Source organism: Limnohabitans curvus, assembly GCF_003063475.1.
In the GTDB taxonomy this organism is placed as follows: Bacteria; Pseudomonadota; Gammaproteobacteria; order Burkholderiales; family Burkholderiaceae_C; genus Limnohabitans; species Limnohabitans curvus.
Genome location: NZ_NESP01000001.1, coordinates 1,121,165 through 1,178,835, shown reverse-complemented (window position 1 = coordinate 1,178,835; position 57,671 = coordinate 1,121,165). Strand labels below are relative to the sequence as shown.

The window sequence follows — 57,671 nt, the reverse complement described above, 5'->3', positions numbered from 1 at the left end:
CGCGCAGCAGCGGACATTGACCGCGTGCTCGGCGAATTTGGTGCAAATGCTACACAGCCAGCGAATAAGGAATAAACATGAAAATCGATACCAACAAACTGAATGTCAGCAAGAAGCATCTGATCGCCATCGCCGTGATCGTTGCGACGGGCGTTGTACTGGGCAGCGCCATTCTCGGCGGCAAAGCAACCAAGACAGCCGAAGATGACGGCCACGGTCACGGCAGCCACGTTGAAGCCAAGGCACACAGTGATGGTGAGCATCACGGCAAGGAGAGTGGAGACAAACACGACCACGACAAGGGTCATGCGGACGGCGAACACCACGAGGCCCCGACCAAGGGGCCGCATGGAGGCAAGCTGTTCAAGGAGGGGGATTTCGGGCTGGAAGCGTTACTCGCTGAGGAAGGCGGTGAGCCTCGTTTGCGAGTCTGGTTGTATGACAAAGGCAAGCCATTTCCCACCAGCGCTGCAAAGGTCAGCGCGACCATCACGCGTTTGACCGGAGAGAAACAGACACTCAATTTCGCGACTGAAAAAGACAGCCTGTTGAGCCGGGAGGTCGTGCCGGAGCCGCACGCGTTCGAGATCAGCATCGTTGCCCAGACAGCCAACGAACCCTTCATGTTCGTTCTCAAACAAGAAGAGGGGAAAGTCGAACTCAGTGATGCGCAAATTAAAGCGGCATCTATTGGCATCGACACAGCAGGGGCTGCACGAATCAAGACAGCCCTGCTATTGCCGGGGGAAATTCGCTTGAACGAAGACCGGACATCGCACGTTGTTCCGCGCATTGCGGGTGTGGTCGAGAGCGTGCAGGCTAGCTTGGGACAAGCCGTAAAGAAGGGGCAGGTCTTGGCCGTAATTGCCAGCCCGGCTGCGTCTGAGCAGCGCAGCGAGTTGCAAACAGCGCAAAAGCGCCTGACCTTGGCCAAAACCACGTTTGAGCGTGAAAAGCGGCTCTGGGAGCAAAAGATTTCCGCAGAGCAGGACTACCTGCAAGCAGGGCAAGCGCTGCACGAGGCTGAAGTAGCTGTGGCCAACGCTCAACAGAAGCTCTCCGCTTTGGGCCTAGCCACCGTTTCTAAGGGGGGTCTTAACCGCTTTGAATTGCGTGCGCCCTTCGATGGCTTAGTGATTGAAAAGCATCTCAGCCTCGGCGAAGCCGTCAAGGAGGATGCTGCCGTGTTTACCGTCTCCGATCTGGGGCAGGTTTGGGCTGAAATCAACGTGCCAGCCAAGGACTTGCCGCTGGTCCGAGTCGGCGAAAAAGTGAGCATCAAGGCCACTGCATTCGATGCTAGCGCTACTGGTGTCATCACCTTTGTTGGGTCGCTGATTGGCGAACAAACCCGTATGGCCAAAGCCCGAGTGGTCCTGGCTAACCCCAAAGGTGCTTGGCGTCCTGGGCTGTTCGTCAATGTGGAAGTGACCTCCTCAGAGGCTGACGTGCCCGTGACAGTGGCTAATGATGCCATTCAGACTGTGGGTGACAAGCCAGTTGTGTTCCTACAGGTGAATGGCGGGTTCATCGCTCAGCCCGTGCAGTTGGGTCGCAGTGATGGCAAGCGCGTCGAGGTGTTGCAAGGGATCAGAGCCGGGGCACAGTATGCGTCGACAGGCAGTTTTGTTGTGAAGTCAGAGCTTGGCAAATCCTCTGCCGAACACACCCATTGATACCGGAGCAACGCACATGTTTGAAAAACTCATTCGCGCAGCCATCGAACACAGATGGTTGGTATTACTGGCAGTCGTTGGTATGGCTGCCATCGGCGTGTTCAATTACCAAAAGCTCCCCATTGATGCCGTACCGGACATTACCAACGTGCAGGTTCAGATCAATACCCAAGCACCTGGATATTCCCCGCTTGAGACCGAGCAACGGGTGACTTACCCCATTGAAACTGTGATGGCGGGTCTTCCTAACTTGGAGCAGACCCGCTCCCTGTCTCGCTATGGGCTGTCGCAAGTGACCGTGATCTTCAAGGACGGCACGGATATTTACTTCGCGCGTCAACTGGTTAATGAGCGCATCATGGGAGCACGTGACAAAATGCCAGCCGGCATCACGCCTGCGCTGGGGCCGATCTCCACCGGCTTAGGCGAGATTTACCTGTGGACGGTCGAGGCCAAGGAGGGTGCAAAGAAGCTCGATGGAACGCCCTACACGGCCACCGATCTACGCGAGATTCAGGACTGGATCATCAAGCCGCAATTGCGCAATGTGCCCGGCGTGACGGAAATCAACTCGATTGGAGGATACGCCAAGGAATACCAGATCGCGCCGATACCCGAGCGACTGGCGTCATTTGGCGTCACCTTACAGGACATTGTGACGGCGCTGGATCGCAACAACGGTAACGTGGGCGCAGGCTACATCGAAAGGCATGGCGAGCAGTACCTGATCCGGGCACCTGGACAGGTTAAGACGCTGGAGGACATTGGAAACGTCATTCTCAGCAGCGCGGGTGGCGTGCCGATCCGGGTGCGTGACGTGGCAGACGTAGGTCTGGGGCGCGAACTGCGCACTGGCGCTGCAACGGACAACGGGCGTGAGGTAGTACTTGGCACGGTCTTCATGCTCATCGGCCAGAACAGTCGCACAGTGTCGCAGGCTGTTGACAAAAAAATGGTGGAGATCAACCGTAGCCTGCCCGAAGGCGTCCACGCAGTAACGGTCTACGACCGTACCGTATTGGTAGACAAAGCCATCAGCACAGTGAAGAAGAACCTGCTGGAAGGCGCGATTCTCGTGATCGTGATCCTGTTCCTGTTCCTAGGTAACATCCGTGCGGCCATTATCACTGCCACGGTAATACCACTGTCCATGCTCTTTACCTTCACAGGCATGGTGCATTACAAAGTCAGCGCCAATTTGATGAGCCTCGGGGCACTGGACTTTGGCATCATCATCGATGGCGCGGTAGTGATCGTCGAGAATTGCGTCCGACGTCTCGCCCATGCGCAAGCTCACTACGGCAGGCCGCTGACCCGCTCAGAACGCTTTCACGAGGTGTTCCTAGCATCCAAGGAATCACGTCGCCCGCTCTTGTTCGGTCAGCTGATCATCATGGTGGTTTACCTGCCTATCTTTGCTCTCACAGGCGTCGAAGGAAAGATGTTTCATCCGATGGCGTTCACGGTGGTCGCAGCGCTGGTGGGTGCCATGATTTTATCGGTAACCTTCATTCCGGCTGCGGTCGCGCTGTTTATTGGCAATCGTGTCAGCGAGAAGGAAAACTTCTTGATGGTACAAGCCAAGCACTGGTACGGCCCTTTGCTGGATCGTGTTATGGAGGCCAAGGCTGTTGTGTTGGCTACTGCAGCCGTGGCAGTGGTGTTGTGCGGTTTGATCGCAACCCGCATGGGTAGTGAGTTCGTGCCCAGCTTGAACGAAGGAGACTTCGCCATTCAGGCCTTGCGCATTCCTGGCACCAGTTTGTCGCAATCGGTAACGATGCAGCAGCAACTTGAAGCAACGCTGAAATCCAAGTTTCCCGAGATCGAGCGTGTCTTTGCGCGCACGGGAACGGCGGAAATCGCCTCTGATCCTATGCCACCGAATATTTCTGATGGCTACATCATGCTCAAGCCAATGTCTGAGTGGCCTGAGCCGCGCAAGTCACGCGACGAGTTGTTGGCCGCCGTGCAGGAGGTTGTGGGCAAGATACCGGGTAACAACTACGAGTTCTCCCAACCGATCCAACTTCGATTCAACGAACTCATCTCGGGGGTGCGAAGCGATGTGGCGGTAAAGATCTTCGGGGATGACATGGACGTCTTAAACAAGACAGCCGAAGAAGTCTCGTCGATGTTGCAAAAAATCCCTGGTGCCTCAGAAGTCAAGGTGGAACAAACCACAGGACTGCCTATGCTTACAGTCAATATCGATCGCCAAAAGTCCGCTCGCTTCGGGTTAAACGTGGCCGATATCCAAGAAGTTGTGGCCACGGCTATCGGTGGGCGAGAGGCCGGTACGCTGTTCGAGGGTGATCGCCGTTTCGACATCCTGGTTCGTTTACCAGAATCTCTGCGCAACGACCTTGAGAGCATGAAACGCTTGCCGATTCCCTTGCCACGCGCCACTGGCAGTGCAGAGGGACGAACCAACTTCATTCAACTGAGCGAAGTGGCAACCTTCGATCTGGCACCTGGCCCCAATCAGGTTAGCCGCGAGAACGGCAAGCGTCGCATTGTGGTGAGTGCAAACGTGCGTGGCCGTGACGTTGGCTCCTTTGTGGCCGACGCTGAAGCTGCGTTGACGAAGGTCAAAATTCCTGTGGGTTACTGGACGAGCTGGGGCGGCACTTTTGAAAATTTGCAGTCCGCTACTCAGCGTTTGCAAATTGTCGTCCCGGTATCTCTGCTCCTAGTTTTCGTGTTGCTTTTTGCGATGTTCGGAAATGCCAAGGATGGCTTGCTGGTTTTTACTGGCATTCCGTTTGCCTTGACCGGAGGCATTTTGGCCTTGTGGTTACGCGACATCCCGATGTCGATTTCCGCAGCAGTAGGCTTCATCGCCCTGTCAGGTGTGGCCGTGCTCAATGGCCTCGTGATGATTTCCTACATCCGCAGCTTGCGAGAAGAGGGGGCCCAATTGGACGCGGCCATCCGCGAGGGTGCGTTGACTCGTTTGCGCCCTGTATTGATGACAGCCTTGGTGGCGTCATTGGGCTTCATTCCAATGGCAATCGCTACAGGAACTGGCGCAGAGGTACAGCGTCCTTTGGCCACCGTGGTGATTGGTGGCATCTTGTCTTCCACATTGCTGACTCTGCTCGTGCTTCCAATTTTGTATCGGCTGGCTCATCGTCCAGACGAGGAATTGGAGGACGTCACTGCCGAACCGGTGCATCCGCAGGCTGCGGCTGCTTCGCAGAATTCATAAGCCAGTCTTTAGATCTGATTCTTAACCTGTACTTTTGAAAGGAAAACTCATGAAACTGATTTCGACCACCTTCGCTTTGATGTTGATGGCATCAGGCGTCGTATTTGCTGCGGACAAACATGACCATGGTCATGAAGACAAGCCTCTCCATGGAGGTTTGGTCACGGAAATCAAGGATATGGACTACGAGCTCGTGGCCAAGCCCGATGTGCTGCAGTTGTACGTGCGCGATCACGGGAAACCAGTTGATGTCAGCAGGGCAACAGCAAAAATCACTTTGCTCTCAGGTAGCGACAAGCAAGAGATTGATTTGAAACCATCGGGTGACAAGCTTGAAGCAAAAGGCAGTTTTAAAGTCGCGCCCGGTACGAAGGTTGTCGCGCAGGTGAATCTTGCAAGCAAGGCAGCGACGGCACGATTTGTTCTGAAGTGACGTAAGGGCGGAGAACGACCTTCTTGGCACTTCTTTGCATTGCCCTAGCGAGTGCGAATGTTTCGAACAATTGTGATGAGATCCGTTGGTTGGCCTTAGCGGCCTTGTAAGGCGTTCTTGAAAGAGGAAAGATATATGAGTATTTTTGACAGACTTTTCGGTGGTCATCAGGGTGGCGGCCACCATGGTGGGGCGCATCACGGTGATCGCCACGGCTATGGCGGTGGGTACGGAAGCGGCGGACCTCCAGCCAGCGGAGGAGGCAACGCCGGCGTTGCATGCCCGAACTGCAAGGCGCTGAACGCGCTAGGGGCTCGTTTCTGCCAGCAGTGCGGAACTACGTTGGTTCCTTCTGCGTGCACGCAATGCGGAACGACCCTGCAAGCGTGGGCGAAGTTCTGTGCTCATTGCGGAAAGGCAGCGACTTGACGGAACCATCTTTGTAGGCGACAACTTTTCGGTGTCGCTTGCACTGACTTGGCCTGTGAAAGTTCCTGTCATGCATGATTTGATGAATTTGATGATCAAGTTAAGGAGCGTCTGCTTTAACCTCTTCGAGATGTGCTGATGCCACCAATTCGAATCGCTGCGCAGGTTCAGGCCGCTGGCTGCTGATGCACTTTTGACTACCGGATATTCACGCAGCCGTATGCCCCTTCAAGTTGCACTGGCCGCCGTCACATGCGGTGCCAAGCATCGATGTCCTCGAAATTGAAAAGTAGTAATGACGTATCCGAATCGCAAATCCTATTGGTATTCCGTGGCGTTCATCGTGCTTGCAATCGACCAAGCCACTAAGAGTCTCATTGATCTGACCACGCCGCTGGGCTGGTCACTTGAAGTGACACCGTTTTTCAATCTGGTCCATGTTCTGAACCCGGGCGCGGCTTTTAGCTTTCTGGCTGGCGCCGGAGGTTGGCAGCGCTGGTTCTTCCTTGCGATCGCACTGGGGGCTTCAATATGGTTGGCCTGGATGCTGAGCAAACCGGTGCGCCGTCTTGAGGCCTTGGCGTACAGCCTGATCTTGGGCGGTGCCGTCGGCAATGGCTTTGACCGTGTCGCACGCGGGCAGGTCGTCGACTATCTGGACTTTCACTTGCGTGGTATGCACTGGCCTGCGTTCAACATCGCCGACGTGGCGATCACGGGAGGAGTTGTTGCGCTAATAGCAGTTTCATTTCTTGAGGAACATCAGAAGTGACCTATCGCTTTCTTCACGGACATGCGACTGCTCAGGATTGCAGTTTCCGCTTGGTCAATACACAAGCAAGTCAAATTCTCTAGGAGAATAAAAACTCATTTTGAGTTGAGCTCCCGAACTTTAACCAAAGCATAAAGCGCGGGAATAACTGCCAGCGTCAGCACAGTTGAGGAAATCATTCCGCCCACCATCGGGGCCGCAATGCGGCTCATAACTTCAGAGCCCGTACCAGTACCCCACATGATGGGTAATAGGCCCGCCATGATGGCAACTACAGTCATCATCTTGGGGCGAACCCTCTCTACAGCACCTTCCATGACTGCTTGATATAGATCATTGGTATCAGGAATTTTTCCTTCAGAGATGCGTCTTTCCTTTATTTCCTCCCATGCATGATCCAAATAAATCAGCATCACCACTCCAGTCTCAGCAGCTACGCCAGCCAGTGCAATAAAGCCGACCGCAACTGCCACAGATAAGTTGTATCCGAGCAACCACATCAGCCAGACTCCGCCCACCAGCGCGAAGGGAACTGACAGCATGACGATCAGTGTCTCGGTTAATCGCTTGAAATTCAGATACAGGAGCAAGAAGATGATCAGCAGCGTTACAGGAACAACTAGCTTCATCTTTTGTACAGCACGCTCCATCGACTCGAACTGCCCGCTCCAAGTCGCGTAGTAACCAGTAGGAAATTTGACCTGTTCGTTTACCGCCTTACGGGCATCCGCAACGTAACTGCCGATGTCACGCTCACGAATGTCGACAAAGATGTAGGCGGATAGCAGCGCGTTTTCAGTACGAATGCCTGGTGCACCTTTGGCCACCTCAACCCGAGCGACCTGTCCCAGAGGCACCATTGCACCGTCCATGGTGGGCACAAGAACTTCCCGTGCAATTTGCTGCGGGTCTGAACGAAGTTCGCGAGGGTAACGGACTGTCACTCCAAAGCGTTCACGTCCTTCAACGGTGGTGGTCACCATGTCTCCGCCAAGCGCGGTACCGATCACCTCTTGCAAGTCACCTACAGCCAGTCCGTAGCGCGCCAGTTGTGCGCGATCTGGTTCGATGTTCAGGTAGAAGCCGCCAGTGATACGTTCGGCAAATGCAGATGTGGTGCCTGGAACCTGATTGACCACCGTTTCAATCTCGCGGGCCAAACGTTCCATCTCGTTGAGATCCTTGCCGAAGACCTTGATGCCAATCGGTGTACGAATGCCGGTGGACAGCATGTCGATGCGCGCCTTGATCGGCATGGTCCAAGCGTTTGATACGCCCGGGAACTGCAACGCCTTGTCCATCTCGGAAATCAGTTTGTCGGTCGTCATACCTTTGCGCCACTCAGAGGTTGGCTTGAGGTTGATGACCGTTTCAAACATTTCTGTCGGTGCCGGGTCCGTGGCCGTGTTCGCCCGGCCAGCTTTGCCATACACCGAAGCCACCTCAGGGAAACTCTTGATGATCTTGTTCTGCGTCTGCAACAACTCGGCAGCCTTGGTGATCGACATGCCTGGTAACGACGCTGGCATGTAAAGCAACGTGCCTTCATTGAGTGTCGGCATGAATTCGGATCCGAGCTTGCTGGCTGGATATAGCGAAATTCCCAGCACGAAGAGCGCTACGCCAACGGTTAGCTTTTTCTTGTGCATCACGCCAGCGATGATCGGGCGATACACCCAGATCAAGAAGCGATTCACCGGATTTTTAGCTTCCGGCATGATTTTTCCCCGGATGAACAGCATCATCAGTACAGGCACCAGTGTCACCGAAAGCATTGCCGCCCCCGCCATGGCGAAGGTCTTAGTGTAGGCAAGCGGTGAGAACAGACGTCCTTCCTGCGACTCAAGCGTGAACACGGGCAAAAAGGACACGGTGATGATCAAAAGCGAGAAGAACAATGCTGGTCCCACCTCCTTGCACGCAGTGATCATGGCCTCAACCCGTTGCGCGTTATCGTGGTCTTCGGGTAAGCGTTCCAGATGCTTGTGAGCGTTCTCAATCATCACGATGGCTGCATCCACCATGGCACCAATCGCGATGGCAATACCTCCCAAGCTCATCAAATTCGAGTTCATGTCCAGCAGACGCATGGCAATAAAAGCGATCAACACCCCCACAGGTAGCATCAAAATTGCCACCAGAGCCGAGCGAACGTGCATCAGAAACACAACGCAGACCAAGGCAACGATCAGACTTTCCTCCAGCAGCGTGCGCTTGAGAGTGTCGATCGCGCGGTGAATCAAATCAGAGCGGTCATACACCGCTTGGATGCTGACCCCCTCCGGTAATCCTGCTGAGACTTCCGTGATCTTTTCCTTGAGGTTGTGGATTACCTCTAGGGCATTTTGACCGTAACGAGACATGGCGATGCCGGAGACGACCTCACCCTCACCGTTGAGTTCAGTGATGCCGCGCCGCTCATCAGGAACCAATTCAACTCGTGCAATATCTCGCACCAACACTGGCGTTCCCTTGTCGGACTTGACGACAAGATTCTCGATATCCGAAACGCCGCGCAGGTAGCCACGTCCCCGAACCATGTATTCAGTTTCGGCCATTTCGACCACACGGCCACCAACATCTCGGTTGGATTCGCGCACCACCTGAGACACTTTGGCCAGAGGAACGCCGTAGGCGCGGAGTTTTACAGGGTCGACAGTGATCTGGTAAGTCTGGACAAACCCACCGATGGAAGCCACTTCGGCGACCCCATGTGCTTTTGTGAGTTGATACCGCAGGTACCAGTCTTGCAAGGTGCGCAGTTCAGCCAGGGTTTTGTCCTTGGCCAGCACGGCATACTGGTAAACCCAGCCCACCCCGGTTGCATCAGGACCGATTTGTGGCGTCACCCCCTTGGGCATGCGACTGGACGCGAAGTTCAAATACTCCAGTACCCGTGAACGCGCCCAGTAAATATCGGTGCCATCTTCAAAAATGATGTAGACAAAGGACGCGCCGAAAAATGAAAAGCCCCGAACGACTTTCGATTTCGGAACCGACAACATGGCTGTGGTCAGTGGATAAGTGACCTGGTCTTCAACCACCTGCGGAGCTTGTCCTGGGTACTCTGTGTAAACGATTACCTGAACATCAGACAGATCGGGAAGCGCGTCCAGTGGTGTCCTGATGACGGCGAATACACCGCCAACAACGACGAACAAAGTAGCAAGCAGGACCAAAAAACGGTTTCGTCCTGACCAATCAATGATCTTTGCAAGCATGGTGTCCCCCAAAGATCAGTTGTGACCAGTGTGTGGATTGGCCGCACTTGCCGTGACAGGCTTGATGGCGGTGATGATCCATTCGCCCTGGCCACGCTCAACGAACTCAAAGCTCAAAGACATTCCAGGCTTCAGACCAGATAGCAGGCTGCTATTTGCAACCTTGAATTCCATGGTCATGGCAGGCCATTTAAGGGTGGATACCGGACCGTGTGCGATCGTCAGCGAACCACTTTTGGTATCGATGTCCTCGATTTTTCCTTCTGCACGATGACCTACGGATGCCGTGGTCTTGGATTCTGCCGATCCTCCTTTAGAAGCTGCCGCCCCGTGTCCCGAATGTCCCAGCCCCCCGATCGCAGCCTTGAGGTTACTTTCGGCGTCAATTAAGAAGTTCGCAGCAACAACTACCATCTCGCCATCTCGCACGCCCTCCAGAACCTCGATGCGATCATCGCTACGCGCGCCAAGCTTGACCTCCCTTGGATCGAAGCGTCCTTCCTGCACTTGAACAAGAATGATTTGACGAGTCCCGCTATCAATCACGGCGGACGTAGGAACGGTTAGCACAGAACGCTTGCTGTCTACGGGCAGTTCGACCTGCGCAAACATGCCGGGCTTGAGAAGTCCATGTGGATTCGACAACTCCACGCGAACCGGAACGGTTCGCGTCTCCGATTTGAGGGTCGGGTAAACATAGGTAATTGCCCCCGAAAACTGCTTCTCTGGATAGGCGTTGATCCGCACAGTGGCCTTGGCACCGGTTCGAATCTGACCGATGTCTTGCTCAAAGACATCGGCAATCACCCATACAGAGGCCAGATTGGTAACTTGGTAAAGCATTTCTCCCGGCATAAAACGCATGCCTTGAACGGCCTTCTTCTCGGTAACGATGCCCGAAACTGGTGAACGCAGCGTTAATGTGCGACGCGTCGCTGTAGATTGGGTCAAAGCCGTGATTTGTTCATCCGAGATATCCCAGTTGCGTAGTCTTGACAAGCTGGAGTCCGCCAGTTCACGCATGCCTCGCTGGGCTTCTTCACTGGCACTTTTCAAGGAATCAACACCTTGCGATGCAATGGCGTATTCACGCTGAGCGGAGACCAATTCGGGACTGTACACATCGAATAGTGGCTGGCCTTTGCCAACCGGTTGACCCGTTGCATTGACATACAGACGTTCTACATAGCCCTCAAACTTGGGAGCAATGGTGAAGGTCTGGCGCTCGTCAGGCTCTATTCGTCCTGCTGCACGCACGGTCTTGTTCAGAGCTTGCGTGCTTGCTGCCTCGACGCGCACGCCCAGCTTTTGAACTTTATCCGTGCTGATACGAATCAAATTTGCACTACCGAGTGTCGATTCCTGCTCTCCCTCATAGACCGGTATGTAGTCCATGCCCATAGGATCTTTCTTGGGCGTGGGCGAGGTGTCGGGCAGCCCCATCGGATTCCGGTAGAAGAGTATTTTTCGTGCTTCAGAAGCACTCTTGGCTAGCGTATTTGTTTCAGCACTACCATCCTTATGAACAATGGCTTGCTGTTTCCCATACCAATATCCTCCACTTGCTGTCAAGGTTGCAACGAATACCGCCGCCATGCCCAACTTCAAGGCAGTTGTCATAATTCTTCTCCTACGATGCGCTCGATATCCGCGAGACGCATTTGTGCATTGATGCCTGCCTTGACTTGATTCAACTTGGCTTGGCGGATTTGCTTTTGAGCATCCAGAAGTGTCGCAAAGTCAACTTTTCCTGATTCATATCCAGCAAGAGCCGACCGGAAGTTCAACTCTGACTGGGGTAGAAGACTTTCTGTTGTCAAAGTGAGCGAGCGTCGCTCTGACTCAAATCCTGTAACGTTTTCATAAAGATCAGCCAGGACTTGGTTGTTTATCGCTTCTCGTCTGGAGCGTGAGGCGGAAAGCATGGCGTCAGACTCTCTTTCCTGTGCTCGACGAGCGCCTTGCTGCAGTGGGATATTGATTTCAACCATCAACTCCCATTCGCGAACTGAGTTGCCGTATTGAATGGGTGACGCGCCCACAGTGAAGTCAGGAAATCGATTTTTATAAGCAAGTTCACGTGTCTTTTCCGCCGCTTTGATCTGTGCACCTTCAACTTGCAAGAGTGGATTGTTCGAACGAACACGTTGTTCTAAGGCTGAAAAATTCAAAACTTCCGGCGTAGGTAGAGACCGAATTTGTGTTGGTCTTGCTAGTGGTTCATCGGCTTGCCTGCCTGTCAGAGCATTCAACCTCGCTTGCAATTGACGACGCTCCGACTCAATGAAAATCAACTCACTGCGTATAGCGGTTTGTTCCACTTGAGACCGGATAACGTCTTGCTGAGCAGCCAGCCCACTTGCATACCGAACCTGAGCCACTTTTTCTAAACGAACCATTAGATCCAAAATTTCCTGGGTCAAGCGTTCGCTTTGATCTAAATAGTAGAGTTGTGCGTAGGTTGTTTTTATCTTCGAGGCCAACTCAAGCCAAGTACTTGTTACACGTACTTTCGCTGCTTCAGAAAGGGCTTCAGCTGTTTCACGCTTTAGTTCACGCTTGCCAAACCAAGGGAGGTCTTGCATTAGCAAGTAGCGCGTGCTTCCAACACGACTGGGTGAAAGGGTGGGTCCCTGTTCTCCCATACGTGTGATGTCACGCCACTCAGTGCGAAATTTAGGATCTGGGAGTGACCCGGCAGGTATAACTCTTTCAGATGCAGCATTCGCATCAAAGCTCATGCTGGCTAAGTCAGGATTTCTTTCCTTGGCTAGCTTTAGTAATCCTTGCAAATTGCTACCAATTTGTAGATCTTGGCCGTAGCTCGTTGGGGCAAGAAAGAGAGTGAAGCACGCTGCAGCGATGGCCGATTTGAAGTTAATCATTGCTTTCCTCGCCGTAGGGCCGCATTCAGCTGATCAATAACTTCGGCCCAGTCTGCGTCCTGGAGTATTTCATCACGTAGCAGGGTAGATTGCGCCTGCGTCCAAAAGGGCGCGTTTTCCAAACGAATAGATGGGTCAAGTGGGCTATGGTTCTCTAGAAAATGTTTTATGCCATCAACATCGGATGGCAGACCCAACTGCAAAAAGAGTTCAGTAAAGCGGTGGTAGCTTTGATTCATTGCACAGATTCCAATTGGCTTCAAATGTCGCTGGCCTGCGCTTGGTCAGACTAACGATTTCATTTTCTAAATATGTACCTGTTGTGAAGATGATGGCCAGATTACATTCATGTAACCTGATGACCTACACTGACTATTTCATAACCTGGTTTTAGTCTTATTCACCACGACGCAAGCGAAGGGCATTGCCGATCACCGAGGCCGAACTGAAGCTCATGGCCAGCGCAGCGATCAATGGGGACAGCAGCCAGCCAGTCAATGGATACAACACACCCGCCGCAACAGGAATCCCCAACGCGTTGTACAGAAAAGCAAACATCAGGTTCTGTTTCATGTTGCGCACAGTGTCCTGTGAGAGCGTGCGGGCTACCGCAATCCCGCGCAAATCACCTTTTACGAGAGTCACCTGGGCACTGTTCATGGCCACATCAGTGCCTGTTCCCATGGCGATGCCGACATCGGCCTTGGCCAGTGCAGGTGCGTCGTTGATACCGTCGCCAGCCATCGCTACGATACGGCCTTGTTTTTGCAACTGGTCCACGAGAGCCAGTTTGTCTGCGGGCTTGACTTCACCATGCACCTCGTCGATTCCAAGTCGTTCGCCAACTGAGCGGGCAGTGGTCAAGCCGTCACCTGTCGCCATGACGATACGCAGACCGGCAGCCTTGAGAGTGGCCAGAGCCTCGGGCGTGCTAGCCTTGATCGGATCAGACACGGCTAACAAGCCTGCTAGTTGCCCATCAACGGCCAGATGCATTACGCTTGCTCCCTCTGACCGCAATAACTCCGCCTGTGACACCAGTGCCTGGACAGCCACACCAAGCTGCTCCATCAATGCCGTGTTGCCCAGAGCCAGTTGTCGTCCTCCAACCTGACCTCGCACGCCAATTCCTGAACCCGACTCGAAGTTCTCAGGTTTGTCCAAAGACAGATGACGTTCGCGGGCCGCGCGCACGATGGCATCGGCCAGTGGGTGCTCGCTGCCTTGGTCCAGGCTGGCCGCAAGGCGCAGCACCTCTATTTCGTTAAAACCCGGGGCAGCCACCGCGCGATCAAACGCCGGTTTACCCTCCGTCAGCGTGCCGGTTTTATCGATGATCAGGGTATCAATTTTTCTCAGATTCTCAATTGCAGCGGCATCGCGGAAAAGAACGCCATGGGTGGCACCACGCCCGGTGGCGACCATGATGGACATCGGTGTGGCCAGGCCCAGCGCACAGGGGCAGGCGATGATCAGAACTGCAACTGCGTTAATCAGGGCATAAACCCAGCTTGGCTCGGGACCGAACAGGCCCCAAGCAAAAAAAGTGAGCAAGGCAACGCTGACAACTGCCATCACGAACCACCCCGCTACGGTGTCAGCCATTCGTTGCATCGGTGCTTTGGAGCGTTGCGCTTGGGCCACCATTTGAACGATTTGAGAGAGCATGGTGGCCGCGCCGACTTTTTCAGACCGCATCACGAGAGAGCCATTGGTGTTGAGAGTTGCTCCAATCACCTTGTCGCCAACTCGCTTAGACACTGGCACGGGTTCACCGGTCAGCATGGATTCATCGATGGCGCTACTGCCCTCGGTCACTACTCCATCAACTGGAACTTTTTCGCCGGGGCGAATGCGTAGCAAATCTCCTACATGCACATGCGTTAATGGAACGTCTTCCTCAGAGCCATCGGGACGCAGGCGACGTGCCGTCTTAGGGGCCAGCCCGAGAAGTGATTTGATTGCAGCAGAAGTCTGAGAGCGAGCCTTGAGCTCAAGAACTTGTCCCAACAAGGTTAGTGAAATGATGACAGCCGTTGCTTCGAAATACACAGCGACTCGGCCCATCGAAATAAAGGAGTCTGGAAATACCTGCGGTGCCACAGTGGCAACCACGCTGTAAACAAAGGCTGCACCGGTGCCCAGGCCAATCAGTGTCCACATATTGGGACTGCGGTTTACAACAGATTGCCAGCCTCGAGAGAAAAATGGCCAGCCAGCCCATATAACGATTGGCAGTGAAAGCGCAAATTCGATCCAGCTTTGCACAGACATGTCAAACCACTTCAACCGGTGGCCAGCCATCGCCAAAAATGTCACGATGATGGTGAGTGGAAGCGTCCACCAAAAGCGTCTTTGGAAGTCACGCAACTCGGGGTTTTCGTCTTCTTCCAACTCAGGCAAAAGCGGTTCGAGTGTCATGCCGCACTTGGGACAATTTCCTGCATGATCCTGCCGGATTTCAGGATGCATAGGGCAGGTATAGATTGTTCCTGCGGCAGCAGATGTCATTTGCGACTTTTCAGCGTTTCCGCTCATGTACAACATGGGGTTGACATCAAACTTCGTTTTGCATTTGGTCCCGCAAAAGAAAAATGTGCTTCCCATGTGTACAGATTGATACGCAGCCTGCCTGGTTACTGTCATTCCACAAACAGGATCTTTTAGGTCCGTGGTGTTGCTCTTACTAGATTTCTCAGAAGAAGACGCGTCGGGATGTTCTATTGGGTTGTGGTGAACGTGCCCGTGTTCGTGTTCGTGGGCGTGAGGGTCGTGTTGGTTTTCATTCATAGTATTTTTTAGTTTTTAAAATTCAACATGACGGGTGCGTCAGGAAGTTCGTTTTCATGCTTTTCATGAGCGGAAAAATGGAGGCCGATCACATTCGCAATTGCCGCTATTCCTTTTAATGCACCTGTCTCGAACTCTGATCTGGAGAAATGGTCTTGCATGGTTTGACATATCGACCGCCAACATTCATCGCCAGCCTTGATATGAATTCCCCTGTCGGCAACGATCTCCACCGCACGATCAGCAAGCAGTACATAAACTAAGACACCATTGTTGTGTTCAGTGTCCCAAACTCTTAGCTGAGAAAACACCTCGATGGCGCGGTCGCGAGATGATTGGCCCTTGAGAAGACGAATGCCGTCTAAGCCACCTTCTATCGCCAAGCGAATCTCACCGCCATGCAAATGTTCACTGTTATGAATCGCTTTTGTGATGGCATCAAGGCTTTCACGTTTAAAAGCACGGTGGACCTGCCAATCTGAGAACAGCAAATGTTGAAAGATACGTTTGATTGGCATAGTCACCACCTTCCCGATGCGCCGCCGCCGCCGAATCCGCCACCACCACCTCGAAATCCGCCGCCGCCCCATCCATGACGCCCACCCCCTGACATACCGCCTAATCCGTGAAGCACCGTAGACGCCCCGATCAGCGTGACGAACATAGCGGCAATGCCAGCGAAGATGGCGAGAAGCAGTGATCCGACAACCAACCAGGCAAGGCCAGTCACGACCATACCCGTGACGAGTGAACCGCCAACTCTTCCGAATGCACTGCGCAATACACTGCCGACACCTAAAGACACAATCAACAAGAAGGGGACAAGTTGACGAAGTCCTTGATCGGAATTTTTGGAGTGGCGTTGATGTTCTGGTAGTGGTTCACCATCGATTACAGAGATGATTTGTCCAACGCCCGATTGAAGTCCTTGGAAAAAATCGCCTCGCTTGAAATGGGGAACGATAACTTCACTGATGATTCGCTTACTGGTGATATCAGATAAGGCACCTTCTAGACCGTAGCCGACTTCGATACGTACAGTCCGATCATCTTTGGCCACCACCAAAATAACGCCATCATCCACCTTCTGCCGACCCAGCTTCCACTGCTCGGCTACGCGCAGTGCATATTGTTCGATGCCCTCAGGAGCGGTGGTTGGAATGATCAATACCGCCAGCTGAGATCCCTTGCGGGCTTCAAATGCTGACAGGGTTTGCTCCAGTGCGGTCTTCTGATCTTGTGTGAGTGTGCCGGTTTGATCAGTAACATGCCCCACTAGGGGCGGCACCGCAACCTGCGCCTTGGCAACGTAAGGAGCGAAAAGTGCCAACGATAGCCAGCAGGCTATCAGAAAGCGGTATATCACTCCTTTACCAATCATTTGGTGATCCCGGGTGTGGAGCTTTGATTCGCAGCCGGAGCGCTATCAAAATTTACAGAGGGGGGCTTGGTGATTTCTTTCTCATTCTCCACAGTGAAATTGGCCTTCTCTTTGTAACCAAAGACCATTGCGGTCAGATTTGATGGGAAGGACCTGACTGTCACGTTGTATTCTTGAACTGCTTTGATATACCGATTTCGTGCCACCGTGATGCGGTTTTCGGTGCCTTCCAGCTGTGCCTGCAAATCTCTGAATGCTTGGTTGGCTTTCAGATTGGGATAATTCTCAGATACCACCAGCAGGCGAGAGAGCGCGCCTGACAACTGACTTTGTGCCTGTTGAAATTTTGCGAAAGCAGCCGGATCGTTGATTAGCTCCGAATTCACTTGGATCGAGGTGGCTTTGGCTCGTGCTTCCACCACTTTGATCAGGGTGTCTTGCTCGAATTTAGTTTCCCCTTTGACTGTGCTCACCAGATTGGGGATCAAATCTGCGCGTCGTTGGTATTGGTTCAGAACTTCTGCCCAACTGGCCTTGATTTGTTCGTCAGTATTTTGGAAAGTGTTGTACCCACAACCACTCAGAGTAAGGACAAAGACTGATATCAGGAGAATAAATAATTTGCACATGCTGATTACTCCAAAGTGATTGTGAATTTTCAGGTTAGCCGCAACAGCAGCGACCTGAGTTTCTAGGCTGCGATGTACACCCGGGCTTGGTAGTTGCAGTCGCAGGAGAAGACTCGGTTGCGATGTTCGCGACGTAGTCTTCTTCGGCCAGAGCAGCGATAAGCGAGGTACTTCCTGCTTGCAAGTCGCCCTGTACTCTGGCTCGGCCACTTAATAGATCCACCTCGACATGTACCACGCCAGGAACAGCTTGCAATGCTTGTTTGACATGCTTTACGCATGATCCGCATGTCATGCCCTCTACTGTCAATTCAATCGTTTTCATTGATGTGTCCTTTCATGTGGTTCATTGATTTAAATACACATCAATGATTCAATGCTGATTAGTCTTTGGGTGTGCCAGATGACGGGGAAAGATTCGGAAAAAAGCGAGGAGTTCTTTTTGCGTATAGGTCGTACACGTCACCAAATTGAGATCGCATCTCCTCTTCTTCAGTAACAGCCAGTCGACCGTACATGAGAAGAAGAATTGGAAACATGACCAAGGTCAGTAACGTGGGCCATTGCAGGAGAAAGCCAAGCAAAATCATCACAAAGGCTACATATTGCGGATGCCGAATGCGTGCATAAGGACCGCTGGTGGCCAGAGAGTTACGCCGTTGAGCGTGGTACAGGACATGCCAAGCTGTAGAAAGCAAATAGAAGCCATAGCCAAGGAATATGTAGCTGGCGATGTGCAAAACTCCAAAATGTGGATCTCCTTTCTCGCCTAGTAGTGTCGACCACAGGTGTCCCGAGTTATGGGAAAGCAAATCAAGTCCTGGGAACCGAGTTTGCAGCCAGCCCGACATTAGATAGATGGTCAGCGGAAAACCATACATTTCAACAAACAAAGCAACGACAAACGCCGCGAAGGCGCCAAAGGTCCTCCAGTCACGTCCAGTAGCTGGCTTGAAGAAACTGAAGGCGAACATGATGAAGATCGCTGAATTGAGAATTACCAAAGACCACAAGCCATAAGCCGATTCTGAGTGGTTCATGATGGTTCTCCTGGTTTGCGTGGTTCTGAACTGCTGGAATCATGGTGGTGATGTCCATGGCTTCCATGACCGCCATGCATGAATACGTGCATCAAGGGGCAGGCTAGCAACAGCAAAAATGGCAAAGCACCCACTACGTGGGCCAGATGCTCCGTGAGTAGGAAGTAGGCCGCTACCCCTCCAATTACCAGCAGTCCAATCGCATAGCGCGTGGTCCAAAAGCTCGGTGGCGCCTCATGACCTTCATGTGGATGTTCCATAAAGGATCTCCTAGTAGGAAAAAATATTATTTAACCGTTGCAGCGGGCATGCGGTCCATCATCATTTGCATCATGGACTCCATCATTTCCATACGCTTTTCCATCATCTGCTGACGATCAGCCATGTTGCCATTCATTCCTTTGCCGCCTTCCATGCCGCCCATGCCGGACATAGCGCCCATTTGCTTCATCATTCCCATTCCGTCCTGCATCATCTTCATGTGCTCTGCCATAAGTGCTTGACGTTCCTCAGGCGTTTTTGCAGACATCATCTTTTCATGCATGGCTTGCATGTTTTTCATCTGTTTATCCATCGCTGCCATCCTGTCGGCATTCATGGTTTTAGCCGTTGATTTCTTGGATGCAGCAGCAGGTTGGGTTGTGCCCGCTGGGTGATGATCTTTGTGCTCATCGGAGGTTTGAGCAAGAGTGCCTATTGAGGCCGCTGCTACACAAAATCCAATCAGAGAGTTGCGAATATTGGTCATGACTTACTCCTTACCAAGTTTGAAAAAAACCACTTGCGCAAATCTGATGATCGCGTAGGCAGCAACCGCACACCGCTTCGGTGTATTCCTATCGGGCTGGCTGTATGTCTGTCAAGACCATCTTGCCGCCTTCGTTGCTCACCATAAACTTAATTTTTTCGCCAGGCTTGACGTTGGTCAATAAAGTCTTGTCTTTGGCCGTGAACACCATGGTCATGCTAGGCATGTCTAAGTGCTTTATCTCACCGTGCTTGATCGTGACCTTTCCCGTTTCAAGGTCAACTTTCTTGACTTCCCCATCTGTCATGACGGGATTCATTTGTGACATGTTCATCTTGCTGTGATCCATGGCGGCTTGGGCAAAACTGCTCAACGGCAGGGCCATGCCAATAGTCAAGACGGCAATTGCGAATTTTCTATGGATAGTTTTCATGTTGTCCTCATAAGTAGGAGTTGAATACTTTTGATGATCCGTCTTTTTGAATCAGCAAAACTTGATAGGCGTCTCGCCTCTTTCCGTAGGCTGGACCATCCATTCCTGGCGATCCGATTGGCATACCGGGAACAGCTAGCCCAAGAGCCTGCGGCTTTTCTTCTAGCATCCGTTTGATGTCTTCTGCTGGAACATGTCCTTCAATGACATAGCCATCAATCAGAGCTGTGTGACACGATGCGAACTTCTGAGGCATTCCTAGACGCGAGCGCGCGGCATTGTTACCTTGATCTAGAGCGGCTACCTGAAATCCATTTTTTCCAAGATGGGAAATCCAATCCTTGCAGCAGCCGCAATTAGGGTCTTTCCAGACCTGTATGGTGGTCGTTCGAGCACTAGCAGCATTGGTCAAAAATGCACCTCCCAATGCGATAGCACTCAGAACGAATGTGCGTCTCACAGCATTCAATTCAGAAACTTGGTGTTGCATGTCTTGAGCTCCTTTGCTAAGGTCGAATTTATTTCTTACCAACCTTGATCACGCCCTTCATTCCAGACTCATAGTGGCCGGGCATCAGGCAAGCGAAATTTACAGACCCTGCCTTTGTGAACTGCCAGATGATCTCACCCTGTTTTCCAGGCTCCAGCGTGACTTTGCTCGGTTCGTCGTGCTCCATATCTGGGAATTTTTTCATGACCTCTAGGTGCTCTAACAACTCTTTCTGAGTTCCCAAACTAAGTTCGTGCTTGACCTGGCCGTTGTTCTTGACAACGAAGCGGACTGTTTCACCTTGCTTGACCTTTATGTCTGAAGGAGTGAACCGCATGTTGTCTGTCATCTCGACGTTGATGCTGCGACTTGCTTTTGCTGCGACGCCTGGTTTCCCGATGGCCGAGTCTTCGTGGTCATGACTATGGCCGCCAGCGTGATTGCCTCCAGCAAATACAGTGGCCGACAAAGAAAGGGCGGAAAGGGCTAAAAATGTCGGAAATAACTTGTTGTTCATGAATTTCTCCAGTTGAAGGAAATGGATCAATGTCCGTTGTGTGACGTGGGTTTTCGTATCTGAACTTCTGTGACGGGTGAAGATTTCTGCACTCGCGGCATAGATTGACCTCCTTCAGATTTAAAACGAGCGGGCTCAGCCAGCGGACCTGTGTATTCGTGTGCTACCGTACCTTTTGGGTGTTTAAACCACCCGGGATCTTTGTAATTCCCTGGCTTTTGATCTTTGCGTACTTTCAACACACTGAACATGCCGCCCATTTCAACCGAGCCAAATGGCCCTTCACCCGTCATCATTGGAGCGGTGTTGTCTGGAATAGGCATTTCCATTTCAGTCATGTCAGCCATACCACGCTCTCCCATGACCATGTAGTCTGGGATTAGCTTGTTGATTTTTTTCGCAACTCCACGATGATCAACCCCGATCAGATTGGGCATTGCGTGCCCCATGGCATTCATAGTGTGGTGGCTCTTGTGACAGTGAAATGCCCAATCCCCTTCCTCATCTGCAACAAACTCAATCTGTCGCATTTGGCCAACCGCAATGTCAGTTGTAACCTCTGGCCAGCGGGTGGTTTTGGGCGTTGGACCACCATCAGTGCCAGTTACAGTAAATTCATGGCCGTGTACATGAATCGGATGATTCGTCATCGTCAAGTTGCCCACGCGGATTCGAACTTTGTCGTTCAATCTGACGTTGAGCGTATCGATGCCCGGAAAGATGCGGCTATTCCAGGCCCAAAGGTTGAAGTCCAGCATCGTCATTGTTTTTGGCGTATAGCTTCCTGGGTCTATATCAAAGGCATTCAAAAGAAAGCAAAAGTCGCGCTGAACCTCGTCAATCATTGGATGCTTAGATTTCGGATGCGTTACCCAGAAACCCATCATCCCCATGGCCATTTGCGTCATTTCATCTGCATGTGGGTGGTACATGAAAGTACCGGGCCGTCGAGCCACAAACTCATACACAAAAGTCTTGCCTGGTTGAATGGCAGGCTGTGTCAGACCAGCCACCCCATCCATGCCGCTAGGCAAGCGTTGGCCATGCCAGTGGATGCTGGTATGTTCTGGTAGCTTGTTCGTTACAAAGATCCGAACCCTGTCACCTTCCACAACCTCGATGGTGGGACCGGGGCTCTGCCCGTTGTAGCCCCACAAGTGCGCCTTAAAACCGGGAGCCATTTCACGTACTACCGGTTCCGCCACCAGATGAAACTCTTTGACACCTTGGTTCATGCGCCAAGGCAAAGTCCAGCCATTGAGTGTGACGACGGGGTTGTAGGGCTGACCATTGTTCGGCACTAGGGGGGCCATGGTTTGCGGAGATGACTGAATAACAGGTTCCGGCAATGCTGCCATGGCTACACGACTCACAGCAGTGGCTGCTACCGCGCCACCGGCAATACCTGCATATTTGAAAAATTCTCTTCTAGATGTCATCGCGTGGTCCTTTGAATCAATGGCCAGCGCCACCAGCGTTTGGTGTGCTGGTTGTGACGGACAGTGAAGTATTGGTGGGGCGGCCAATCAATGCTGCTTGAAGTGCAGCATCGGCCAGCCAGAACTGCTGTTCAGCGTTGATCGCGGCGATCACGGTATTGACTTGATCTCGGGCGTCGGCAATCAGTTCGAAAATTCCGATGATCATTCCGTTGTAGCGCAGTTGGTTTTCTTCTGATATCACCTTGCGCACTGGAATCACTTCCTCTCGATGATGCCGCGCAATTTCGTGTGCTGTCCGGTAGGCAGAGTAGCTTTCACGCAGGTTAGAGCCCGCTGTCCGTATCGTTGCTTCTAGTTGATTAGCTGCCGCCAATGTTCGAGCATTCCAAGCATCTCGTTGCATCCCACCCCAATCAAAGATGGGTAAGCGAACACCAATTTCATAGCCTCTCGGATCTGACCGGGTGCCAGTTGAATTGTCGATTTTTGTATTGCGTCGAGCCGTCAATTCGATGTCTGTGACGCTCGTAATCTTTCCCAATCCTTGTGCTCGACTAGCGCCATCAAGCGCCGCCTGTGCCAATCGAATATCCAAGCGCGTCTTGGTAGCTGTGGCTCCGATCTCGCCCGGATCAAGCGCTTGCTTTGGCAGGTCGGGTAATCGCTCTGGCAACTGGAGCAGTCCGGCTTGAGCCTCGTCGAGGCCGAGTAACCTGATCAATTCTTCACGTGTTGCGTTGGTTACGTGCTGAGCAGTTGCCAAGCGACTCGCAGAATCTGCATAGAAAGCTTGCTCTCGAGCACGACTGAGACGATTAAAGTTGCCGACAGATTGCATGCGGCGAGCCAGCTCTGCGCTGGCCTCGGCACTTTCAAATACCTGATGCGCGTAATTCAGAGTCTGTTTTGCAGCAACGGCACGAACCCATGCCTGTCGAACTCGTGTGACGTGATCAACAACCTCACTTGTTAGACGCAGTTGCGCTTGCTCAATTCGACGCTCTGCAATTCCTTTACGTGCAGGTAAGGTCAATATGTCGAGCAGACCAAATGAAAGAGCTCTACCCAGCTCCAGTTCATCACCAGCGACGAGCCGTTCAAAACTGAATACCGGGTTGGAGATGCGCCCATTTTGTGCAGCATCCGCCGACTCGGCCCATCCTTGAGCCAGTAGGCCTTGCAATGCAGGGCTGTTTACCAAAGCCAACTGGACGGCTTCCTTTTGTCCCACGGGCGCTTTCAGTAGCGTCGCGGCAGCCTGAGCACGCTGAGTGCGCTCCTCATTTGTACGTGCCAGTGTCAGCTTACCTTCGGCAAATCCCGCTACTTCTTCATTGACTCGTCCAACGTTTTGTTCGAAGCTGACGCTCGCACAACCAGCCAATATTGCCACTGCGATGATTGACAGTGGCAGCCTGATATGTGAAAGGTATGTGACACGCTTCATCATTTTTCGCCTCCATGATGAGTTGCGTGCGAGTCTGGGGAAGTTTGCGCTTCTGAGGCTGGTTGACCTGCGGAAATCTCTTTTGCGTATGCACGCCAACCTCCTATGCGTCCTACTCGATCATTAGCCTCGCGCCAGGATAAAACCTCTTGATCAGCATAGGCTTGATAGCCGCCAATTGCCGATTTGTACTGCAACTTTGTAGGCAACCTGCTTTCTGATGTCGAGGGCGGAGTTGGCGCTACTGCTTGGGCACTTGCAGCAACTGACAGAAATGCCAGGGCACCAGAAAGCATTACGCTGAACAGTGATGTTCGATGTGGCATGAGTGTCTCTTGGTCATCCATTGATTGATAGGATGCGATTCTGAAGAGCAGCGCCTGACAACAATGCGTCTGTCTGATTACATATTTGTTATCTTCGTGTCAGGCTTCATAAAACTTGTCACACTACAGACTGGCGCACTGAAGGAGGACCGTTGTGAAAATTCTGATCGTCGAGGACGAACCCAAAACAGGCGAATATCTGAGGCAGGGCTTACGCGAAGCCGGATTTTTAGTGGAACTGGCGCAAACGGGAATCGATGGTCTTCATTTGGCGGAGCAGGGTGACTTCGAGCTCGTAATACTGGATGTGATGCTGCCAGGGCTCAACGGCTGGCAGGTCTTGGAGGCTCTTCGTAAGCGTGGCTTGAACATGCCTGCCATGTTCCTGACCGCAAAAGATCAGGTCGAGGACAGAGTCAAGGGGCTGGAGCTAGGGGCGGATGACTATCTAGTCAAACCCTTCTCTTTTGCGGAGTTGTTGGCTCGAGTCCGAACCATTCTGCGCAGAGGTAAAAGTGGAACTGAAAATACGACCTTGAGGGTGGCTGATTTGGAATTAGATTTGCTACGGCGGAGAGTTTCTCGTGCCGGAAAGCGAATTGACTTAACCGCAAAAGAGTTCGGCCTGCTTGAACTCCTGATGCGCAGACAGGGGGAAGTGTTGCCGAGATCGTTGATTGCATCACAAGTGTGGGATATGAACTTTGACAGCGACACCAATGTTATTGAAGTAGCCATGCGTCGTTTGCGAGTGAAGATCGATGAGGGGCAAGAAGTCAAGCTGATTCAAACAGTACGCGGAATGGGCTATGTACTTGAAGCGCCGGAGACGCATTAGATGTTTAAAAGCTTTTCACTGACGAGCCGTCTAACCATTTTTTTTACATTGGTTGCTGCTACTGTTGTTTTGGGTCTCGGTTGGATATTAATGACTGCAGCAGATCGCCACTTTCTGGACCTTGATCGTGTTGCGTTGGCTGACAAAAGGCAGCTAATTGAAGGCATTCTTTCAGATGCCAATTCATCGGATGATGCCCGTTTGCGGCTTGGTGAATCATTGAGTCACCACCATGGACTTTGGGCTTTAATTAGAAGCTCAAGCGGTGAAACATTATTTCAATCTGAGGGATTTAATCCTCCTGAAAGCTCTCGGCAATCTATGAATGGGAAGGATGGGAGAGAGTTAAAAACTTGGAAGGACAATGCAACTGAATTTCATGCGATTGAATTTCAAGCGAAAGCCAAGTACATCCAGGATGTGGACTTCGACGTCTCCTTGGCGATTGATGCTGAGCACCATCAGGAATTTTTGAAAGAATTGGAGCGAAGCTTAGCAATTTACGCTGTCATGGCAACGCTTGTAAGCGGTTTTCTAGGCTGGGTGGCAGCTCATCAAGGATTGGCACCTCTGCGAGCCATGAAGACCAGGGCCGCAGGCGTCTCAGGTCAACAACTGCAAGAGCGCATGCCTGTAGATGCAGTCCCGATTGAGATGGCTGATTTGGCCCGTGAGCTCAATCAAATGTTAGATAGGTTGCAGAGTGATTTTCAGCGCTTGTCCGAATTTTCTTCAGATTTGGCTCATGAGTTGCGTACTCCAATCAGTAACCTGCTCACGCAAACGCAGGTAACACTTTCAACTAAACGCGATGTAGCGACTTACCGTGAAATTTTGGCGTCAAACGCCGAAGAGTTACAGCGCTTGGGTCGGATGGTATCTGACATGCTCTTTTTGGCGAAAACAGAGCGCAGTGTTGAGTTGCCAAACAAAGAAAAATTTTCTGCAGCTCACGAAATTCTGTCCTTGTGTGAGTTCTACGAAGCAGTAGCTGAGGAAAAGAGAATTTCGCTGACGACGTATGGAGATGGTGAAATTCTTGGGGACCGATTAATGTTCCGCCGCGCTGTTAGCAATTTACTTTCGAATGCATTGCGACACACTCCAGAAGACGGGAAGGTGGATGTGGCAGTCGTTGATAAGGGGTCTGTTACAGAGGTCCGGGTTGAAAACACCGGTTCAGAGATTGATCCACAAGTACTTCCTCGTTTGTTTGATCGCTTCTTTCGGGCTGATCCGGCACGGTCTCACCCAGAATCTGATGGTGCCGGATTGGGCTTATCAATTACGAAAGCTATCGCTGAAATCCATGGAGGTACAGCCACGGTCACATCTAATCAAGGTAGAACACGATTTTCCCTGCAGTTTCCACATTCAATCAATGAAGTCGGTTGACTTCATTTGTTCATAGTTGACCGAAGGGAGTTGTATGCCTATTGGATTGCCAAGTGCGCAAGCATTACTCGAAGATAAGAGCGTTGGTTTCTTTTCGATCGATACGGACGTACTTCATAACCATGGGTACAAATTTTCTGCCGGTGCTTTACGCGCGTTGCCATTGCAGAGGCCAGCTTGGCTGAGCATTCAGCAAACCGAGATCGTTGAGCGGGAAGTTCATAGTCATCGGATGGAGCCGGTGTCCAAGGTCGCTAAAGACTTGAATACGGCAATTGCGAAACTGCAACGCCTATCAGGGGTGAATTTCAACCCAGTCAGCGAGCAAATCAAAGCGCTTGATTCCGAATCTGTTGCCGCGCGCAATTTTTCCAGAGAATTCAGGGCCTTTGTGGCAAGCCTAGGTGGGGGCGTCCTACCAATAGCTGGACCAGATTTGGCGCGGCAGATATTTGACCGCTACTTCCAGGAAGCAGCACCATTTGAAGCCAGAAAGAAGTCCGAATTCCCCGATGCTGCCGCGCTCTTGACACTGGAAAACCATGCCAAGGCAACCCAAAAGCAAGGCATCTTGATCTCAAGGGACGGCGGTTGGGCAGATTTCGCCAAGCACAGTGATTGGCTCTACTGTGTGAAATCCTTGGATGAATTCGCTGCGCTGTTCAAGTCCACCAATCCGGTGGCGGCGGCCGTGACTACGAAAGTGAGCGCGGAGCTAAGAAACACCGCCAGCAGTCTTTCTACGTTGGTGCAAGCCGCAGTTGAAAATCATGTCGCCGGTGCATATTGGAATGCAGATGATGTCTGGACCGGGTTTTGTCACCGTGTTGAGGCAGAGGTGGATCAAGCGCACTACCTCGCTCACTCGGTGGACCTGACTGGAATCGGTACATGGTTGGTGGAGCATGACCCGAGCATTTGCATCATCGAGGTCAGGGCTACAGTTCAGGTTTCTGTGGACGTAAATGTTGAATTCTTTGTATATGACACGATCGACCATGATGAGCTTAATTTTGGCTCTCTAGAAGTCACACGCAATCATGAGATGGAAGTGGATGTGTTCATCACTTTGCGCGGCGATCTTGAGCATGTCGCAGTTGATGAATTAGACCCATCAATTGAACTGGCAGGCGGTGAGTATGACGTCGAGGTCGGGGAGGTTGATCCTGACTTTGGTGAGGAGTCATATGCGTGAATATGAAGTCGACGTTCGTTGCCCCTTGTGCAACGCCCAGACCCGGCTGAATTGACTGATGGCGCATGCAAAGAAGGCCCATCCTGACGTTAGCGCAGCAGACTTCAAAAAGGCCTTGGAGCAGAAATTAAGTTCGGATCCTTCAACAGTGGATCTGAGGCGGGTCACGCGTTCGGTCAACATGGTTTCGGCGACCGAGCGAGTTCGAGATGTCCGCGACCAGCACCACACAGCCACCTTTTCGGGCGGGGCCATTGGCGGCGGCAAGAAACGCTAGATGGGGATAGAATCAGATCTACGTAAGCGCCACTAGGTTGGAGCAAGCAGTCGACACACGCACTGGGCCGGAATTTCCCGAACCAGTGAGGTGGTTAGAGCAGATCCTTGGATGCACCCCGTATTCCTCATTGAGGGGCAATTTCAGGACGGTACGCCTCACTCCTGCGGGATGAGTGTTTGCCAGTCTGCTATACTCCACCACCAAAACGAGAAAGCCTCAGTGTTCGCACTGAGGCTTTTTTATTTTCTGGATCGTTCGTTGACCGTGTCAAGCGCACGGCACCGACCTCTTGGAGTCCCAAAGTGCGTGACATCGCATTGGGGACACGTCCTAACTGTTCTATCAAACTGTACCTTTCTGGGTGGGTACAGTTTGTATAAAGTGTGACGCACACGTGTTCACGCCGCTTATGTGGCGAGCGCGTGCGGTTCAAGTAGCAGTGACGTCAACCAGGAGACAAGACATGAGAATGATTCATAAGATAGCCAAGGCCGCGGCCATTGCCCTGACGGCGGTATGTGCCATCAGTGCACATGCGCAAGATGTGATCAAGATTGGCTACACAGCAGACCAATCTGCCAGCGGCGTTGCCGAGCTGGGCATTGCCGGACGCTGGGGTTTTGAAGCCGCGATTGAAGATTTGAACAAGGCTGGCGGCATTCTTGGCCGTAAGGTGGTGGGTGTGGTGCGTGATGACCTCGGCACGCCCCCCAAGGCCATTCAAAACGTCACCGAACTGATTGACAACGAGAAAGTGCAAGCCATCGTCGGCCCCGCCAACTCGGGCAACGCGTTGGCTTGGTTGCATCTGCCGCAACAAAAGAAGATTCCTGTGGTGGTGCCAATTGCGACCTCGACAGAGATCACGACGCGCTACGCCAAAGAAGCACAGAACTACCTCTTCCGCGTCTCCATGGTGGATCGCGAGCAAGTGGCTTTGTTGGCCGCTTATGCCGCGAAAGCCTCAAAGGGTCACAAGATCGCGATCTTGGCTGACTCCACGGGTTATGGCCAAGGTGGTATCAAAGACGCCACCGAAGTGTTGGCATTGCATGGCGTCAAGCCTGTGGCTGTTGAAAAATACGGCCCCAAGGACACAGACATCACCTCGCAGTTGACCAAAATTCGCGATGCTGGCGCAGACACTGTGATCATCTATGGCATTGCAGACGGCGCGGCCAACGTGTTGCGCAGCATGGAAAAAATCAACTACCTGCCTACGACGCTCGGCACTTGGGGCAACCTGAGCTCGTTGTTGCCTCGCTTGGCCGGTCCAAAGATGGCCGACCACCTCATCTTGGCTGCTTCGACGACCGAAGATTCCAATGCCAAGACCAAGTCTTTGGGTGAGCGCGTGCGCAAGAACTTCCCCACGTTGACCACGTTCCCTTGTTCGGCTCAGGCTTATGACTCGGTGATGTTGTTGGCTGCGGCCATGAAGGCAGCAGGTACCACCGACGGCGAGAAAGTGGCTGCCGCGCTGGAAAACGTGAACAACGTTGAAGGCGTGATCAAGACCTACAACAAGCCGTTCTCCAAGACCGACCATGAAGGCTTGGGCGTCGCTGACTTCTACTTGGCCAAGTGGAAAAACGGCACGACGGTGGTGCGCTACGAAGATGCTGTGACAAAGTCGCTCACTGCAGCGGATTTGAAGAAGTAATTTTGCTGTTCCCCTGACGCCTTGCGTTTCCCTCGGGTCCTTGTGTGACTGGGGGAGCGCTCGGCGCTCTTAGAAAGTTTCCCCATGGTTGCTATCTTGCAAGCCTTGCTGAGCGGACTCGCGTTGGGCGGTATTTACGCGCTCGTCGCCGTCGGTTTCAACATCACCCACAACACCACGAAAACCTTCAACTTTGGACAAGGCGAGTTCTTGTCGGTGGGTACGGTGGTTGCGGTGTCTGCCATGCTGTTGTTGTCTGGCAAAGACATCCATGGCGCGTTGACGCCTGAAGACGTGACGGTGTGGCGAATGATCGCTGCGCTCGTGATTTGTATGGCCGTTCTCGGTGCGCTGGGTGTGTTGCTGTACTACACCGCCGTGCGACCTTTTGTCGGTGGTGGCGGTTTGGCTTGGGTCATGAGTACCCTGGGCTTTGGCATCATCATTCAAAACGCGGCCTTGGCCGTTTGGGGGCCTGCCGCCATGGTGGTGCCTTCTATATTGGGGAGCGATGTCATTCGCATCGGTGGCGCGGGTGTGCTGCCACAAGAAATTTTGGTGCTGGTTTTTAGCATTTGCATCATGTTGGGGTTGGACTTGGTGATGCGCAAAACCAAGATCGGCAAAGCGGTTCGCGCCGTCGCGCACAGCAAGAACGCCGCGACCTTGATGGGCATCAACGTGGGCGCCGTCGTCGTGCTCGCCTTCGTGATCAGTTCGGGCTTGGCAGGTGTTGCTGGCTTGCTGATTGCACCGATCACCACTGCTTCGGTTTTCATGGGCTTGCTGATTGCGTTGAAGGCGTTTTCAGCTGCCATCGTGGGCGGACTCTCGAACGCCCGTGGCTGCATGTTGGGTGGTTTTATGTTGGGCATCATGGAAGCCATGGTGGGTCTGTGGCAAGCAGAGATGCGAGAGATCAGCATCTTCTTGCTCATCATCATTGTGCTGGTCGTCAAGCCTGAAGGCTTGCTGGGCACACGTGTTGTGGAGAAAGTGTGATGAAGGCTTACAACACACACTGGATGGGTTTGATGTTGGTGGTGGCTGCCATCGTCATTGGCCCACAACTCACAAATAACGGCTTCTACCTGAAGATCATGTTCATGATTGGCGTGAACTACCTGGCCGCTGCTGGCCTGAATGTGTTGGTGGGACACACAGGACAGAAGTCACTGGGCCATGCCGGCTTGTTTGCCGTTGGCGCATACACAGTGGCGGTGCTGACGGCACGCCACGGTTGGAATCCTTGGGTTGCATTTTTGGCGGCGGGTGTCGTCGCCGCATTGTTTGGTGCGCTCATCGCTTTGCCAGCCTTGCGTGTCAAGGGCCCCGCCTTGGCGATGGTGACCATTGGTTTTGGCATCGTGGCTGAAAAGGTTGTCGCCGAGTGGCAAGACGTGTTTGGCGGTCAGGCCGGTATCTATGGTGTGGTGCCGCCGACCTGGGGCAGCCAGTCTCTGGATGACCGCGACTGGGTGTGGCTGGTGTCCGCGTTGTGCATCGTCACACATCTGATGCTGCGCAGTTTGTTGAACGGCAAATATGGACGCGCCTTCATGGCCGTCAACACAGCTGAAGTGGCGGCTGAAAGCGTGGGGGTGAGCGTTTACCGAATCAAGGTCATTGCGTTTGTCATCAGCGCCGTCACTTGTGGCTTTGCTGGCGCTTTGATTGCGCAGCAGAACCAATTTATTTCTTCGGACTTCATCACCTTCAACATGTCGATCTTCTTCTTGTTGATCGTCTTGTTTGGCGGCAGTTCGGTGTATGGGCCTTTGCTGGGCGCGGTGGTGTTGACCTTGCTCGACAACTTCTTGGCGCGTTGGCCCCATGTGCAACATTTCACCTATGGTGCGTTGTTGTTGTTTGCGTTGTACGCCATGCCAGACGGCCTGTCCGCTTGGCTGCGTTCGATTGCCGTTCGAATTTTTCCGGGGTTGGCGCGTCACCCTGCTTTGCCCTCGGCGCTGAGTCCTTGGCGTTTGCATGCGAACGAAGCCTTAGAAGCCAACCGCCCTTTGTTAGAGGCCAAGGGCCTTTACAAAGCCTACGGTGGTGTCGTTCCCACCAACGACGTGGACCTGACGCTGCGCACAGGCCATGTGCATTCCTTGATCGGTCCGAATGGCGCTGGCAAGACCACCTTGCTCAACATCCTGTCGGGCGTGGTCGAACCTGATCGCGGCACGATTCGTTTCAATGGCACAGATGTGGTGGGCATGTCTATCAACGGTGTGGCGCGCTTAGGCTTGGCGCGCACGTTTCAAAACCTGCGTTTGTTTGTTGACATGACCGTTTTGGACAACGTCAAGGTTGGCTTGCATCGCCACATGGAGGCGGGGTTTTGGTCTTGCTTGTTTGGCTCGCGGCTTTCTGCGCGTAGCGAAATTCAGGCAACAGAAGAAGCGCTGCAAATTTTGGGGTTCCTTGGTTTGGCCGACAAAGCGTATGAGCGTGCAGGCAGCTTGCCCTATGGCGTGCAGCGTCGCGTGGAAATTGCACGCGCCTTGGCGACCCACCCACGGTTGCTGTTGCTGGATGAGCCAGCGGCCGGATTGAACCCACATGAAACCCGTGACTTGGTGGACGTGATTGCCCGCATTCGCGACCTAGGCATCACGGTCTTGTTGATTGAACACCACATGGACTTGGTCATGCGCATTTCAGACCATGTCATCGTGCTGGACTATGGCCAAAAGATTGCAGAGGGCAAGCCCGCTGAGATTCAAAGTAACCCCCGTGTGATCGCCGCCTACCTTGGGACCGAGGATGAGACGGATGATGCAAACGATGTGGTGACAGGAGCGACCCATGGTTGATACCCCCTTGTTAAAAATTGAAAATCTTGAGGTCCGCTATGGGGCGGTGGAAGCCCTCAAGGGTGTCTCCATCCACGTGAATGCGGGCGAGGTGGTCACCATCATTGGCGGCAATGGCGCAGGCAAAAGCACCTTGATGAAAACCATTTCGGGTTTGGAGCCAGCGGCTGCTGGCCGTGTGATGTTTGAAGGCCACGACATCACGCGCATGCCGGGTTATCAGCGGGTGGCGCTTGGCGTGGCTCAGTCACCCGAGGGGCGACAGGTGTTCCCTGATCAAACCGTGCGCGACAACTTGTTGCTGGGGGCGTACCACCGCAAGGCCAGTGCTGCTGAGTTGGAAGCCGACTTGCAAGCGCAATTTGAAACCTTCCCTCGCTTGCGTGAGCGTCAAGAGCAACCCGCGGGCACCATGTCCGGCGGTGAGCAACAAATGTTGGCCATTGCACGGGCGCTGATGGCGCAGCCTAAGCTGCTGCTGTTGGACGAGCCGTCGCTCGGATTGGCGCCGTTGATCGTGAAAGAAATTTTTGCGGTCATCCGTGCGCTCAAGTCACGCGGCGTGACCATCTTGCTGGTCGAGCAAATGGCCAACCAAGCGCTCGCCGTTGCTGATCGTGCGTACGTGTTGGAGACCGGGCACATCACCATCGAAGGCACGGGCGCTGAGCTGCGTCGAGACCCCCGCATTCGTGCGGCTTATTTAGGTGAGCATTGAACGCTATGACTGAAGATAGTTTTGACTTCGTCGTCGTTGGGGGTGGCGCAGCAGGCGCCATCTTGGCGGACCGTCTGAGTGAGGACGGTCGCCACACGGTCTGTTTGCTGGAAGCGGGGCCGGCTGACTGGCATCCGTTTTTGCACATTCCCGCTGGGTTCATCAAAGTGTTGTTCGACCCCGCATTCACATGGACCTATTCGTCTGAGCCTACCGAGTGGACCCACGGGCGGCGTGTGCCCCTTCCGCAGGGGCGAACGTTGGGCGGTTCGACCTCGATGAATGGCTTGGTCTACAACCGTGGCCAACGTGAAGATTTCGATGGCTGGGCGGCGCAGGGCAACCTTGGTTGGGGCTACGACGAGGTGCTGCCGTACTTTCAGCGCAATGAACGCTATGCGGGTGGCGACGACCGTTTTCGTGGTCGCGAAGGGCGATTGCCGGTCAGTGATTTGTCGTGGATTCACCCCTTGTGCGAACAATTCATTGCTGGCGCACAAGGCTTGGGCATGCCGCGCAATCCCGATTACAACGGGGAAACACAAGCCGGTGTGGGCTATTTCCAGCGCAGCATTGAGGGGCGTTGGCGCATGAGCACGGCGCGCACTTATTTGCGCGCTGTGCGAGGCCGATCTAACCTGAAGATCATCACACGTGCGCAAGCCACTTCGGTGGTGTTTGACGGAACCCGTGCCACAGGTGTGCGCTATGTGCAGGGCCATGATCAGCACAACGTGCGGCAAGTGCATGCACGTCGTGAAGTTGTGCTCTCGTGTGGCGCCACCAATACGCCCAAGCTGTTGCAGCTCTCGGGCGTGGGACCGGTGGACCAACTGCAAAGTCTCGGTATCCCGGTGGTGCATGCCTTGCCAGGTGTGGGTGCGAACCTCAGCGATCATTTTTCTGTTCGCTTTGTGGCCGGTGTCAAAGGCATCACCACGATCAACGAACTTTCACGCGCCCCGCGCTTGTGGGGCCAGATTGCAGCCTGGTTGGCAGGACGGCCCAATATTTTGGCCGTGAGCCCGTCGCTGGTGCATTGGTTTTGGCAGTCTCAACCTGGGTTGAACCGCCCAGATTTGCAGGGCGTGTTTGCGCCGGCGAGTTACCGCGAGGGATATGTGGGCATGTTGGATCGCTACCCGGGCATGACGTGTGGCGTGTGGCAACACCGCCCAGAAAGCCGAGGCACCGTCACATTGCGTTCGCGCGATCCGTTGGCGCCGCCGGTGATTCAGCCCAACTACCTCGCGGATGAACGAGACCGTGCGGTGTTGCTCGGCGGCATGCGTTTGGCACGTGAATTGTTGGCGACGTCCGCGTTGTCTGGGTACGTGACAAAAGAAACCTTACCGGGCGCGCACGTGCAAAGCGACGATGAACTCATGGACTTTGCCAAACGCTATGGCGTGTCTTCCTACCATCTCAACGGCACAGCACGCATGGGATTGGCCAGCGATCCCACTGCCGTGGTGGACCCTGAGTTGCGCGTCCATGGTTTACAGGGACTGCGCGTGGTGGATGCCTCGGTCATGCCGAGCATCGTGTCGGCCAACACATGCGCTGCCACCATGATGATCGCGGAGAAAGCGGCAGACATGATTCTGGGCCGGGCTGCATTGCCTGCTGCGCGAACGATGGCTGAATAACCCAGAAAGAACTGCGCATGAATGCCTCTGCATCAACGACGAGCGATGCTCGCGTTTTTGATTACGTCATTGTCGGCGGCGGTGCTGCGGGCTGTGTGCTTGCCAATCGGCTCTCGGCGGACGGGCGCTACACCGTGTGCCTGCTAGAGGCCGGGCCACCAGATTACAACCCATTCATTCACATTCCTGCGGGGTTCATCAAGCTGGCGTACGACCCGCGCAACACGTGGCAAATCAAGACCGAGCCGACCGAGTGGACGGCTGGGCGCGGCATCCCCACCACGCAAGGGCGCACCTTGGGTGGTTCAAGTGCCATCAACGGTTTCAACTACACCCGAGGCCAACGCGAGGACTACGATGGTTGGGCTGCGTTAGGCAATACAGGCTGGAGTTACGCGCAACTGTTGCCGTATTTCAAACGCTCGGAACGTCGCATTGGTGTGGCCGATCCGCGCTATCGGGGCACCGATGGCCCGTTGCCCATCACCGATTGCGACTGGCGACATCCCTTGTGCGATGCCTTCATTGAAAGTGCGCGCGAGGTGGGTGTTCCTGATAACCCCGACTACAACGGCGCTTGCCAAGAGGGGGCCGGCTACTACCAGCGATGGATTTACCGTGGTCGCCGCTACAGCACCGCACGTGCTTTTTTAAGGCCTGCACGCAAACGCCCCAACCTCACGGTGGTGACACATGCGCAGGCCACCCGCATCTTGCTGGATGGCAAACGCGCCATTGGCGTGGCCTACAGTGCGGGCGCGCATGCGCCGATGCACAAAGTGCACGCCAGGCGCGAGGTGGTGCTGAGTGCGGGGGCTGCCAACACGCCCAAGTTGCTCATGCTGTCTGGCATCGGTCGGCCTGATCGACTTTCGCCGCATGGCATTGCGGTGCAACATGCGTTGCCAGGTGTTGGCGACAACTTGCAGGACCATCACATGGTGCGATCGTCCGCACGTGTGCACGGTGTGGTCACCCTCAATGAAATGGCGCGCGGTTGGCGCCTCGTGGGTCAAGTGGTGCGCTGGTTGATGCGCCGCCCGAGCATCCTCAGCATCAGCCCTTCGGTGGCCTACGCCTTTTGGAAAACCGATGCCTCACTGGCGCGTGCGGATGTGCAATTTCATTTCAGCCCCGGCAGCTACAAGGAGGGCGTGGCTGGATTGTTGGACGATTTTCCGGGCATGACTTTGGGCTTTTATTTGATGCGTCCACAAAGCCGCGGCCATGTGCGCTTGGCTTCGTCAAACCCATTTGATCTGCCCATCGTGCAGCCCAACTATTTGTCTGAAGCATCGGACCGCGAGGCCACGGTGGCTGCTTTGCGTTTGACGCGTCGCATCTTGCACGGTCAAGCCTTGAGCCGTTTTCGCGACGTTGACATGTTTCCGCCTGCCGATGCGACCAGCGATGCCCAACTGTTGGAGTTTGCGCGTCAGCGTGGGGGAACGGCTTGGCATTTGATCGGCACATGTCGCATGGGTCCCGCCCACCAACCCGACTCGGTGGTTGACCCCGAGCTGCGTGTGATCGGGCTAGAAGGCTTGCGCATTGCAGACGCTTCGATCATGCCCACCATGCCCTCGGGCAACACGCAGGTGCCCACCATGATGATTGCCGAGAAGGCTGCTGATTTGATCCTTGGCCACGCGGCACCTGCCGCCGAGGACCCCGCTACTTTGCCCACTCACCCTTGAAATGGATTTTTCATGACACTCGATTCACGTCTTCCTGGCTTTCGTTCTTTGACCCCTGCACAGCGCTTGAGCCAACTGCAGACCTCCGTGGGCTTGACGGCGGAAGACCTCGCGCTCTTGAGCACGCCAGGGGCGTTGCCGCTGGCCACCGCAGATGGCATGGTCGAAAACGTCATTGGCACGTTTGAGCTGCCGCTGGGCGTGGCTGCAAATTTCCGAATCAACGATCGTGATGTGTTGATTCCCATGGCCGTTGAGGAACCTTCGGTGGTGGCAGCGGCCTCGTACATGGCGCGACTGGCGCGCGAATGTGGCGGGTTTCAAACCTCGACCAGCGGCCCTGTGATGCGCGCACAAGTGCAAGTGTTGGGCGCGACAGATCCGCACGGCGCACGTCATGCGTTGCTGCGTGCGCGTCAACAAATCTTGGACACCGCCAATGTCCGCGACAAATTGCTCGTGAGTTTGGGCGGTGGTTGCAAAGACATCGACGTCCACGTGTTTGACGACACCCCACGCGGCCCCATGTTGGTGATGCATTTGATTGTGGATGTGCGCGATGCGATGGGTGCCAACACCGTCAACACCATGGCGGAAGCCGTGTCGCCCCTGGTTGAGCAAATCACGGGTGGCCGTGTCTGCTTGCGCATCTTGTCGAACTTGGCTGATTTGCGTTTGGCCCGTGCGCGTGTGCGTGTCACACCGGAGGTGTTGAGTACCAGCGAGTACAAAGGTGAAGAAGTCATCGAAGGCATTCTGGATGCCTACACGCTGGCCGTGGTGGACCCTTACCGCGCCGCCACCCACAACAAGGGCATCATGAACGGCATTGATCCGGTGATTGTGGCCACCGGCAACGATTGGCGTGCGATTGAAGCAGGCGCCCACGCGTGGGCTTGCCGCAAGGGCAGTTACACCTCACTCACGCATTGGGAAAAAGACAGTTCGGGCGCCTTGGTGGGCACCTTGGAAATGCCGATGGCTGTGGGCTTGGTGGGGGGCGCCACACGCACGCATCCGCTGGCACGTGTGGCGCTGAAAATTTTGAATGTGCAATCGGCGCAAGAGTTGGCCGAAGTGGCGGTCACCGTGGGCTTGGCGCAGAACATGGCGGCCTTGCGCGCGCTGTCAACGGAAGGCATCCAACGTGGGCACATGGCGTTGCATGGCCGAAACTTGGCGGTGATCGCCGGGGCTGTTGGCGAAGAGGTCGACATCATTGCCCGCCGCATGGCGCAAGAGCGCGATGTTCGAACCGACCGCGCGCTTGCGCTCTTGCAGGAAATTCGTCAAGGCGCAGCCAGGGCCTGAACGTCGCAGCTCAATCAAGCGGGCCGAATGTCGGGGGCGGGCACCTCCGACACCCCTTGCGCTTGGGCGGCGTGCTGCTGCGCCGCGAGCGCCTTGATGTAGCCCGTACGCTCCTGCAGGCGTGCCCAATACGCAGCAACAGCGGGCGTGAAACGCGGTGCGAGCCCAAGATGCGTGGCCAACATCAAGGCGTACCCCACCGAGATATCGGCCGCCGTGAAGCGGTTGGCGCACAGGTAGGACTGGTTGGCGAGCACGGGTTCTAGCGTTTTGAGGCGCGCCAAAAACCATTTGGCGTAATCCTCGGCGACGCTCGGTTGTCTGCGCTCGGGCGGTTCGAAATGGGCATAGCGCAGCACCAAGGTTTGAGGGAAGGTCAGCGTCGCTTCGCCAAAGTGAAGGTAGTTCAAGTACGCCCCAAAGTCAGCCTCGTCGGGCGAGACTTGCAGTGGTGTGGGCGCATGCCGTGCGCACAAGTATTCGCAGATGGCCACCGACTCGGTCATGCGTGTGTTGCCATCCACCAGCAAGGGAATGGTGCCCAGCGGATTGACGTCTAAGTAGCTGCGTTGCAGCGCCCTTGGCGGAAACGGCAGCATCTCTAACGCATACGGTATGCCGAGTTCTTCAAGCATCCACAGGGGGCGGAACGAGCGCGCGCTCATGCAGTGAAACAGAGTAATCAACGGTTTTTCCTTGAGGGGTGATCGTGTTGTTCGCGTCACCTTAACTGAAAATAGCGCTATCTTTCGCGTCAGCTGCCGCATCGGATGCGAACGCATCACTGTTCTATCAAACTGTACCTTTTGAGATGGGTACAGTTTGGATAAAGTAGATGAAACGTCGATGAATGACGAAGCACATGGATAGGAAGCTTGCATGATTGTTCCGAGTGAAACCGCAACCATCGGAGAATTTTTTTTTGACGCCGCGCATTGCTATGCCGATCGCCCTTTGTTGGTTGCGCCATCGAATTCGGCGCGTGCCTATGACCCGCAGGGCCGTTCGCTGAGCTACGCCGAGGCTGCGCATGCGGTGCATGGATTGATGGCGCAGTACCGTGAAGCCGGTTATGGCGTTGGCCATCGCGTGGCCCTGTTCCTGGAGAACCGACTGGAGCACATGCTGCACAAGTTGGCGTTGAACGCGCTCGGTGTTTGTTGCGTGCCCGTGAATCCAGACTACCGCCCGCGTGAGCTGGCGTATTTGATCGAACATGCACACGTTGATTTGGCGGTGGTCTTGTCGGCCCGCGTGGCTGACTGGGAGGCCGCGCGCCATGAGGCCACGTGGCAACCCCCACACGTGGTGTTTGAACAATGGGCCGCGGGTTTGCCGCCTGCTTTGGTCCCTGCCAAGACCTACGTGCCAGAGGCGCAAACCCCCGCGAGCATTCTGTACACCTCGGGCACGACAGGCCGTCCCAAAGGCTGTGTGTTGTCGCATCGTTACGAACTTGCAGCAGGCGAGGCGTATGCCACGCGCGGCGGGCTGGCCACATTCCGTGCAACGGGTGAACGGCTTTACAACCCCTTGCCGCTGTTTCATGTGAACGCCTCGATTTTGTCGTTCTATGCCGTGCTGCTGACGGGCAGTTGCCAGATTCAGTCCGATCGTTTTCAGCCCTCACGGTGGTGGACCGAGGTGCGCCAATCTCAGGCCACCATCGTGCATTACTTGGGGGTCATCATTCAAATGTTGCATGCGCAAGCACCTCACGACCAAGAGCGCGACCACTGCGTGCGCTTTGGTATGGGGGCTGGCGTAGAGCCGCATTTGCATGCGGCAGTCGAGGCGCGGTTTGGCTTTCCATTGCTAGAGCTGTGGGGCATGACGGAAAACGTGCGCATTTTGGTGGACAACATGCCGCCGCGCCAAGTGGGTACCCGAGCTTTTGGGCATGCCTTGCCAGGCATTGAGGTGCGCGTGGTGGACGATGCGGATGGCGATGTGCCAGACGGTCAGCCTGGCGAGATGGTGATTCGCCATTCCGAGCGCACGCCGCGCAAAGATTTTTTCTCAGGTTATCTCGATGATGAAGCGGCCACGGAGGCTGCTTGGCGAGGTGGGTGGTTTCACACGGGCGATGTCGTGACGCGTGATGACACGGGCATGCTGCATTTTGTGGAGCGTCGCAAGAACATCATCCGACGCTCCGGTGAGAACATCGCCGCGGCCGAAGTGGAGGCTTGGTTGCTGTCGCACCCCGATGTCGAGCAGACCGCTGTGATTGCTGTGCCCGATGAGGTGCGCGAAGAAGAAGTGCTGGCTTGCATTGTGCTGAAGCCGCATGCGGCGCAGGCGTTGTCAGCGGCTTCGCAGGAGGCGTTGCTGCGTTCGATTTTTGACCACTGCAGTGCGGGCTTGGCCTATTTCAAAGCCCCGGGTTGGGTTTGGTTTGCCGACCACATTCCGACGACAGGCACACAGAAAATTCAAAAGCACAGCATCTTTGCGCCAGGAATCGACCCGCGTGGCCTGACGGGCATGCACGATCTGCGCGCATGGAAGAAGCGCACGAACGCACGTTAGCCCAGCAGCTTATCGAGCGCGCGGCGGAACCTGGGGTCTAGCACCGCATGGGGGTTGCAGCGTGTCCAAGGTGAGATGTTGTTGGGGTTCACGCTGAAGATGTTGCCGGGGGCCATCACGATGTTTTCGTTCAGCATGGCGTGCGCTAGCTTTTGTGTGTCGGAGACGCCGGGCAGTTGGGCCCAGATAAAGAGCGAGCGCTCAGGCCTGACAAAGATGGTGGCGCCAACATCGTCCAGCAGATCGTAAGCACGGCCTGTGGCTTCTTCCAGTTTGCTGCGCAGCTCTTCGAGGTACTTCAAATGGTGCCGCTCGGCCAGCAATGTGTCGACCGTGCGTTCGGCATATTCAGAGCTGCTGACACTGGTCAGAATTTTGATGTTGGCAATGTCGTTGGCGATGTCAGCGCTGCAGGCCAAAAACCCCACGCGCAGAGCCGCTGACAGCGACTTTGAAAAACTGCTGATGTACAGCGTGCGCTCCAGTTGGTCCAAGGCCGAGAGGCGTGTTTGGCTGGCACTTCGAAAGTCGCTGAGCGCATCGTTTTCAACCAACAACAAATTGTGTTGTTCGGCCAGTTTCAAAATGGCCCGCGCTTTTTGCTTTGACAGGTCCGAGCCTGTGGGATTGTGGGCCAGTGATTGTGTGAAAAACAGGCGCGGGCGCCATGTGATCAAAAGACGCTCGAGCTCTTTCAAATCAGGACCATCCGCCAAGCGTGGCACACCAATCGTGTTGGCACCTGCCAAGCGCAGTTTGCCGATCAGTGGGTAATAGCCGGGATCGTCAATCAGCACCGTTCCACCCGCAGGCACAAAGTAGCGCACGATCAAATCCAAGGCTTCATTGGCACCGTGGGTCAACACAATTTGAGACGGGTGCGCGTCAATGCCTTGGTCTGCCAAGCGGCGCACCAAACGCTGACGCAAAGGTGCATAGCCGAGCCGGTCGCCATAGCGGAACAAGGTGCCCAAACCACTGCGTGCGACTTTGTGGTGTGGGCGGTCTAGCCTCGCGCCGGCCAGCCATTGGGAGGGCGGAAAAGCGTCGCCGACGGTCAGTTGTCCCGGCTCGTTCCTGAGCTGCATGTTCATGAGCCAAACGATGTTCATGGCGCCGTTCAGCGATTGCGTGTCGTGGGGCTCGGCTTTGACGGTTCTTTCTTTGACGTAAAAACCTGAGCCGTGACGCGGCTCGACCAAGCCTCTGGCGACCAACAATTCAAACGCGGCGACGACGGTGTTTTTCCCGTAGTTACGCAAGGCCGCGATTTCGCGCAAGGAGGGGAGTTTTTCGCCGACCTTGTACGCCTCATCACGAATCTGCCGCTCGATGGAGTCAGCAAGTGCGGTGAAAAGAGGCGTCTGTGAGGATGACATCGTATTTGTCCCGCTGCGCTATTTGTGGGCGGCGCTTTCAGCCGATGCCGCGCTGGCGCGTTGGGCAAACTCAGCACGCAAGGCTTTGAGTTTTTCGCGCGGGTCTTCTTTGACGGTGTCTTTGTCCAAACCCATCTCCGCGATGAAGCGGCTGGGGATGGCGGCAATCATGTCGCGGCCTTTTTTGCGTTTGCGTGTCCAGCTGACGGACAAAGAGCGTTGGGCACGGGTGATGCCCACGTACATCAGGCGGCGTTCTTCTTGCAAGCGCACCGCGATGTTGTCGTTGGTGTGTTCGGTGCCCGGTTCGTCGTCGAGTTTGAAGGGCAACATGCCTTCGGTCACGCCCACCAACATGACATGCGGCCACTCCAAACCTTTGGAGGCGTGCAGGGTCGAGAGCGTGACCACGTTTTGGTCTTTTTCGCGCTCAGTCAAGGTGGAGAGCAGCGCGATGGTTTGGGCCACTTCCAGCAGGTTCTTCACTTCGTTGCCAGAGGTCACGCCAGCGGTGTCGTCAATTTGGCCGCCGCAGCGCTGGGCCATCCAGTCGCAAAACTCCATCACGTTGTTCCACTTGGAGGCAGCGGCTTTTTCGCTTTCTTCCGCGTCGTAGAGGTGCTTTTCGTAGCCAATGTCTTTGAGCCAGTCGGTCAAAAACGCACGGGCATCTTCGGCGCCGGTGGTGAGGCGAGCGCGGAATTCAAGGTCGTTCACATAGCGGCCAAATTCGTGCAGGCTACCCAGGGCGCGCGCATTGAGCACCGAGGGCAAGCTATTGCTGAACAGCGCTTCAAACATGCTGAGCTTGTATTGGCTGGCGAACTGGCCCAAGCTGGCCAAGGTTTGGTGGCCAATGCCGCGCTTGGGTGTGGTGACGGTGCGCAAGAAAGCCGGGTCGTCATCGTTGTTGACCCACAGGCGCAGCCACGCGCACAGGTCACGAATTTCGGCGCGGTCAAAAAAGCTTTGGCCGCCCGACACCTTGTAGGGAATTTGTGCCTTGCGCAGCGCTTTTTCGAAGATGCGCGCTTGGTGGTTGGCGCGGTACAGCACCGCAAAGTCTTTGAGTTCTTTGAAGCCGCAGCTGCCTGCATCGGTGCCACCGTGCAAAGACTGGATGCGCGCCACCACGCGTTCGGCTTCGTGTTCTTCGTTATCGGCATCGACCACACGCACGGGCTCGCCCTCGCCGAGTTCAGAGAACAAGGTTTTGGGAAACAGCTTGGGGTTGGGCTGGATGACGTTGTTGGCCGCGCGCAAGATGGCGCTGGTGGAGCGGTAGTTTTGCTCCAGCTTGATGACTTTCAGGTTCGGAAAGTCTTGCGGCAGTTTGCGCAGGTTGTCCAGCGTGGCACCGCGCCAGCCGTAAATCGATTGGTCGTCGTCGCCCACAGCGGTGAAGCGGGCGTTGTCGCCCACCAAACACTTGAGCACTTCATATTGCGTGGCGTTGGTGTCTTGGTATTCGTCGACCAGCACATGGCCGAGTTGGGATTGCCATTTGAGGCGCACCTCGTCGTGCTCTTGCAGCAACTTCAAAGGCAGGCCAATCAGGTCGTCAAAGTCCACGCTTTGGTAGGCGGTGAGGCGTTCTTCGTAGCGCGCCATGATCTTGGCGATGATGCGTTCGTTGTCGTCTTTGGCCAGTGCCAAAGCTTGTTCCGAGTTGAGGCCCATGTTTTTCCACAGGCTGATGGTCCATTGCCATTGGCGTGCGGTGGCCGCGTCGGTGGTGCCGCCTGCGTCTTTCAAAATGCCGGTCACGTCGGCGCTGTCCATGATGCTGAACTGGGGTTTGAGGCCCATCACGCCGCCGTCTTGGCGCAACATGCGCACGCCCAAGGCGTGGAAGGTGCAAATCACCACGTCGTTGGCCGCCTTGCCAATGAGCCCTTTGGCACGCTCACGCATTTCGGTGGCGGCCTTGTTGGTAAAGGTGATCGCGGCGATGCGCTTGGGCTCTAGCCCGGTTTGGATGAGGCGGCCAATCTTGTGCGTGATGACGCGCGTCTTACCCGAGCCCGCCCCCGCCAGCACAAGACAGGGACCGTGCAAGAAATTGACGGCTTCTTGTTGCGCGAGATTCAGGCCAGCAGACATTCAGGAGACAGTTGATGTGAAGCGGGCAATGATACCGACCCGCCCAACGGGCAAAATAGGCGGGTGCTGAACATTCTTCTCATTACCTTTCCCTTCTTTGCGCTGGTTTTGGCTGGCTTTGTGGCGGCGCATCGCCGCATGTTGCCGCTGGACGCGATTCCTGGTTTGAATGGCTTTGTGCTGTTCTTTGCGCTGCCGTGCATGTTGTATCGGTTTGGTGCGAGCACGCCCATCGTGCAGCTGTTGGATGCCACCTTGTTTTGTGCCTATTTGCTTTGCGCCTTGTTGATGGTGGGCTTTGTGGTGGCGGTGAGCATGAACAAACGCATCGGCTGGAACGACGCGTCGTTTGGTGCGTTGGTGGGCGCGTTCCCCAACACGGGTTTCATGGGCGTGCCGTTGTTGGTGGCCTTGCTGGGTGCCTCGGCGGCAGGGCCTGCCATCGTGACCATCGTGGTGGACATGGTCATCACCACGTCCTTGTGCATTGCCTTGTCGCGCTTAGACGGCGCGGACGAGCACGGTGCCAGCCGCGCGGCCAAGAGTGCCCTCAAAGGCGTGTTGACCAACCCCATGCCGTGGGCCATCAGCTTGGGTGGTTTGTCCTCGGCCCTGGATTGGCAGTTGGTGGGACCCGTGGCGAAAACCGTGGGCTTGTTGGCTGATGCGGCTTCGCCTGTGGCCTTGTTCACCATTGGCGCGGTGCTGGCACGTTCACAAATTCGCGTGAAAGAAAGTGGACATCCGCCCATTCTGTGGCGCGATGTGTTGCCTGTGGCACTTTTCAAATTGGTGTTGCACCCGTTGCTGGTGCTACTGGTGTTGGCCGCTGCGGTGCAAATGGGCTTTCACATTGAACACTTCACCATGGTCGTGGTGGTGTTGGTGGCGGCTTTGCCCAGCGCCAGCAATGTGGCTTTGTTGTCGGAGCGTTTTGGCGCAGACACGGGGCGCATTGCCATGATTATTTTGGTCACCACGGCCGCGGCGTTTTTTACTTTCTCAGGGGCAGTGGCGCTGCTCCACGGTTGACCCCAACTTAAATCGCCAGCGGGTCCACGTCGACCGCCCAACGAATCACTTGCCGATGGGCGTTGCGCAGGGCGTGCAGATCAGCTTGCCAATGCGCCAAGAAATGTTGCAGTGCTTTGCGTGAGGTGCATTCGATCAACATTTGTGCGCGCTCGATGTTGGCCACGCGCTGAATCGTCATGGGCACAGCGGGATACAAGTCCACCATCAGTTCGTCCGCCAGTGCGGCACCGGCTTCGCGTGCGGCATTTAAAAAGCCTTGAGCGGCTTCTTGGCTGCGTGCCTCGGCGCGCACCAGGGCTTGAAAGCTGAAGGGCGGCAAGGTGGCTTGTGCGCGTTCTTTGAGCTGTTGCTCGGCGAAGGCGGGGTAGTCGTGTTGCTTGAGTGCTTCAAACAAGGGGTGCTGCGGGTGGTGACTTTGCACCCACATTTCGCAAGGGCTGACCAAGTTCATCGTGGCATCGCGTCCTGCCCGTCCGGCGGCTTGCATGAGCAAGCTGAACAAACGCTCAGGCGCTCGGAAATCGCTCGAAAACAAAGCGCCATCCGTGTTGAGTGCCGCCACCAAGGTGACGCGTCGGAAGTCGTGGCCCTTGGCAATCATTTGCGTGCCCACCAACACATCCACCGCGCCTGCGTGGACTTCGGCCAGCTGGCGCTCTAGCTCGCCTTTGAGGCGGGTGCTGTCAGCGTCAATGCGGGCGATGCGAATGGGCTCGCCGTCTGGCCGGCGCACATCGGCCAGCAATTCTGCCAAGTGTTCTTCGAGTTGTTCGGTGCCTCGGCCCAAGGGGCTGATGTCTAAATTGCCGCAGCTCGGGCAGGCGCGTGGCACCGGTTGTGTGAAGCCGCAATGGTGGCAACGTAAGGTGCGGTCGAGTTTGTGGAACACGCGAAACGCGCTGCAATGCGGGCATTCGCTTTTCCAACCGCAGTCGTTGCAGTTGAGCACGGGCGCATAGCCACGGCGGTTGAGTAACACCAAGATTTGTTCGCCACGTGTCACGCGCTCGCGCATGGCGTCGAGCAGGTGGTTGGAGAACACGGTTTTGTAGGGCTGGCGGTTCATGTCCACGCGGCGCACCAAAGGCAAGGCACCTTGGCCCACGCGTGAAGGCATGGCCAAACGCATGTAGCGGCCTGCGGGTTCTGAGGTGGTGGCGGGGCGGCTGTGGTGCCAGCTTTCTAGCGAGGGTGTGGCTGATCCCAAGATGACTTTCGCACCTTCGAGTTGTCCGCGGTAGATGGCCAGGTCGCGTGCCGAGTAACGCGCGCCTTCTTGTTGTTTGTAACTGGGGTCGTGTTCTTCATCGACCACGATGAGCTGCAAATGCGGCATGGACGCAAACACGGCCATGCGCGTGCCCAACACAATGCGCGCTTCGCCGCTGTGCGCGGCCAGCCAGTTTTTCAGGCGCTGCGCGGGCGTGAGGCTGCTGTGCATGGACACCAAACAGTCGGCACCCCATTGCGGGCAAAAGCGGGCGCGAAAGCGTTCTTCCAACTGTGGCGTGAGGTTGATCTCCGGCACCATCACCAAAATTTGCGCTTGCGGGTTGTGTTCCAGCACGGCTTGTGCGGCACGCAAATACACCTCGGTCTTGCCGCTGCCGGTGTTGCCAAACAACAAGAACGGGCCTTTGTGCGTGGCAATGTCAGCCAGTACTTGGGCTTGTTCTTCTGTGGGGGTGGGGATGGTTTGTGTGGCGCCTTCGTAGGCCGCGACAACTTTGGGCTTGCGTTTTAAGCGGCGCGCCCATTGTTCGGCGCTCAGGTCACGCAGTTGGCTGGGCAGCGCGGCCAAGGCCACCTCGCCTGCACTCCGTTGGTAATAACTGGCGGCAAATTGCACCAGCTGGCGCCAATGGGCGTTCAGCGGCGTGAGGCCTTCCAACACGCTGGCGATGGCGCGCAGCTGCATAGGGGCTGTTTCGCCGCTGTCGGCGTGTGGCGCAGCCCCGCCCCACACCACGCCCAACAGCTCTCGGCTGCCCAGTGGCACCCGCACCAAAGTGCCTGCTGTGTGCGCTGTGCCGCTTTCGTACGTGAGTGCGCCACCGATGCCGCTGTGCGCGGGGGTGTGGACCATCACTGAAATTTGGTGCGACATGTCAAGCGTTAAGTTGGGGTGGTTAGCTCAGGTGTTTTAGCAGAAAAGGCTTTAAGTCGTTGATTTACAAAGGCTTCAGGGTAAACCCAGAGTTTCTGTGGATAACTTTGTTGATATCTACAGGTGAGTGGCTCCGAAGGCGCATGAATCAAGGCTTTGAACAAACTGCCTCAAAAAAATGCAGACCAAGAATCCTATATAAATCAATGACTTATGAGAAATTAAAGTTTTTCAAAATGGGGCAGCCGAAAAAACCAACTTGGTGCACCGGATCAACTTTTTTGTGCATAAGTGTGAAGTCGAAGTAAAACTTTTGATGACTTGACACACTATTTCTTGAGTCAGTTTTAAGGTTTTCTCAGTGCGCGGGAGTGGCTGTGCACCGCTTCCACCAACACGCCCACGCTCTCAGGCGGGGTGAATTGGCTGATGCCGTGGCCCAAGTTGAAGATTTGGGTCGGGCCCGTCGTGGTCTTGTCGGTGTGCGGTTTACCAAACGCGTCCAGCACACGGCGTGCCTCGGTCGCAATGGCGTCGGCAGGGGCAAACAAGGCGTTGGGGTCGAGGTTACCTTGCAAGGCTTTGCCGGGGCCCCCCACCGCGCCGCCCACTTGGGCGCGCGCTTTGGCGAGGTTGACCGTCCAGTCCACACCCAACACGTCGCAGTCGAGGTCGGCCATTTCGGGCAACCACAAACCGCCGCCTTTGGTGAACACCAAGCGGGGAATGACGGCGCCATCGTGCGAGCGCTTGAGCTGTGCCAACACGCGCTTGGTGTATGCCATGCTGAACTGTTGGAACATGCCGTCGGCCAGCACGCCGCCCCAGCTGTCAAAAATCATCACTGCTTGCGCGCCGGCTTCGATTTGGGTGTTGAGGTACAGGGCCACCGCATCGGCATTGATTTCCAAAATGCGGTGCATCAGGTCGGGGCGGCTGTACATCAAGCTCTTGACTTGGCGGTAGTCGTCCGAGCCTGCACCTTCGACCATGTAGCAAGCCAAGGTCCAAGGGCTGCCCGAGAAGCCAATCAAAGGCACGCGGCCGTTGAGCGCTTTGCGAATGGAGGTGACGGCGTCAAACACATAGCGCAACTTGGCCATGTCGGGCACGGCCAGCTCGTTGACGGCGGCTTCGTTGCGCACGTTCTTGGCGAACTTGGGGCCTTCGCCTTGGGCGAAAGACAGGCCCAAGCCCATGGCATCGGGCACGGTCAAGATGTCGCTGAACAAAATGGCGGCGTCGAGCGGGTAGCGCTCCAGCGGCTGCAGGGTGACTTCGGTGGCGAAGTCGGTGTTGGTGGCCAAGCCCATGAAGCTGCCTGCTTTAGCGCGTGTGGCGCAGTACTCTGGCAAATAGCGTCCAGCTTGGCGCATGAGCCAAACGGGGGTGTGGTCGGTGGCTTGGCGCAGGCAAGCGCGCAAAAAGGTGTCGTTTTGGAGTGGTGCAAACATGGCGACATTGTCGCCGAGGTGGTGCTCAGCGAAGCTGACGGTGCTCAACCATCAAGCATTTGTCTTGCACGACGGTGAGGCCTGCAGCTTGGGCTTGTTGTGCAGCCACGTCATGCACGACGCCGATTTGCAGCCACAGCGATTTGGCGCCAATGGCAATCGCCTCTGCGGCGATGGGCGGGATGTCTTCGGAATTGCGAAAGCAGTTCACCATGTCGATGCGTTCGTGCATGGCCGCTTCGGTGAGCGAGGCGTAGGCTTTTTCACCCAATACTTCGGTGGCATTGGGGTTGATGGGCACGATGCGGCATCCGTGGTCTTGCATGTATTTGGCCACCCGGTAGCTGTCGCGGTGGGGTTTGGGCGAGAGACCCACCACGGCGATGGTGTGGCAATTGGCAAGGCTTTGACGAATGGCGCTTTGAGTCATGGCTTATTTGCGGGTGAGCGTGGATGCGCCGTTGGTTGGGGGCTGCTGCGCAAAGTCAGTTGTGGGGGCAGGGCTTTCAGCCGCAGGCAAGGTGGCCAGCGCTTCGCGCATTTGGCGCACGCTCAACAACTCAGACAGCACCAGCGGTGCTTTGCCAGGCGCGTGCAGCACATACACCGGCACGCCGCTGCGGCCCAATGCGGTGAGTGCGGCGGTGATGGCTGGGTCGCGGCGCGTCCAATCAGCACGCATGAGCGTGACTTGGTGCGCCGCCACGTCGGCCAGTACATCGCTGTTGGACAGGGTGGATTTTTTGTTGATTTGGCAGGTCACGCACCACGCGGCAGTGAAGTCGACAAACACAGGTCGGCTTTGGGCCAAGCTTTGTGCCACGGCGGCGTCAGACCAAGGCTGCCAAACGGCGCCTTGCGTTTGCGCGGTGCTTGGCAACGTCGGTGTAGAGGGGCTGCTCGTCGGTGCTTTTAAATCTTCTGCGAAGGTGAGTGCGCCCCAAACCAGTGCGGCGGCCAAAAGCCCGCTCAAAACGCGAGATGCAGGGCCGTGTTGTTTGAGTGCCCACATCAAAGCGGTCAGCAGCAGCAAACCCCCCAGCGCAAACATGGCGGCATCTAAGCTGGTTTGTTGGCCCAACACCCACAGCAGCCACACCACAGTGGCGAGTAAGGGGAAGGCCAACAGCTGGCGCAGCGTGACCATCCACGGGCCGGGGTGTGGCAGCAAACGCGCGACGGCGGGCACAAAGCTGGCTAACAAATAAGGCGCGGCCAAGCCCAAGCCCATGGCCATAAAAATAGTCAGCGCTTGCCATGTTGGCAAAGTCATTGCGAGTCCCAACGACGCGCCCATGAAGGGGGCGGTGCAGGGCGACGCCACGGCCACGGCTAGCACGCCAGAGAGTGCCGCATCCATGACGGGGTGCTTGTATTGAAAGCTGGCCACGCGCGAGGGCAAGATTTGCCCAAACTCAAACAGGCCTAACAAATTGAGCGCGATGAGCGTGAAGAGGGCCGCCAGCACACTTACCACCACGGGAGATTGCAGCTGAAAGCCCCAGCCCAGTTGTTCACCCGCTGCGCGCAAGGCCAGCACGCCAGCGCCCAGCGCCAAGAAGCTGAGCACCACACCGGCGGTGTAGGCCAGGCCTGCCACGCGGTGTGCCCGGTGTGCATGGCTGTGTTGCGCAAACCCCAACAGCTTGATGGCCAGCACCGGCAACACGCAAGGCATGAGGTTGAGGATGAGCCCGCCCACGAACGCGCCTAGCAGCGCCAAGGCAAAGCCCAGAAAGCCATCACTGCCGAGCATGGTTTCGTTGCCGATGGCGCTTGCATGGCTTGTGGTGTTGGTCACGGTTGCTGAGTCGGCGGGCAGATCAGATACGGCAGGCCAAGCGTGCGTGACAGGGGCGGAGACCACGAAGCCTTGGCGTTTGGCGCCCTCGTCAGCGATGAGCAAAAACCCCATTTGCTTAGGTTCCGTCATGCGCAAATTGCTCAGAGGGAGTTGGGCTGTCCACACATCGCCTTGCCACGATTGGCTGGCGCGCGGGTGTTGTTCAGTGGCAGACGCCACCAGCTCGGCGGTGTCTGGAAACACGCGGAGCGTTTTGCCGTGCAGCGAGGTAGGCAATCCGCTGATTTGCAGTGTCAAGCGTTGTGCTTCAAAGCGGGTGGTGGCTTTGACGCCTGGCAAAGCTTTGGCTTGCTCCGCCAGCAGCGCTGAAAACGCGGTGGCATGGGGCGCAAAGCTGCTGTTGACGGGAATGCGCAAGGCGAAGTCGCCTTCTTGTGGAATGCACTCCAGTCGGCAGACCAACCAGTTGGCGTGCAGTTGAATGTCCAGCGTTTGTGTGGCGTTGGGTTTGAACTGTGTCGACACCGTCAGTGGCACGGCCAACAACACGGTTTTGTCGAAGCCGTAGTTGGTCAAGCTGCCTGCTTTGAGTTTTTGCGGCAGCGGCCATTGCACCTCGCCCGCGGTGATGCCCGCAGGCAAATTCAGCTCTAGCTGCGTGGGCAGACCTGAGTCGCCGGGGTTGCGCCAGTAGGTGTGCCACTCGGGCTGGTGTGTGAGTTGCAGGCCCACCCACATCGGCTGACCCGCTTGCACCCCTTGCGGGGCATGCACCACCAACTCGGCGCGCAACTGCGGCGTGCTGACCACGGCACTGGCCAAGGTCTGGGCATTGCTTGGCAGGGTAAATGCACAAGCCCCCCAGAGTAAAACGCCAAATGCTTTTGCCAACATGGGTTTGGCGCAGACGGTCACGACACGGGGATGAGCTGCGCCCAGCAGGCGCGAAACAAAATGAAGCATGCGCCAGATGTTACCGAGCTACAGCCGCCTGCGTGTAAAGCCCAACCCATGACAGGAAAGTAAGATGGCGCTCATGACTGCGCACACCAGCACCCCCTTCCTCGCTTTGGCATCACACCGTTGGGCCGAGCTCAACACCCGTGACTTTGCGGCCCTCGACCCCGCGCGCACCGTGGCCTTGTTGCCTCTGGGGGCAACCGAGCAACATGGGCCGCATTTGCCGCTATCGGTTGATACGGTGTTGGTCGATGGTGTGGTGAACGCTGCATTGACGCACTTGGCTGCCACAGACCCCGTGCTGGTGTTGCCCACGCAGACGCTCGGCCTGAGTACCGAGCACACGGCCTTTGCTGGCACGCTGCATCTGTCGCCACAAACCTTGATCCAACTCTGGTGCGACATCGGTGCCTCGGTGGCACGCGCGGGTGTGAAGAAGCTGCTGATGTTCAACGCCCACGGCGGCAATGTGGGGCTGATGGATGTGGTGGCGCGCGAGCTGCGTGCCCAGCATGGCCTGATTGTTTACAGCAGCAGTTGGTACAACTTGCCCTTGGATGCGGCCGTGATGGGGCAGTTCTCGGCGGACGAACACCGCTTTGGCATCCACGCGGGTGACATTGAAACATCCATGATGCGGGCGCTGGCGCCCGATTGCGTGAACATGGCGGAGGCCCAAAACTTTGCCTCCACGTCGCAAGACCGGGCCAAACATTATCCGGTCTTGGGCAATGGCAAAAGCGCCAAGCTTGGCTGGCACATGCAGGACTACAACCCCCAAGGTGCCGCGGGCAATGCGGCGGCGGCCACTGCGGCGAAAGGTGAAGCGCTGGTGCACAGCGCGGGCGAGCAGCTGGCGCTGCTGCTGCAAGAGCTGGTGGCGCTGCCGCTCAGCACGGTGCGCGTTTAAATATTTCAGCCTTCAGGCGAACGTCACCCAGTCTTTGTGGCTGGGCGTTTCCAAGTGCGGCACGCTGTTGAATGCGATCAGGCTGTGACGTTTGGCGTTGAAGCTAAATTCGCTTACCGCGCTGTTGCGAAGCCGCATGTTCAGCTCGATGCTGGTTTCAGGGCTGACGCGCAGCACATGCGCCACGGCCGTGGCAATGGGGCCACCGCTGGACACAAGCAAAACATTTCCCTCGTGCTGTTGGCGAATGTGATCGAGGGCTGACGTGACGCCTTTTGCAAACTCGGTGTAGCTGGGCATGCCCTGTGGGCTGACCACGCCGGCCATCCATTGTGTGAGGCCATCGCGTAGCAAGCGGAAATGCTGTTTGTAGCCCTCTGGCGTGGTGGGCTTCACCAGCTCGCCCGGTTGAATGGCGCGGATGAGGGCTTCGCTGTCGTATTCGTTCAGGCCCGGCCAAACCCGTGCTTCATGTCGTGTTCCCATGCCTTGTTGAATACCTGCCAAGGTTTGTGCATGGCGCTTGAGTCCCCCGATGATGACGGCATCAAACGTGAGGCCTTGCGCTTGCCAATGCTCGCCGAGGCGATGGCTTTGCTGCAGGCCCAAAGGACTGAGTTGGTCGTAATCGGCGGCGCCCAACGAGGCTTGCCCGTGTCGCACTAAATAGAGTTGTCCCATGGTGTGATGTGGGTTGTTTGCGTTCATTCTGAAGACGAATGGCAAGACAAACAGTCACGACTGAGACCCGCAGTCACCTGTGCGGCAGCGCGCGCCGCCCATGTTTAGAGTGTTTGCAGCGCCGACCGCACCATCCACGCGACCGTGCCTAAGAGCGCCAAGGCCATCAGTCGGTTGAACCATTGCAGGCGCTGTGCGGTGTCGTTTGGGCCGCGCAGCCAGTGGCGCAAGCTGGCGCCTATCCATGCATAGGTGAAGTTGCTGGCGAGGCCAAAGAACATGAAGATGGGCAATGTTTCCAGCAGACGTGCAGGGGTGTCGTCGTGATCGATGACCCAGCCGCTTACCACTGACATGGCCAAGAACCAGGCTTTGATGTTGATGAACTGAAGCATCACGCCTTGCTTGAAACCCACGATGGGGCCTTGTGCGGCATCGCTCAAGCGCTGCGTGCTGGCGAGTTTCCAAGCGAGCCACAGCAAATACAACACGCCGGCGGCCAGCAGACCCCAACGCAGCGGTGGAAAGCCCAGCACCAGCGCTCCCAAGCCGGCTGCGTTGAGCACGAGTAAAACCCCCCAGCCTGCAGGCACGGCGCACACAAAAGGCAGCGCACGTCGCAAGCCATGGTTCGCCGCAAGCGTGGCGGACAGGGCGGTGTTGGGGCCGGGAGTGAAGGTGCCCACGGTAGCGAGGGCAATCAAGGCAAAGAGTTCAGCGCTGCTCATGCCGGTGAGGATAGTTGCTCCCAGCGTTCAAGGGCTGTCATCAGTGCGTCTTCAATTTCAGTGTCGCGTTTGTGAATTTGCGCGACTTTGGCGGGGTCGCTGGCGTACAGGCTGCTGTCGCTGAGGGCTGCTTGGGTTTCTTTTTGCTCAGCTTCGAGCGATGCAATCAGTGCCGGTAGTGCTTCCAGTTCGCGTTGCTCTTTGTAGCTGAGCTTGCGCGTCTTTGTGGCGGGGGCTGCGGGCTTGGGCGCTTCTGTGACCGCCGCTTTGACCACTACGGGTGCGGCAACTTTGGTTTGAGGGGCGAGGCTGCGGGCGCGCTCTGACTGGATGAGCCAATCTTGCACGCCGCCTTCGTATTCGCGCCAGAAGCCGGGGTTGTCCTCTGTGGCTTCAAACACCAAAGTGCTAGTGGCCACGTTATCGAGGAAGGTGCGATCATGGCTGACGATGAACACGGTGCCGTCATACTTTTGCAGCAACTCTTCTAGCAGTTCCAGCGTGTCGATGTCTAAGTCGTTGGTGGGTTCGTCTAGCACCAGTACGTTGGCTGGGCGTGCAAACAAACGAGCGAGCAGCAAGCGGTTGCGCTCACCGCCAGACAGCGAGCGCACAGGAGACGTAGCGCGAGCGGGCGAGAACAAGAAGTCGTCCAAGTAGCTTTTGACGTGTTTGCGCTGGGTGCCAATTTCAATCCACTCGCTGCCGGGGCTGATGAAGTCTTCGAGTGAGGCGTCCATGTCTAGCGCGTTGCGCATTTGGTCAAAGTACGCCACTTGCAGATTCGCGCCTTGGCGGATCTTGCCGCTGTCGGCTTCAAGCTCGCCCAAGATCATTTTCAACAGCGTTGATTTGCCAGCGCCGTTCGGGCCGATCAAACCAATCTTGTCACCGCGCAAGAAGGTCGCCGAGAAGTTTTTGGTAATCACCTTGCCGCCGAAGGCTTTGTCTACCTCGGTGAGTTCGGCCACGATCTTGCCTGTGGGGGCGCCGCTGGCGACGTCTAGCTTCACACGGCCGACGGCTTCGCGGCGTGCTTCGCGCTGGCTGCGCAAAGCTTCTAGGCGTCCAATGCGGCTTTGGCTGCGTGTGCGGCGCGCTTCTACGCCTTTGCGAATCCACACTTCTTCACCAGCCAGCAGTTTGTCGGCTTTGGCGTTGATCACCGCTTCTTGGGCGGCTTGTTCTTCTTTTTGCAATTGGTACTGCGAGAAGTTCCCGGGGTAAGTCAACAAATGACCGCGGTCCAGTTCCACTATGCGTGTGGCGACCTTATCTAAGAACGATCGGTCATGCGTGATGGTGATGATGCTTCCCTTGAAATCAATCAAAAGCTGCTCCAGCCACTCGATGCTGTCGAGGTCTAAGTGGTTGGTAGGCTCGTCGAGTAGGAGCACGTCCGGGGATGTCACCAAGGCTTGTGCGAGTGCCACGCGTTTGAGCGTGCCACCAGAGAGTGCGCTGATGCGGGCATCGGGGTCAAGGTGCAAGCGGTGCAATGTTTCTTGCACGCGTTGTTCCCAGTTCCAGCCGTCAAAGAGTTCAATCTCGTTTTGCATGGCTGTGAGATCACCCTCACCAGCCGAGTACTGATCAATCAGGTGGATGACGCGCGCCAAGCCCGCACTCACGGATTCAAAGACAGAGGCGTTGCTATCTAGTTGAGGCTCTTGGGCCACATAAGTCACGCGCAAGCCCTGCTGGACACGTAAGTCACCGTCGTCAGGCTTTTCTAGTCCGCCCAAGATGCGCAGTAATGAGGATTTGCCAGCACCATTGCGGCCGATCAGGCCTACGCGCTCAGCGGTTTCAAGTGAGAACTCTGCGTGATCAAGGAGAGCGACGTGCCCAAAAGCGAGTTGGGCGTTCTGTAGAGTAATTAAAGACATGCCCCATTATCAAGGGCGCCCTTGGGCGGCTTCTATTTAAACAAAGCGCAGGCTTTGTAGAAACGAGGCACGAAGAGCTGATTGCGAACTTTTTTCAAAATAGTTGCGCGAAGCCAAAAAGTAGTGCTATACTGACGGGCTCCGCTGATGAGAATTGTTAAGGGTTTACCCGAAACAATGTTGGCGGAGGTGGTAGAAAAAGATTTTTAAAATTTCTTCGAAATGCTTGAAAATCCGATGTATACTGCAAGGCTTCGCTGATCGCAGCGTGGTTGCTCAAGTAGTTGAGTGGTTCATTAAAAACATACAGCCGATAAGCGTGGGCGTTTGATGGTGATTGCCAAGTTCTTTAGGAACTTAGCTTTAATTAGCTAACAAACGCTCATGAAGTAAAAAAGATGTGAAATTCGTCAAAGAAAATCACGTCGATTCCAATTTATGAGTTGATCGAAAGATCAAAAAAATATCAAGATCGAACTATAGAGTTTGATCCTGGCTCAGATTGAACGCTGGCGGAATGCTTTACACATGCAAGTCGAACGGCAGCACGGACTTCGGTCTGGTGGCGAGTGGCGAACGGGTGAGTAATATATCGGAACGTGCCCAGTCGTGGGGGATAACGTAGTGAAAATTACGCTAATACCGCATACGATCTAAGGATGAAAGCGGGGGATCGCAAGACCTCGCGCGATTGGAGCGGCCGATATCAGATTAGGTAGTTGGTGAGGTAAAGGCTCACCAAGCCAACGATCTGTAGCTGGTCTGAGAGGACGACCAGCCACACTGGAACTGAGACACGGTCCAGACTCCTACGGGAGGCAGCAGTGGGGAATTTTGGACAATGGACGCAAGTCTGATCCAGCCATTCCGCGTGCAGGACGAAGGCCTTCGGGTTGTAAACTGCTTTTGTACAGAACGAAAAGGTTTCTATTAATACTAGGGGCTCATGACGGTACTGTAAGAATAAGCACCGGCTAACTACGTGCCAGCAGCCGCGGTAATACGTAGGGTGCAAGCGTTAATCGGAATTACTGGGCGTAAAGCGTGCGCAGGCGGTTATATAAGACAGATGTGAAATCCCCGGGCTCAACCTGGGAACTGCATTTGTGACTGTATAGCTGGAGTGCGGCAGAGGGGGATGGAATTCCGCGTGTAGCAGTGAAATGCGTAGATATGCGGAGGAACACCGATGGCGAAGGCAATCCCCTGGGCCTGCACTGACGCTCATGCACGAAAGCGTGGGGAGCAAACAGGATTAGATACCCTGGTAGTCCACGCCCTAAACGATGTCAACTGGTTGTTGGGTCTTCACTGACTCAGTAACGAAGCTAACGCGTGAAGTTGACCGCCTGGGGAGTACGGCCGCAAGGTTGAAACTCAAAGGAATTGACGGGGACCCGCACAAGCGGTGGATGATGTGGTTTAATTCGATGCAACGCGAAAAACCTTACCCACCTTTGACATGTACGGAAGCCTTTAGAGATAGAGGCGTGCTCGAAAGAGAGCCGTAACACAGGTGCTGCATGGCTGTCGTCAGCTCGTGTCGTGAGATGTTGGGTTAAGTCCCGCAACGAGCGCAACCCTTGTCATTAGTTGCTACATTTAGTTGGGCACTCTAATGAGACTGCCGGTGACAAACCGGAGGAAGGTGGGGATGACGTCAAGTCCTCATGGCCCTTATAGGTGGGGCTACACACGTCATACAATGGCTGGTACAAAGGGTTGCCAACCCGCGAGGGGGAGCTAATCCCATAAAACCAGTCGTAGTCCGGATCGCAGTCTGCAACTCGACTGCGTGAAGTCGGAATCGCTAGTAATCGTGGATCAGAATGTCACGGTGAATACGTTCCCGGGTCTTGTACACACCGCCCGTCACACCATGGGAGCGGGTTCTGCCAGAAGTAGTTAGCCTAACCGTAAGGAGGGCGATTACCACGGCAGGGTTCGTGACTGGGGTGAAGTCGTAACAAGGTAGCCGTATCGGAAGGTGCGGCTGGATCACCTCCTTTCTGGAAAACTGCAATCTAAATTGAACGTCCACACTTATCGGTTGTTTTGAAGGTTGTCGTCGATTAACTCAGTTCGCTGAGGATGTCGCGACCGGCTTGGGTCTGTAGCTCAGTTGGTTAGAGCACTGTGTTGATAACGCAGGGGTCGTTGGTTCGATTCCAACCAGACCCACCAAACGTCTAAGTGATTCATTGGGGGATTAGCTCAGCTGGGAGAGCACCTGCTTTGCAAGCAGGGGGTCGTCGGTTCGATCCCGTCATCCTCCACCATTCATTCAACAACAAAGCAGCTTCTGTTGAGGCTTCTTTGTTGTTGATCGATATTGATTGATTAACTAGGCTGTTCATTAAAAATTCATAGAGTAGATATCAGAGTTACTAGCGGAAACTGCACATTCGTAAAGGTTTAGTGCAGACCGTGCCGCTAGTAACATTTTTGATTGCGTCAAAACGAATATTCAAACTTTGGTTTGGATTTCAAGTAATGACGAATGTTCTTTAATAGCGATATTGAAGGATTATTCATATTTACGGCATAACGCGACAGGTGAGAGACCTGTCAAATCAGTCCTTGAAAACAATTTTTGATCTCGAAAGAGGCGTCAAAGTTATAGGGTCAAGTGACTAAGAGCATATGGTGGA

The 57,671-nt window shown here is 55.2% G+C and carries 46 protein-coding genes, 2 tRNA genes and 2 rRNA genes (2 of these 50 running past the window's edge); 23 read left to right on the top strand and 27 right to left on the bottom strand.

Translation table 11 applies throughout. From position 1 onward, the window contains the following. The 6 genes from B9Z44_RS05875 to lspA form a co-directional block, all read left to right on the top strand. On the top strand, positions 1-75 hold the end of the coding sequence (locus B9Z44_RS05875; RefSeq protein WP_108401918.1) for a TolC family protein. 1,284 nt of this gene lie to the left of the window's left edge; 75 of the gene's 1,359 nt are visible here — the last part of the coding sequence; its start codon lies off the left edge, out of view; its stop codon occupies positions 73-75. Between the two features lie 2 nt (positions 76-77). Next, positions 78-1,676, top strand: a complete 1,599-nt coding sequence (locus B9Z44_RS05870) for an efflux RND transporter periplasmic adaptor subunit (RefSeq protein ID WP_108401917.1) — start codon at positions 78-80, stop codon at positions 1,674-1,676. A gap of 16 nt (positions 1,677-1,692) precedes the next feature. Continuing rightward, positions 1,693-4,887 carry a CusA/CzcA family heavy metal efflux RND transporter gene (locus B9Z44_RS05865; protein WP_108401916.1) on the top strand — a complete coding sequence of 1,065 codons (3,195 nt, stop codon included), beginning with the start codon at positions 1,693-1,695 and terminating at the stop codon, positions 4,885-4,887. A gap of 49 nt (positions 4,888-4,936) precedes the next feature. Further along, the gene (locus B9Z44_RS05860; RefSeq protein WP_108401915.1) at positions 4,937-5,320 is read left to right on the top strand and encodes a hypothetical protein; all 384 of its coding nucleotides are present in this window, start codon (positions 4,937-4,939) and stop codon (positions 5,318-5,320) included. Positions 5,321-5,455: 135 nt separating this feature from the next. Then, positions 5,456-5,749 (top strand): double zinc ribbon domain-containing protein, encoded by a 294-nt coding sequence (locus tag B9Z44_RS05855; protein WP_108401914.1) that lies wholly within the window; start codon positions 5,456-5,458, stop codon positions 5,747-5,749. Positions 5,750-6,044: 295 nt separating this feature from the next. Then, positions 6,045-6,521, top strand: a complete 477-nt coding sequence (gene lspA, locus B9Z44_RS05850) for a signal peptidase II (RefSeq protein ID WP_104801470.1) — start codon at positions 6,045-6,047, stop codon at positions 6,519-6,521. A gap of 95 nt (positions 6,522-6,616) precedes the next feature. Here lspA and B9Z44_RS05845 read toward each other — a convergent pair whose 3' ends face one another. The 17 genes from B9Z44_RS05845 to B9Z44_RS05765 form a co-directional block, all read right to left on the bottom strand. Next, complete coding sequence (locus B9Z44_RS05845; protein ID WP_104801469.1) at positions 6,617-9,742, bottom strand: efflux RND transporter permease subunit; 3,126 nt, start codon at positions 9,740-9,742, stop codon at positions 6,617-6,619. 15 nt (positions 9,743-9,757) lie between these two features. Then, on the bottom strand, positions 9,758-11,362 hold the full coding sequence (locus B9Z44_RS05840; protein WP_108401913.1) for an efflux RND transporter periplasmic adaptor subunit: 1,605 nt from the start codon (positions 11,360-11,362) through the stop codon (positions 9,758-9,760). Continuing rightward, a complete protein-coding gene (locus B9Z44_RS05835) occupies positions 11,359-12,627 on the bottom strand; it encodes a TolC family protein (RefSeq protein WP_104801467.1) in 1,269 nt (422 codons plus the stop codon). Before B9Z44_RS05835 ends, B9Z44_RS05840 begins: the two co-directional genes overlap by 4 nt. Further along, on the bottom strand, positions 12,624-12,866 hold the full coding sequence (locus tag B9Z44_RS05830) for a DUF2789 domain-containing protein (RefSeq protein WP_104801466.1): 243 nt from the start codon (positions 12,864-12,866) through the stop codon (positions 12,624-12,626). Before B9Z44_RS05830 ends, B9Z44_RS05835 begins: the two co-directional genes overlap by 4 nt. A 157-nt stretch (positions 12,867-13,023) precedes the next feature. After that, the gene (locus B9Z44_RS05825) at positions 13,024-15,417 is read right to left on the bottom strand and encodes a heavy metal translocating P-type ATPase (RefSeq protein WP_108401912.1); all 2,394 of its coding nucleotides are present in this window, start codon (positions 15,415-15,417) and stop codon (positions 13,024-13,026) included. Between the two features lie 8 nt (positions 15,418-15,425). After that, positions 15,426-15,935 carry a TPM domain-containing protein gene (locus B9Z44_RS05820; RefSeq protein WP_104801464.1) on the bottom strand — a complete coding sequence of 170 codons (510 nt, stop codon included), beginning with the start codon at positions 15,933-15,935 and terminating at the stop codon, positions 15,426-15,428. A 2-nt stretch (positions 15,936-15,937) separates the two neighbouring features. Continuing rightward, positions 15,938-16,798 (bottom strand): TPM domain-containing protein, encoded by an 861-nt coding sequence (locus B9Z44_RS05815; protein WP_104801463.1) that lies wholly within the window; start codon positions 16,796-16,798, stop codon positions 15,938-15,940. Next, a complete protein-coding gene (locus B9Z44_RS05810; RefSeq protein ID WP_108401911.1) occupies positions 16,795-17,427 on the bottom strand; it encodes a LemA family protein in 633 nt (210 codons plus the stop codon). The genes B9Z44_RS05815 and B9Z44_RS05810 overlap by 4 nt, the downstream gene beginning before the upstream one ends. Positions 17,428-17,461: 34 nt before the next feature. Continuing rightward, the gene (locus B9Z44_RS05805; protein ID WP_104801461.1) at positions 17,462-17,752 is read right to left on the bottom strand and encodes a heavy-metal-associated domain-containing protein; all 291 of its coding nucleotides are present in this window, start codon (positions 17,750-17,752) and stop codon (positions 17,462-17,464) included. Between the two features lie 58 nt (positions 17,753-17,810). Then, positions 17,811-18,467 carry a methyltransferase family protein gene (locus tag B9Z44_RS05800; protein ID WP_104801460.1) on the bottom strand — a complete coding sequence of 219 codons (657 nt, stop codon included), beginning with the start codon at positions 18,465-18,467 and terminating at the stop codon, positions 17,811-17,813. Continuing rightward, on the bottom strand, positions 18,464-18,727 hold the full coding sequence (locus B9Z44_RS05795) for a DUF2933 domain-containing protein (RefSeq protein ID WP_108401910.1): 264 nt from the start codon (positions 18,725-18,727) through the stop codon (positions 18,464-18,466). Before B9Z44_RS05795 ends, B9Z44_RS05800 begins: the two co-directional genes overlap by 4 nt. A gap of 26 nt (positions 18,728-18,753) precedes the next feature. Beyond that, a complete protein-coding gene (locus B9Z44_RS05790; RefSeq protein ID WP_108401909.1) occupies positions 18,754-19,215 on the bottom strand; it encodes an EMC3/TMCO1 family protein in 462 nt (153 codons plus the stop codon). Between the two features lie 88 nt (positions 19,216-19,303). Next, positions 19,304-19,648 carry a copper-binding protein gene (locus B9Z44_RS05785; RefSeq protein ID WP_104801457.1) on the bottom strand — a complete coding sequence of 115 codons (345 nt, stop codon included), beginning with the start codon at positions 19,646-19,648 and terminating at the stop codon, positions 19,304-19,306. Positions 19,649-19,655: 7 nt separating this feature from the next. Further along, positions 19,656-20,138 (bottom strand): DUF411 domain-containing protein, encoded by a 483-nt coding sequence (locus B9Z44_RS05780; protein ID WP_104801456.1) that lies wholly within the window; start codon positions 20,136-20,138, stop codon positions 19,656-19,658. Positions 20,139-20,166: 28 nt separating this feature from the next. Further along, complete coding sequence (locus B9Z44_RS05775) at positions 20,167-20,655, bottom strand: cupredoxin domain-containing protein (protein WP_104801530.1); 489 nt, start codon at positions 20,653-20,655, stop codon at positions 20,167-20,169. A gap of 26 nt (positions 20,656-20,681) precedes the next feature. Then, the gene (locus B9Z44_RS05770) at positions 20,682-22,094 is read right to left on the bottom strand and encodes a multicopper oxidase family protein (RefSeq protein WP_104801529.1); all 1,413 of its coding nucleotides are present in this window, start codon (positions 22,092-22,094) and stop codon (positions 20,682-20,684) included. Between the two features lie 16 nt (positions 22,095-22,110). Next, positions 22,111-23,544 carry a TolC family protein gene (locus B9Z44_RS05765; RefSeq protein WP_108402823.1) on the bottom strand — a complete coding sequence of 478 codons (1,434 nt, stop codon included), beginning with the start codon at positions 23,542-23,544 and terminating at the stop codon, positions 22,111-22,113. Positions 23,545-24,024: 480 nt separating this feature from the next. Here B9Z44_RS05765 and B9Z44_RS05755 point away from each other — a divergent pair, with 480 nt between their 5' ends. From B9Z44_RS05755 to B9Z44_RS05705, 10 genes are all read left to right on the top strand, one after another. After that, complete coding sequence (locus B9Z44_RS05755; protein WP_104801455.1) at positions 24,025-24,708, top strand: heavy metal response regulator transcription factor; 684 nt, start codon at positions 24,025-24,027, stop codon at positions 24,706-24,708. Further along, positions 24,709-26,103: a heavy metal sensor histidine kinase gene (locus tag B9Z44_RS05750; RefSeq protein ID WP_104801454.1), complete on the top strand. Its 1,395-nt coding sequence runs from the start codon at positions 24,709-24,711 to the stop codon at positions 26,101-26,103. It begins immediately after the preceding gene. A 34-nt stretch (positions 26,104-26,137) separates the two neighbouring features. Then, the gene (locus tag B9Z44_RS05745) at positions 26,138-27,298 is read left to right on the top strand and encodes a PIN domain-containing protein (RefSeq protein ID WP_104801453.1); all 1,161 of its coding nucleotides are present in this window, start codon (positions 26,138-26,140) and stop codon (positions 27,296-27,298) included. A 743-nt stretch (positions 27,299-28,041) separates the two neighbouring features. Then, complete coding sequence (locus tag B9Z44_RS05735; RefSeq protein ID WP_108401908.1) at positions 28,042-29,241, top strand: ABC transporter substrate-binding protein; 1,200 nt, start codon at positions 28,042-28,044, stop codon at positions 29,239-29,241. An 84-nt stretch (positions 29,242-29,325) separates the two neighbouring features. Continuing rightward, a complete protein-coding gene (locus B9Z44_RS05730; protein ID WP_108358422.1) occupies positions 29,326-30,243 on the top strand; it encodes a branched-chain amino acid ABC transporter permease in 918 nt (305 codons plus the stop codon). Next, positions 30,243-32,063 carry a branched-chain amino acid ABC transporter ATP-binding protein/permease gene (locus B9Z44_RS05725; protein ID WP_108401907.1) on the top strand — a complete coding sequence of 607 codons (1,821 nt, stop codon included), beginning with the start codon at positions 30,243-30,245 and terminating at the stop codon, positions 32,061-32,063. Before B9Z44_RS05730 ends, B9Z44_RS05725 begins: the two co-directional genes overlap by 1 nt. Next, positions 32,056-32,781 carry an ABC transporter ATP-binding protein gene (locus tag B9Z44_RS05720; RefSeq protein ID WP_108401906.1) on the top strand — a complete coding sequence of 242 codons (726 nt, stop codon included), beginning with the start codon at positions 32,056-32,058 and terminating at the stop codon, positions 32,779-32,781. Before B9Z44_RS05725 ends, B9Z44_RS05720 begins: the two co-directional genes overlap by 8 nt. Before the next feature lie 5 nt (positions 32,782-32,786). Next, complete coding sequence (locus B9Z44_RS05715) at positions 32,787-34,430, top strand: GMC family oxidoreductase (protein ID WP_108401905.1); 1,644 nt, start codon at positions 32,787-32,789, stop codon at positions 34,428-34,430. A 17-nt stretch (positions 34,431-34,447) separates the two neighbouring features. Continuing rightward, positions 34,448-36,127: a GMC family oxidoreductase gene (locus B9Z44_RS05710; RefSeq protein ID WP_108401904.1), complete on the top strand. Its 1,680-nt coding sequence runs from the start codon at positions 34,448-34,450 to the stop codon at positions 36,125-36,127. 12 nt (positions 36,128-36,139) lie between these two features. After that, positions 36,140-37,438 (top strand): hydroxymethylglutaryl-CoA reductase, degradative, encoded by a 1,299-nt coding sequence (locus B9Z44_RS05705; RefSeq protein ID WP_108358417.1) that lies wholly within the window; start codon positions 36,140-36,142, stop codon positions 37,436-37,438. Between the two features lie 14 nt (positions 37,439-37,452). Here B9Z44_RS05705 and B9Z44_RS05700 read toward each other — a convergent pair whose 3' ends face one another. Then, entirely contained in the window at positions 37,453-38,124 is a 672-nt protein-coding gene (locus B9Z44_RS05700; protein ID WP_108402822.1) for a glutathione S-transferase family protein, read from the bottom strand. Positions 38,125-38,317: 193 nt separating this feature from the next. Between B9Z44_RS05700 and B9Z44_RS05695 the strand changes: the two genes are divergently transcribed. Beyond that, on the top strand, positions 38,318-39,970 hold the full coding sequence (locus tag B9Z44_RS05695; protein ID WP_108401903.1) for an AMP-binding protein: 1,653 nt from the start codon (positions 38,318-38,320) through the stop codon (positions 39,968-39,970). On the opposite strand, the gene B9Z44_RS05690 is transcribed toward B9Z44_RS05695, so the two are convergent. Further along, positions 39,967-41,349 (bottom strand): aminotransferase-like domain-containing protein, encoded by a 1,383-nt coding sequence (locus tag B9Z44_RS05690; protein WP_108358415.1) that lies wholly within the window; start codon positions 41,347-41,349, stop codon positions 39,967-39,969. The genes B9Z44_RS05695 and B9Z44_RS05690 overlap by 4 nt on opposite strands. A gap of 18 nt (positions 41,350-41,367) precedes the next feature. Further along, positions 41,368-43,452 (bottom strand): ATP-dependent helicase, encoded by a 2,085-nt coding sequence (locus tag B9Z44_RS05685; protein WP_108358414.1) that lies wholly within the window; start codon positions 43,450-43,452, stop codon positions 41,368-41,370. Positions 43,453-43,515: 63 nt separating this feature from the next. On the opposite strand from B9Z44_RS05685, the gene B9Z44_RS05680 reads away from it, so the two are divergent. Further along, the gene (locus B9Z44_RS05680; protein WP_108358413.1) at positions 43,516-44,484 is read left to right on the top strand and encodes an AEC family transporter; all 969 of its coding nucleotides are present in this window, start codon (positions 43,516-43,518) and stop codon (positions 44,482-44,484) included. Between the two features lie 7 nt (positions 44,485-44,491). Here B9Z44_RS05680 and priA read toward each other — a convergent pair whose 3' ends face one another. The 4 genes from priA to B9Z44_RS05660 form a co-directional block, all read right to left on the bottom strand. Further along, positions 44,492-46,594, bottom strand: coding sequence for a replication restart helicase PriA (priA, locus tag B9Z44_RS05675; protein WP_108401902.1), 2,103 nt, complete (start codon positions 46,592-46,594; stop codon positions 44,492-44,494). Positions 46,595-46,941: 347 nt separating this feature from the next. Continuing rightward, the gene (gene hemE / locus B9Z44_RS05670; RefSeq protein WP_108402821.1) at positions 46,942-48,048 is read right to left on the bottom strand and encodes a uroporphyrinogen decarboxylase; all 1,107 of its coding nucleotides are present in this window, start codon (positions 48,046-48,048) and stop codon (positions 46,942-46,944) included. 25 nt (positions 48,049-48,073) lie between these two features. Continuing rightward, positions 48,074-48,478 (bottom strand): CoA-binding protein, encoded by a 405-nt coding sequence (locus tag B9Z44_RS05665; RefSeq protein ID WP_108358411.1) that lies wholly within the window; start codon positions 48,476-48,478, stop codon positions 48,074-48,076. A 3-nt stretch (positions 48,479-48,481) separates the two neighbouring features. Continuing rightward, complete coding sequence (locus B9Z44_RS05660; RefSeq protein ID WP_245912766.1) at positions 48,482-50,815, bottom strand: protein-disulfide reductase DsbD family protein; 2,334 nt, start codon at positions 50,813-50,815, stop codon at positions 48,482-48,484. Between the two features lie 64 nt (positions 50,816-50,879). Between B9Z44_RS05660 and B9Z44_RS05655 the strand changes: the two genes are divergently transcribed. After that, positions 50,880-51,722, top strand: a complete 843-nt coding sequence (locus tag B9Z44_RS05655) for a creatininase family protein (protein ID WP_245912765.1) — start codon at positions 50,880-50,882, stop codon at positions 51,720-51,722. Between the two features lie 12 nt (positions 51,723-51,734). On the opposite strand, the gene B9Z44_RS05650 is transcribed toward B9Z44_RS05655, so the two are convergent. The 3 genes from B9Z44_RS05650 to B9Z44_RS05640 form a co-directional block, all read right to left on the bottom strand. Next, a complete protein-coding gene (locus B9Z44_RS05650) occupies positions 51,735-52,403 on the bottom strand; it encodes a histidine phosphatase family protein (RefSeq protein ID WP_108358517.1) in 669 nt (222 codons plus the stop codon). Positions 52,404-52,507: 104 nt separating this feature from the next. Next, positions 52,508-53,131 (bottom strand): LysE family translocator, encoded by a 624-nt coding sequence (locus B9Z44_RS05645; RefSeq protein ID WP_108401901.1) that lies wholly within the window; start codon positions 53,129-53,131, stop codon positions 52,508-52,510. Further along, complete coding sequence (locus B9Z44_RS05640; protein WP_108358409.1) at positions 53,128-55,020, bottom strand: ATP-binding cassette domain-containing protein; 1,893 nt, start codon at positions 55,018-55,020, stop codon at positions 53,128-53,130. Before B9Z44_RS05640 ends, B9Z44_RS05645 begins: the two co-directional genes overlap by 4 nt. 474 nt (positions 55,021-55,494) lie before the next feature. Here B9Z44_RS05640 and B9Z44_RS05635 point away from each other — a divergent pair. The 4 genes from B9Z44_RS05635 to B9Z44_RS05620 all read left to right on the top strand — a co-directional run. After that, positions 55,495-57,029 (top strand): 16S ribosomal RNA (locus B9Z44_RS05635). Between the two features lie 98 nt (positions 57,030-57,127). Beyond that, positions 57,128-57,204, top strand: a tRNA-Ile gene (locus B9Z44_RS05630). A gap of 19 nt (positions 57,205-57,223) precedes the next feature. Beyond that, positions 57,224-57,299, top strand: a tRNA-Ala gene (locus tag B9Z44_RS05625). Positions 57,300-57,643: 344 nt separating this feature from the next. Next, positions 57,644-57,671, top strand: a 23S ribosomal RNA gene (locus tag B9Z44_RS05620) (it continues 2,851 nt past the right edge of the window). The 16S and 23S rRNA genes sit together here with 2 tRNA genes alongside, the layout of an rRNA operon.

Bases quoted from the DNA above. Each gene is read 5' to 3' on its own strand.
- B9Z44_RS05870 (WP_108401917.1), top strand. From the start codon at position 78: ATGAAAATCGATACCAACAAACTGAATGTCAGCAAGAAGCATCTGATC.
- B9Z44_RS05865 (WP_108401916.1), top strand. From the start codon at position 1,693: ATGTTTGAAAAACTCATTCGCGCAGCCATCGAACACAGATGGTTGGTA.
- B9Z44_RS05860 (WP_108401915.1), top strand. From the start codon at position 4,937: ATGAAACTGATTTCGACCACCTTCGCTTTGATGTTGATGGCATCAGGC.
- B9Z44_RS05855 (WP_108401914.1), top strand. From the start codon at position 5,456: ATGAGTATTTTTGACAGACTTTTCGGTGGTCATCAGGGTGGCGGCCAC.
- lspA (WP_104801470.1), top strand. From the start codon at position 6,045: ATGACGTATCCGAATCGCAAATCCTATTGGTATTCCGTGGCGTTCATC.
- B9Z44_RS05845 (WP_104801469.1), bottom strand. From the start codon at position 9,742: ATGCTTGCAAAGATCATTGATTGGTCAGGACGAAACCGTTTTTTGGTC.
- B9Z44_RS05840 (WP_108401913.1), bottom strand. From the start codon at position 11,362: ATGACAACTGCCTTGAAGTTGGGCATGGCGGCGGTATTCGTTGCAACC.
- B9Z44_RS05835 (WP_104801467.1), bottom strand. From the start codon at position 12,627: ATGATTAACTTCAAATCGGCCATCGCTGCAGCGTGCTTCACTCTCTTT.
- B9Z44_RS05830 (WP_104801466.1), bottom strand. From the start codon at position 12,866: ATGAATCAAAGCTACCACCGCTTTACTGAACTCTTTTTGCAGTTGGGT.
- B9Z44_RS05825 (WP_108401912.1), bottom strand. From the start codon at position 15,417: ATGAATGAAAACCAACACGACCCTCACGCCCACGAACACGAACACGGG.
- B9Z44_RS05820 (WP_104801464.1), bottom strand. From the start codon at position 15,935: ATGCCAATCAAACGTATCTTTCAACATTTGCTGTTCTCAGATTGGCAG.
- B9Z44_RS05815 (WP_104801463.1), bottom strand. From the start codon at position 16,798: ATGATTGGTAAAGGAGTGATATACCGCTTTCTGATAGCCTGCTGGCTA.
- B9Z44_RS05810 (WP_108401911.1), bottom strand. From the start codon at position 17,427: ATGTGCAAATTATTTATTCTCCTGATATCAGTCTTTGTCCTTACTCTG.
- B9Z44_RS05805 (WP_104801461.1), bottom strand. From the start codon at position 17,752: ATGAAAACGATTGAATTGACAGTAGAGGGCATGACATGCGGATCATGC.
- B9Z44_RS05800 (WP_104801460.1), bottom strand. From the start codon at position 18,467: ATGAACCACTCAGAATCGGCTTATGGCTTGTGGTCTTTGGTAATTCTC.
- B9Z44_RS05795 (WP_108401910.1), bottom strand. From the start codon at position 18,727: ATGGAACATCCACATGAAGGTCATGAGGCGCCACCGAGCTTTTGGACC.
- B9Z44_RS05790 (WP_108401909.1), bottom strand. From the start codon at position 19,215: ATGACCAATATTCGCAACTCTCTGATTGGATTTTGTGTAGCAGCGGCC.
- B9Z44_RS05785 (WP_104801457.1), bottom strand. From the start codon at position 19,648: ATGAAAACTATCCATAGAAAATTCGCAATTGCCGTCTTGACTATTGGC.
- B9Z44_RS05780 (WP_104801456.1), bottom strand. From the start codon at position 20,138: ATGCAACACCAAGTTTCTGAATTGAATGCTGTGAGACGCACATTCGTT.
- B9Z44_RS05775 (WP_104801530.1), bottom strand. From the start codon at position 20,655: ATGAACAACAAGTTATTTCCGACATTTTTAGCCCTTTCCGCCCTTTCT.
- B9Z44_RS05770 (WP_104801529.1), bottom strand. From the start codon at position 22,094: ATGACATCTAGAAGAGAATTTTTCAAATATGCAGGTATTGCCGGTGGC.
- B9Z44_RS05765 (WP_108402823.1), bottom strand. From the start codon at position 23,544: ATGAAGCGTGTCACATACCTTTCACATATCAGGCTGCCACTGTCAATC.
- B9Z44_RS05750 (WP_104801454.1), top strand. From the start codon at position 24,709: ATGTTTAAAAGCTTTTCACTGACGAGCCGTCTAACCATTTTTTTTACA.
- B9Z44_RS05745 (WP_104801453.1), top strand. From the start codon at position 26,138: ATGCCTATTGGATTGCCAAGTGCGCAAGCATTACTCGAAGATAAGAGC.
- B9Z44_RS05735 (WP_108401908.1), top strand. From the start codon at position 28,042: ATGAGAATGATTCATAAGATAGCCAAGGCCGCGGCCATTGCCCTGACG.
- B9Z44_RS05730 (WP_108358422.1), top strand. From the start codon at position 29,326: ATGGTTGCTATCTTGCAAGCCTTGCTGAGCGGACTCGCGTTGGGCGGT.
- B9Z44_RS05725 (WP_108401907.1), top strand. From the start codon at position 30,243: ATGAAGGCTTACAACACACACTGGATGGGTTTGATGTTGGTGGTGGCT.
- B9Z44_RS05720 (WP_108401906.1), top strand. From the start codon at position 32,056: ATGGTTGATACCCCCTTGTTAAAAATTGAAAATCTTGAGGTCCGCTAT.
- B9Z44_RS05715 (WP_108401905.1), top strand. From the start codon at position 32,787: ATGACTGAAGATAGTTTTGACTTCGTCGTCGTTGGGGGTGGCGCAGCA.
- B9Z44_RS05710 (WP_108401904.1), top strand. From the start codon at position 34,448: ATGAATGCCTCTGCATCAACGACGAGCGATGCTCGCGTTTTTGATTAC.
- B9Z44_RS05705 (WP_108358417.1), top strand. From the start codon at position 36,140: ATGACACTCGATTCACGTCTTCCTGGCTTTCGTTCTTTGACCCCTGCA.
- B9Z44_RS05695 (WP_108401903.1), top strand. From the start codon at position 38,318: ATGATTGTTCCGAGTGAAACCGCAACCATCGGAGAATTTTTTTTTGAC.
- B9Z44_RS05690 (WP_108358415.1), bottom strand. From the start codon at position 41,349: ATGTCATCCTCACAGACGCCTCTTTTCACCGCACTTGCTGACTCCATC.
- B9Z44_RS05685 (WP_108358414.1), bottom strand. From the start codon at position 43,452: ATGTCTGCTGGCCTGAATCTCGCGCAACAAGAAGCCGTCAATTTCTTG.
- priA (WP_108401902.1), bottom strand. From the start codon at position 46,594: ATGTCGCACCAAATTTCAGTGATGGTCCACACCCCCGCGCACAGCGGC.
- hemE (WP_108402821.1), bottom strand. From the start codon at position 48,048: ATGTTTGCACCACTCCAAAACGACACCTTTTTGCGCGCTTGCCTGCGC.
- B9Z44_RS05665 (WP_108358411.1), bottom strand. From the start codon at position 48,478: ATGACTCAAAGCGCCATTCGTCAAAGCCTTGCCAATTGCCACACCATC.
- B9Z44_RS05660 (WP_245912766.1), bottom strand. From the start codon at position 50,815: ATGCTTCATTTTGTTTCGCGCCTGCTGGGCGCAGCTCATCCCCGTGTC.
- B9Z44_RS05655 (WP_245912765.1), top strand. From the start codon at position 50,880: ATGGCGCTCATGACTGCGCACACCAGCACCCCCTTCCTCGCTTTGGCA.
- B9Z44_RS05650 (WP_108358517.1), bottom strand. From the start codon at position 52,403: ATGGGACAACTCTATTTAGTGCGACACGGGCAAGCCTCGTTGGGCGCC.
- B9Z44_RS05645 (WP_108401901.1), bottom strand. From the start codon at position 53,131: ATGAGCAGCGCTGAACTCTTTGCCTTGATTGCCCTCGCTACCGTGGGC.
- B9Z44_RS05640 (WP_108358409.1), bottom strand. From the start codon at position 55,020: ATGTCTTTAATTACTCTACAGAACGCCCAACTCGCTTTTGGGCACGTC.